Annotated in this window: 56 protein-coding genes, 1 tRNA gene and 1 pseudogene; 25 read left to right on the top strand and 33 right to left on the bottom strand. The window is 62.4% G+C overall.

Annotated elements, in window-relative coordinates:
- Positions 1–211: 211 nt before the first annotated feature.
- The 3 genes and pseudogenes from LB525_RS23800 to LB525_RS23790 all read left to right on the top strand — a co-directional run bounded on the left by LB525_RS23800 (position 212) and on the right by LB525_RS23790 (position 1,971).
- Positions 212–1,129: an NADP-dependent oxidoreductase gene (locus LB525_RS23800; protein WP_224547809.1), complete on the top strand. Its 918-nt coding sequence runs from the start codon at positions 212–214 to the stop codon at positions 1,127–1,129.
- Positions 1,062–1,421 (top strand): annotated as a pseudogene (locus tag LB525_RS23795) (Ku protein); the annotation flags it as partial. The gene LB525_RS23800 and the pseudogene LB525_RS23795, both read left to right, overlap by 68 nt.
- 25 nt (positions 1,422–1,446) lie before the next feature.
- On the top strand, positions 1,447–1,971 hold the full coding sequence (locus tag LB525_RS23790; RefSeq protein WP_224547807.1) for a cation:proton antiporter: 525 nt from the start codon (positions 1,447–1,449) through the stop codon (positions 1,969–1,971).
- 229 nt (positions 1,972–2,200) lie between these two features.
- Here the strand turns inward: LB525_RS23790 and LB525_RS23785 are convergent, their stop codons facing one another.
- Positions 2,201–2,392: a hypothetical protein gene (locus LB525_RS23785; RefSeq protein WP_224547805.1), complete on the bottom strand. Its 192-nt coding sequence runs from the start codon at positions 2,390–2,392 to the stop codon at positions 2,201–2,203.
- A 1,100-nt stretch (positions 2,393–3,492) separates the two neighbouring features.
- Positions 3,493–4,161: a DUF1236 domain-containing protein gene (locus tag LB525_RS23780; RefSeq protein ID WP_224547803.1), complete on the bottom strand. Its 669-nt coding sequence runs from the start codon at positions 4,159–4,161 to the stop codon at positions 3,493–3,495.
- Positions 4,162–4,483: 322 nt separating this feature from the next.
- On the opposite strand from LB525_RS23780, the gene LB525_RS23775 reads away from it, so the two are divergent.
- From LB525_RS23775 to LB525_RS23760, 4 genes are all read left to right on the top strand, one after another.
- Positions 4,484–4,834, top strand: coding sequence for an antitoxin Xre/MbcA/ParS toxin-binding domain-containing protein (locus LB525_RS23775; protein WP_224547801.1), 351 nt, complete (start codon positions 4,484–4,486; stop codon positions 4,832–4,834).
- Between the two features lie 11 nt (positions 4,835–4,845).
- Positions 4,846–5,340 carry an RES family NAD+ phosphorylase gene (locus LB525_RS23770; RefSeq protein WP_224547970.1) on the top strand — a complete coding sequence of 165 codons (495 nt, stop codon included), beginning with the start codon at positions 4,846–4,848 and terminating at the stop codon, positions 5,338–5,340.
- A gap of 1,073 nt (positions 5,341–6,413) precedes the next feature.
- Complete coding sequence (locus LB525_RS23765) at positions 6,414–7,238, top strand: Ku protein (RefSeq protein WP_224547799.1); 825 nt, start codon at positions 6,414–6,416, stop codon at positions 7,236–7,238.
- A 45-nt stretch (positions 7,239–7,283) separates the two neighbouring features.
- Entirely contained in the window at positions 7,284–7,877 is a 594-nt protein-coding gene (locus LB525_RS23760) for an SOS response-associated peptidase (protein ID WP_224547797.1), read from the top strand.
- A gap of 2 nt (positions 7,878–7,879) precedes the next feature.
- Here the strand turns inward: LB525_RS23760 and LB525_RS23755 are convergent, their stop codons facing one another.
- On the bottom strand, positions 7,880–8,260 hold the full coding sequence (locus LB525_RS23755; protein ID WP_224547795.1) for a hypothetical protein: 381 nt from the start codon (positions 8,258–8,260) through the stop codon (positions 7,880–7,882).
- Positions 8,260–8,547 carry a hypothetical protein gene (locus tag LB525_RS23750; protein ID WP_224547792.1) on the bottom strand — a complete coding sequence of 96 codons (288 nt, stop codon included), beginning with the start codon at positions 8,545–8,547 and terminating at the stop codon, positions 8,260–8,262. The genes LB525_RS23755 and LB525_RS23750 overlap by 1 nt, the downstream gene beginning before the upstream one ends.
- Positions 8,548–8,688: 141 nt before the next feature.
- Here LB525_RS23750 and LB525_RS23745 point away from each other — a divergent pair, with 141 nt between their 5' ends.
- Positions 8,689–8,958 (top strand): hypothetical protein, encoded by a 270-nt coding sequence (locus LB525_RS23745; RefSeq protein ID WP_224547790.1) that lies wholly within the window; start codon positions 8,689–8,691, stop codon positions 8,956–8,958.
- 3 nt (positions 8,959–8,961) lie between these two features.
- Here the strand turns inward: LB525_RS23745 and LB525_RS23740 are convergent, their stop codons facing one another.
- Entirely contained in the window at positions 8,962–9,777 is an 816-nt protein-coding gene (locus tag LB525_RS23740) for a plasmid partitioning protein RepB C-terminal domain-containing protein (RefSeq protein WP_224547788.1), read from the bottom strand.
- The gene (locus LB525_RS23735) at positions 9,774–11,336 is read right to left on the bottom strand and encodes a recombinase family protein (protein WP_224547786.1); all 1,563 of its coding nucleotides are present in this window, start codon (positions 11,334–11,336) and stop codon (positions 9,774–9,776) included. The genes LB525_RS23740 and LB525_RS23735 overlap by 4 nt, the downstream gene beginning before the upstream one ends.
- A 66-nt stretch (positions 11,337–11,402) precedes the next feature.
- On the opposite strand from LB525_RS23735, the gene LB525_RS23730 reads away from it, so the two are divergent.
- Both LB525_RS23730 and LB525_RS23725 read left to right on the top strand, forming a co-directional pair.
- Positions 11,403–11,663, top strand: a complete 261-nt coding sequence (locus tag LB525_RS23730; RefSeq protein ID WP_224547784.1) for a type II toxin-antitoxin system HicB family antitoxin — start codon at positions 11,403–11,405, stop codon at positions 11,661–11,663.
- 183 nt (positions 11,664–11,846) lie between these two features.
- Positions 11,847–12,164, top strand: a complete 318-nt coding sequence (locus tag LB525_RS23725) for a YMGG-like glycine zipper-containing protein (protein ID WP_095769050.1) — start codon at positions 11,847–11,849, stop codon at positions 12,162–12,164.
- Between the two features lie 117 nt (positions 12,165–12,281).
- Here the strand turns inward: LB525_RS23725 and LB525_RS23720 are convergent, their stop codons facing one another.
- The 3 genes from LB525_RS23720 to LB525_RS23710 all read right to left on the bottom strand — a co-directional run bounded on the left by LB525_RS23720 (position 12,282) and on the right by LB525_RS23710 (position 15,877).
- A complete protein-coding gene (locus tag LB525_RS23720) occupies positions 12,282–13,442 on the bottom strand; it encodes an acyltransferase family protein (RefSeq protein ID WP_224547777.1) in 1,161 nt (386 codons plus the stop codon).
- 703 nt (positions 13,443–14,145) lie between these two features.
- Entirely contained in the window at positions 14,146–14,427 is a 282-nt protein-coding gene (locus tag LB525_RS23715) for a hypothetical protein (RefSeq protein WP_224547775.1), read from the bottom strand.
- 388 nt (positions 14,428–14,815) lie between these two features.
- Positions 14,816–15,877, bottom strand: coding sequence for a site-specific integrase (locus tag LB525_RS23710; protein WP_224547774.1), 1,062 nt, complete (start codon positions 15,875–15,877; stop codon positions 14,816–14,818).
- A 115-nt stretch (positions 15,878–15,992) separates the two neighbouring features.
- Between LB525_RS23710 and dusA the strand changes: the two genes are divergently transcribed.
- Positions 15,993–16,991: a tRNA dihydrouridine(20/20a) synthase DusA gene (gene dusA, locus LB525_RS23705; protein WP_224547771.1), complete on the top strand. Its 999-nt coding sequence runs from the start codon at positions 15,993–15,995 to the stop codon at positions 16,989–16,991.
- A gap of 46 nt (positions 16,992–17,037) precedes the next feature.
- Here dusA and LB525_RS23700 read toward each other — a convergent pair whose 3' ends face one another.
- Positions 17,038–17,742, bottom strand: coding sequence for a TIGR02281 family clan AA aspartic protease (locus tag LB525_RS23700; RefSeq protein WP_095765387.1), 705 nt, complete (start codon positions 17,740–17,742; stop codon positions 17,038–17,040).
- Positions 17,743–17,752: 10 nt separating this feature from the next.
- Positions 17,753–17,983 carry a DUF1289 domain-containing protein gene (locus LB525_RS23695; RefSeq protein ID WP_224547769.1) on the bottom strand — a complete coding sequence of 77 codons (231 nt, stop codon included), beginning with the start codon at positions 17,981–17,983 and terminating at the stop codon, positions 17,753–17,755.
- Between the two features lie 164 nt (positions 17,984–18,147).
- Here LB525_RS23695 and LB525_RS23690 point away from each other — a divergent pair, with 164 nt between their 5' ends.
- Positions 18,148–19,143, top strand: coding sequence for a nicotinate-nucleotide--dimethylbenzimidazole phosphoribosyltransferase (locus LB525_RS23690; RefSeq protein ID WP_263492869.1), 996 nt, complete (start codon positions 18,148–18,150; stop codon positions 19,141–19,143).
- An 11-nt stretch (positions 19,144–19,154) separates the two neighbouring features.
- Here the strand turns inward: LB525_RS23690 and LB525_RS23685 are convergent, their stop codons facing one another.
- Positions 19,155–20,678: a sensor histidine kinase gene (locus LB525_RS23685; protein ID WP_224547767.1), complete on the bottom strand. Its 1,524-nt coding sequence runs from the start codon at positions 20,676–20,678 to the stop codon at positions 19,155–19,157.
- A gap of 76 nt (positions 20,679–20,754) precedes the next feature.
- Here LB525_RS23685 and LB525_RS23680 point away from each other — a divergent pair, with 76 nt between their 5' ends.
- The 4 genes from LB525_RS23680 (at position 20,755) to LB525_RS23665 (ending at position 23,282) form a co-directional block, all read left to right on the top strand.
- On the top strand, positions 20,755–21,378 hold the full coding sequence (locus LB525_RS23680) for a thermonuclease family protein (RefSeq protein WP_224547765.1): 624 nt from the start codon (positions 20,755–20,757) through the stop codon (positions 21,376–21,378).
- A 47-nt stretch (positions 21,379–21,425) separates the two neighbouring features.
- Complete coding sequence (locus LB525_RS23675; RefSeq protein ID WP_140843278.1) at positions 21,426–22,037, top strand: glutathione S-transferase; 612 nt, start codon at positions 21,426–21,428, stop codon at positions 22,035–22,037.
- Positions 22,038–22,047: 10 nt separating this feature from the next.
- Positions 22,048–22,683 (top strand): uracil-DNA glycosylase family protein, encoded by a 636-nt coding sequence (locus LB525_RS23670; RefSeq protein ID WP_224547763.1) that lies wholly within the window; start codon positions 22,048–22,050, stop codon positions 22,681–22,683.
- A gap of 107 nt (positions 22,684–22,790) precedes the next feature.
- Positions 22,791–23,282, top strand: a complete 492-nt coding sequence (locus tag LB525_RS23665) for an Lrp/AsnC family transcriptional regulator (RefSeq protein WP_006205209.1) — start codon at positions 22,791–22,793, stop codon at positions 23,280–23,282.
- A 21-nt stretch (positions 23,283–23,303) separates the two neighbouring features.
- On the opposite strand, the gene LB525_RS23660 is transcribed toward LB525_RS23665, so the two are convergent.
- The 13 genes from LB525_RS23660 to moaA all read right to left on the bottom strand — a co-directional run bounded on the left by LB525_RS23660 (position 23,304) and on the right by moaA (position 32,935).
- Entirely contained in the window at positions 23,304–23,876 is a 573-nt protein-coding gene (locus tag LB525_RS23660) for a DUF3299 domain-containing protein (protein WP_224547762.1), read from the bottom strand.
- Between the two features lie 64 nt (positions 23,877–23,940).
- The gene (locus LB525_RS23655) at positions 23,941–24,252 is read right to left on the bottom strand and encodes a GNAT family N-acetyltransferase (RefSeq protein WP_224547751.1); all 312 of its coding nucleotides are present in this window, start codon (positions 24,250–24,252) and stop codon (positions 23,941–23,943) included.
- A gap of 225 nt (positions 24,253–24,477) precedes the next feature.
- Positions 24,478–25,182: a DNA alkylation repair protein gene (locus LB525_RS23650; RefSeq protein WP_224547958.1), complete on the bottom strand. Its 705-nt coding sequence runs from the start codon at positions 25,180–25,182 to the stop codon at positions 24,478–24,480.
- A gap of 6 nt (positions 25,183–25,188) precedes the next feature.
- Positions 25,189–26,058: an NAD(P)-dependent oxidoreductase gene (locus tag LB525_RS23645; protein WP_224547749.1), complete on the bottom strand. Its 870-nt coding sequence runs from the start codon at positions 26,056–26,058 to the stop codon at positions 25,189–25,191.
- 113 nt (positions 26,059–26,171) lie between these two features.
- Positions 26,172–26,996, bottom strand: a complete 825-nt coding sequence (locus LB525_RS23640; protein ID WP_140843290.1) for an ABC transporter permease — start codon at positions 26,994–26,996, stop codon at positions 26,172–26,174.
- Positions 26,993–27,709, bottom strand: a complete 717-nt coding sequence (locus LB525_RS23635) for an ABC transporter permease (protein WP_224547740.1) — start codon at positions 27,707–27,709, stop codon at positions 26,993–26,995. Before LB525_RS23635 ends, LB525_RS23640 begins: the two co-directional genes overlap by 4 nt.
- Positions 27,710–27,787: 78 nt before the next feature.
- The gene (locus LB525_RS23630; protein ID WP_224547738.1) at positions 27,788–28,573 is read right to left on the bottom strand and encodes an ABC transporter substrate-binding protein; all 786 of its coding nucleotides are present in this window, start codon (positions 28,571–28,573) and stop codon (positions 27,788–27,790) included.
- Between the two features lie 152 nt (positions 28,574–28,725).
- Positions 28,726–29,241, bottom strand: a complete 516-nt coding sequence (gene mobB, locus LB525_RS23625) for a molybdopterin-guanine dinucleotide biosynthesis protein B (RefSeq protein ID WP_224547736.1) — start codon at positions 29,239–29,241, stop codon at positions 28,726–28,728.
- Positions 29,238–29,870: a molybdenum cofactor guanylyltransferase MobA gene (gene mobA / locus LB525_RS23620; RefSeq protein ID WP_224547734.1), complete on the bottom strand. Its 633-nt coding sequence runs from the start codon at positions 29,868–29,870 to the stop codon at positions 29,238–29,240. Before mobA ends, mobB begins: the two co-directional genes overlap by 4 nt.
- A 5-nt stretch (positions 29,871–29,875) precedes the next feature.
- Positions 29,876–30,796: a DMT family transporter gene (locus LB525_RS23615; protein WP_224547732.1), complete on the bottom strand. Its 921-nt coding sequence runs from the start codon at positions 30,794–30,796 to the stop codon at positions 29,876–29,878.
- A gap of 122 nt (positions 30,797–30,918) precedes the next feature.
- Positions 30,919–31,275 (bottom strand): hypothetical protein, encoded by a 357-nt coding sequence (locus tag LB525_RS23610; protein ID WP_140628062.1) that lies wholly within the window; start codon positions 31,273–31,275, stop codon positions 30,919–30,921.
- 93 nt (positions 31,276–31,368) lie between these two features.
- A complete protein-coding gene (locus LB525_RS23605) occupies positions 31,369–31,884 on the bottom strand; it encodes a hypothetical protein (RefSeq protein ID WP_224547722.1) in 516 nt (171 codons plus the stop codon).
- A gap of 55 nt (positions 31,885–31,939) precedes the next feature.
- Positions 31,940–32,935, bottom strand: a complete 996-nt coding sequence (gene moaA / locus LB525_RS23600) for a GTP 3',8-cyclase MoaA (protein WP_095765403.1) — start codon at positions 32,933–32,935, stop codon at positions 31,940–31,942.
- Positions 32,936–33,312: 377 nt separating this feature from the next.
- Here moaA and LB525_RS23595 point away from each other — a divergent pair, with 377 nt between their 5' ends.
- Positions 33,313–33,666 carry a gamma-butyrobetaine hydroxylase-like domain-containing protein gene (locus LB525_RS23595; RefSeq protein WP_224547720.1) on the top strand — a complete coding sequence of 118 codons (354 nt, stop codon included), beginning with the start codon at positions 33,313–33,315 and terminating at the stop codon, positions 33,664–33,666.
- A 91-nt stretch (positions 33,667–33,757) separates the two neighbouring features.
- Positions 33,758–34,369 carry a pyridoxamine 5'-phosphate oxidase family protein gene (locus LB525_RS23590; RefSeq protein ID WP_224547718.1) on the top strand — a complete coding sequence of 204 codons (612 nt, stop codon included), beginning with the start codon at positions 33,758–33,760 and terminating at the stop codon, positions 34,367–34,369.
- Between the two features lie 13 nt (positions 34,370–34,382).
- Here LB525_RS23590 and LB525_RS23585 read toward each other — a convergent pair whose 3' ends face one another.
- Positions 34,383–34,835: a MarR family winged helix-turn-helix transcriptional regulator gene (locus tag LB525_RS23585; protein ID WP_224547716.1), complete on the bottom strand. Its 453-nt coding sequence runs from the start codon at positions 34,833–34,835 to the stop codon at positions 34,383–34,385.
- 47 nt (positions 34,836–34,882) lie between these two features.
- On the opposite strand from LB525_RS23585, the gene LB525_RS23580 reads away from it, so the two are divergent.
- The gene (locus LB525_RS23580) at positions 34,883–35,791 is read left to right on the top strand and encodes an alpha/beta hydrolase (protein WP_224547715.1); all 909 of its coding nucleotides are present in this window, start codon (positions 34,883–34,885) and stop codon (positions 35,789–35,791) included.
- A gap of 7 nt (positions 35,792–35,798) precedes the next feature.
- Here LB525_RS23580 and LB525_RS23575 read toward each other — a convergent pair whose 3' ends face one another.
- The gene (locus LB525_RS23575; protein WP_224547713.1) at positions 35,799–36,200 is read right to left on the bottom strand and encodes a rhodanese-like domain-containing protein; all 402 of its coding nucleotides are present in this window, start codon (positions 36,198–36,200) and stop codon (positions 35,799–35,801) included.
- 401 nt (positions 36,201–36,601) lie between these two features.
- Between LB525_RS23575 and LB525_RS23570 the strand changes: the two genes are divergently transcribed.
- Positions 36,602–38,482, top strand: a complete 1,881-nt coding sequence (locus tag LB525_RS23570; RefSeq protein ID WP_224547711.1) for a murein L,D-transpeptidase — start codon at positions 36,602–36,604, stop codon at positions 38,480–38,482.
- Positions 38,483–38,546: 64 nt separating this feature from the next.
- On the opposite strand, the gene LB525_RS23565 is transcribed toward LB525_RS23570, so the two are convergent.
- Positions 38,547–39,026, bottom strand: a complete 480-nt coding sequence (locus LB525_RS23565; protein ID WP_411971044.1) for a hypothetical protein — start codon at positions 39,024–39,026, stop codon at positions 38,547–38,549.
- A gap of 286 nt (positions 39,027–39,312) precedes the next feature.
- Positions 39,313–39,570 carry a PepSY domain-containing protein gene (locus LB525_RS23560; protein ID WP_224547698.1) on the bottom strand — a complete coding sequence of 86 codons (258 nt, stop codon included), beginning with the start codon at positions 39,568–39,570 and terminating at the stop codon, positions 39,313–39,315.
- Between the two features lie 402 nt (positions 39,571–39,972).
- On the opposite strand from LB525_RS23560, the gene LB525_RS23555 reads away from it, so the two are divergent.
- Both LB525_RS23555 and LB525_RS23550 read left to right on the top strand, forming a co-directional pair.
- Complete coding sequence (locus LB525_RS23555) at positions 39,973–41,754, top strand: adenylate/guanylate cyclase domain-containing protein (protein WP_224547696.1); 1,782 nt, start codon at positions 39,973–39,975, stop codon at positions 41,752–41,754.
- A gap of 117 nt (positions 41,755–41,871) precedes the next feature.
- Positions 41,872–46,098: a cytochrome P450 gene (locus LB525_RS23550; protein WP_224547694.1), complete on the top strand. Its 4,227-nt coding sequence runs from the start codon at positions 41,872–41,874 to the stop codon at positions 46,096–46,098.
- 100 nt (positions 46,099–46,198) lie between these two features.
- On the opposite strand, the gene LB525_RS23545 is transcribed toward LB525_RS23550, so the two are convergent.
- Positions 46,199–46,882, bottom strand: a complete 684-nt coding sequence (locus tag LB525_RS23545; protein WP_140843458.1) for a Crp/Fnr family transcriptional regulator — start codon at positions 46,880–46,882, stop codon at positions 46,199–46,201.
- 575 nt (positions 46,883–47,457) lie between these two features.
- On the opposite strand from LB525_RS23545, the gene LB525_RS23540 reads away from it, so the two are divergent.
- The 3 genes from LB525_RS23540 (at position 47,458) to LB525_RS23530 (ending at position 52,954) form a co-directional block, all read left to right on the top strand.
- Positions 47,458–51,132, top strand: coding sequence for a S8 family serine peptidase (locus LB525_RS23540; protein ID WP_224547683.1), 3,675 nt, complete (start codon positions 47,458–47,460; stop codon positions 51,130–51,132).
- Positions 51,125–52,648 carry an MBL fold metallo-hydrolase gene (locus LB525_RS23535; protein WP_224547681.1) on the top strand — a complete coding sequence of 508 codons (1,524 nt, stop codon included), beginning with the start codon at positions 51,125–51,127 and terminating at the stop codon, positions 52,646–52,648. Before LB525_RS23540 ends, LB525_RS23535 begins: the two co-directional genes overlap by 8 nt.
- Positions 52,649–52,783: 135 nt before the next feature.
- The gene (locus LB525_RS23530) at positions 52,784–52,954 is read left to right on the top strand and encodes a hypothetical protein (RefSeq protein WP_224510045.1); all 171 of its coding nucleotides are present in this window, start codon (positions 52,784–52,786) and stop codon (positions 52,952–52,954) included.
- 70 nt (positions 52,955–53,024) lie between these two features.
- On the opposite strand, the gene LB525_RS23525 is transcribed toward LB525_RS23530, so the two are convergent.
- The 3 genes from LB525_RS23525 to LB525_RS23515 all read right to left on the bottom strand — a co-directional run bounded on the left by LB525_RS23525 (position 53,025) and on the right by LB525_RS23515 (position 55,213).
- Positions 53,025–54,266: an acyltransferase family protein gene (locus LB525_RS23525; protein ID WP_224547669.1), complete on the bottom strand. Its 1,242-nt coding sequence runs from the start codon at positions 54,264–54,266 to the stop codon at positions 53,025–53,027.
- Positions 54,267–54,331: 65 nt separating this feature from the next.
- Positions 54,332–54,406: transfer RNA gene (locus tag LB525_RS23520), tRNA-Val, on the bottom strand.
- Positions 54,407–54,532: 126 nt separating this feature from the next.
- Positions 54,533–55,213 carry a phosphoglycolate phosphatase gene (locus tag LB525_RS23515; RefSeq protein WP_224547956.1) on the bottom strand — a complete coding sequence of 227 codons (681 nt, stop codon included), beginning with the start codon at positions 55,211–55,213 and terminating at the stop codon, positions 54,533–54,535.
- Between the last annotated feature and the right edge of the window lie 3 nt (positions 55,214–55,216).

Genomic DNA, 55,216 nt, shown 5'->3' with positions numbered 1-55,216 from the left:
CATCAGCCGGATGGCTGACGGTTGCCGTCTCATCGACAGATGAGCTGCATGACGTGACGGCGCCTGACTGTTGAAGCGCCCGCCGCCGTCGCACGGCAGTCGATATCAAGCCCGGAAGGCGCCGAGCCGAGACGTCGACTGCCTGAGAACCGAAAACGCGTTACGCCTGCAATTCAGCCAAACCACAAATATATCTGAGGAGACAATTCCCATGAAAGCAATCGTTGTAACGGACCAGACTGCGGTAATGGCCGGAATGAAGCTTGTGGAGCGGCCCGAACCACGGGCAGCGATAAACGACGTCCTCGTTCAGGTTTATGCGGCGGGCTTCGTCAACACCGAACTGGAGTGGCCTTCGACCTGGGCGGATCGAGCCTTTCGTGATCGGGCACCGTCGATCCTCGGCCATGAACTGGCGGGTGTGGTCACCGCGCTCGGCTACGGCACCACGGGGCTGTCAATCGGTCAGCGGGTTTTCGGCCTGTCGGACTGGCATCGCGATGGCACGCTCGCCGAGTACGTCGCCATGGAAGCGCGCAACCTTGCCCCGCTGCCTGGCGACGTAGACTTCACGGTGGGAGCGAGCCTGCCGATCTCGGGCTTGACCGCCTGGCAGGGCCTGTTCCAGCACGGCCGTCTTCAGGTGGGCCAGAGCGTGCTTGCGCATGGCGCGGCCGGTGCCGTCGGTTCGATGGTGGCGCAGCTCGCACGAGAAGCCGGAGCCTATGTCATCGGCACCGGACGAGCCGCCGACCGCCAGAAAGCTCTCGACTTCGGCGCAAATGAATTCGTCGACCTTGGGAACGACACTCTGGAGGACATCGGCGGCGTCGATCTGGTTTTCGACGTCATCGGCGGCGACATCCAGAAGCGGTCGGCAGCCTTGATCCGGGCCGGAGGAACGCTTGTGACAGTCGTCGGACCCACGGATGTTAGACCCGCTGACGGCCTGGCGATCGACTTCGTCGTTGAGGCCGATCGCGCCCAGCTGTCCGAAATAGTCCAGCGGATACGAGATGGAAGATTGCGGACCAATATCGGCAAGGTAGCATCTCTCGTCGATGCCGTCGCAGCTTTCAATTCGACCGAGCGACGCGCGGGAAAGACGGTCATCCGCGTTCGTCCGTAATAGCTGGAAAGGGCCGCCGAAACTGAGGCCGTCCTGCTCAACCCAGGATGGCAAGGAGAAATCCCTGAAGGCAGGCTCAAGGGTTGCGGCGCCGTCGCACCATAGGCTGGAGGTCGACTGCTTCGTTGCGATCAACGATATCGACACACGATATCTTGAAAAGCCCTATTACGTCATTCCGGCCGACGGCGCGGCTGCCGAGGCATTCAATGTGCTGCGCGAGGCCATGGCTAAGAAGCGGGTAGCCGCTCGATCCTGCGTTGTGCTTTACCAGCGGGGCCGAGAGGTCGTGATCCAACCCTTCCGCAAGGGACGGGATGCATTGGCTGCTCGGATGGAGCTGGGCTGGCGCAAGCCTCTTCGGTGTGCTGATCGCGGCGACGGATCCGGTTTCGGTGCTGGCGGCCTTCAAGGAGATGAAGGTGCAGCCGCGGCTCGGGCTTCTGGTCGAATCCGAAAGCCTGCTCAACGATGGCGCGGCCGCCGTCGGTTTCGCTATCCTGGTCGCGGTGGCATCAGGCGCAAGCGCCACGCCCGTGGCCATCGCCTCTTCCTTCGTGTGGATTGTCGCTGGCGGCATCGCGATCGGCGCGGCGCCCGCAATCGCACCAACGCCCGCGCCGCTCAAGACGCTTCCGGGCAACGCCTACAAGTTCAAGGAGATCGTCCAGGAGGTCCAGTTCGCCCTGCTCGCATTCGGCTACTACAGCGGCGAGATAGACGGCGAGATGAATCCTGAATTGAGGGCCGGGCTATCGCGCATGCGGGCGGATTACTCGCTCAAGGTCACCGGGACAATCACGCCGGAGACGCTGACTGCGCTGAGGATTGAAGCGCGTTAGCTACCCGCAAGTTGCAGGGCCAGGCTGCATGAGCGGACCAGCTAGTCGGTGCCGCGGCCTTGAAAAACATTCGACAGGGCTTGACGGAGGGCACGCGCGAAACCAGCCGCGACGTGCCGTCAAACAGCAGCGCCGCGCCGGTGTGCCTTCAATCGCTTTCCCTTGCAAGGAGAGCTGCTCCCAGGCTGGCGGACTGGTGGTGAGGATAGGAATTCCGTTCCCTAAGCCGTCAATCCTCGGCTAGTGGCCCGATCTGGGAGACTTTAGCCCTTGCCCCAGCCGCAAGGAGCTTCGCCTCCCGCATCAGCGAATTCCAATTCAGGCCGATCAGGAGAGCAAGTTCGTGCGCTTGAGCCTCGGTAATGCCAGTTTGTTCAACGAGCCTCTGGACGAGCGATGTCGTCTGGTTCTCATCTGACATTGGCTGGCTCCCTCCAGCGCCCCGATCTGCCGCAACATCTGAACCTTGGATCTGGTTCCGTAAATCGATGAAAAGAAAAAGCCCGACAGGGGGCTGCCGGGCTTGAGCTTGGGCTTGCAGCGGCGGGGACTAGACGCGGGGGCGTTGGGGTGCCGCTGCAATGAGGCTGATTGTGATCATATCGGAGGGTGGTTGGCAATCATCATCAAATCGGATGAGGGCCGAATCGTCTACCCTGCGACTCGGCCCTTACAGCCCGCAGCACTGTTCCAAGGAGTTTAGGGACACCTAAGCGCGCGCCGGCTGGTGGTCAGGATAGGAATTCCGTCGCTAGGACGTCAACAGAGAGGCCTAGCCGACCAAAAAGTGTCCCACTCTGGAACGAATTCACGGCGTGGCGATTTAGAAGATGCAGTCGATCCGCCGAGGTGTAGCTGCTCTCTCCGTCGCAGAAAAGCCCGTCGCTCACGCTCATTAGCTGCGGCGGGTTTTGCTCTTGCTGGGCCGAGCCGGATTCAGTTCCTACGAGTTTGCGTCTTTCTCTCTTCCTGCTCATCCAGGGCTCCTAGCAACTGAGTGACGGATTTCGGCAGCGTCGGTTTGACCACCAAGTCCAGCCGCTTGGACAGCCTCTCTCTTATGAAGTGGCTAACTGCCGAAAGGTTTGGCCTGACTCGTCAAGGCTGGACCTTGTGCAGCCGCATCCAGCAGGGCACGGTCTCATGGGCGGAACTCGCCCGGAAGGCACATTCCCAGATGGAATTTCCCTGGGAGAACGTACCCCAGCCCAACTCCACTCTAAACCCAAGCACCTGCCGTTGGGTCAAGGGTCGCGGGAACCTCCCGAATGCGAGGGGATGGGCTTCGAGGCGATCCTCGGACCAGCAAGCGCACGATGCCGTTCGGGCTCGGCTGACAGCGGCCTCCGGATCCCGCAACTCGGCGCCCGAAGCACTTGATTTCAGGGAGCGGAGAACGCTGCCACCCCGTTGGGCCACAAGCAGGCCTGGGACGGCGGCGCCTCCATCGTCTGGCACGGGCGGCTCGGGGTCGAGACCGCTCCTGTGCTGTCACACTATTTTCCTTGCCGATTGGCACGTTCAGCCTTCCACATACACGATGCGGCGCGTCGACGGCTCAACCAGCACCGGTCGGTTGTTCACATAGACATACCGGTACCGGTAGTTCGGGATCTTCTGCAGGGCTACCGTCGCAGGCAGGGTCGCGCCTGTCACAACCTTGCCTTGAAGGTAAACAGGCTTGACCCGGTGCTCGCTGATGTAGGTGCGGACCTGTTCGGGGGGAGTGATCACGGTACCAGCCGCACCGCCGCCCACGATCCCCGCCGCGCCGCCCACGGCAGCGCCAACTGGACCACCGATGATAGCGCCGGCGATCGCTCCGGTAGCGCCGCCGGCGACGGCTCCGGCATTAGCCTGATCGCGAGGAGCTTTCACCACCGCGATGCCTGAATTGGCCGGCCGCTCGGTCAAGACGACCCGATTGCCGCCGAATTCTGCGGTGACGTAATCGGAATAGACCCAGCCTTGACCACCGGCCTCGGCGACGGTGCACCATTTCGAGTTTTGCAAGCAGCCGTTCAGTGTGGCCGTCTGGCCCGCCCGCAGCACCCCGATCACCGGATACTGCGAGCCCGGACCTGCGCGAACGTTAAGGTTTGTAATGGCGGATACGGGAGTATCGGCAAAAGCTGCGCCAGACAAGGCGACAAGCGCGCCTGCCACTGCGGGTAACAAAGGCCTTCTCATGGTTCTGTCTCCGTTTCATGGTTCCCTTCAGAGCCAAAAACGAGGAAGAGCCACGTGCGTTCCGCTGGCGGATTGCTGAACGGATGTCATTGGGATCGCTCTGCCGCTCCTGCTTGGTCGAGATATGCTCATCATCGAAGCGGTCGATCTCCCCGATGCCATCGACATGGCTGCACGCACAGCCGCGCGGGAGCATAGGCTCATTGAGGTCCGACCGCTGGAACAGCTATGGTCGCGGGGAGAAGCGGGGCAGATCTTGAAATGCCGGTATCACTGACGCTATAATGCGTCATAGTTTTTGGCGGTGCACGGAGGTGCTGCGATGAGCCTGGCACGATACGCGGATAACGGTTTGTTCGCACCGAAGAAGATTGCGGACGCTTTCCGCACCACGAGCGAGGAGATCGCGCGTACCGCTGGTCTGGGGAAAGATGCGGTCCAGCGCCGGGAGCGGGTGCGCTCAGACAAGACGCAGCGCCGCCTGCGCGAGATGGTGGAAATCGTGAACAAGGTCGAGCCGCGATTTGGCTCCGCGCTCGTGGCCTATGCCTGGTATCGGTCCGAGCCGCTGCCGGGATTTTCGGGGCGGACGGCCATGCAGCTCGTGCGGGAAGGTCGAGCCGATGAGGTTCTCGACTTCATCGACGCGGTCGATGCGGGGATTTACGCCTGACCATCGCCGCCATCGCCTATTCGGGCCGCCTCTACCGTGCTCTTAATCCGGTGTATGCCCGCGAGCCTATGTCGGGACGTGGCGCCGAGCTTTATGGAGGACGTTTCAACCCCAAAGGCATGCCGGCGCTCTATGCGTCGACCTCGGTCCTGACGGCTTTGCGCGAAGCCAACCAGGTAGGTGATCTGCAGCCCACGACGCTGGTCGCTTATCGTGCCGAGATCGAGGCCGTCTTCGATGCGGGCGACCCCACTGCTCTTGCAGCAATGGGTCTCGATGCGGCGGTCCTCGCCGATCCAACATGGCGCGATCAGATGAGAGACCATGGCGAGGCGCATACACAGCGATTTGCCCGTGAGCTGGTCGCGCAAGGCTATAATGGCCTGCTCGCGCCGAGCTTCGCCAAGGGCGCCGCACTCGGCGACTTGAATCTGGTTCTGTGGCGATGGGGTGACGCTGCCCCATCCAGGCTCGAGCTAATCGACGACGAGCACCGGCTCGGTTGATCTAGCCCGGCCGCTGCCCGCGTTGCCAACTATGCTGCCTTCGACAGGAGCCGGGAACTCAAGTCTGACGGAAAGAGTGCTTGCACTTTCAGCCCAGTAGGGTACCGCTGCGCTTAAGCCATCCGGGTCATTTCGTCGCCACCTAGCGCGACCTTGTCGATCATCTGCATCGGTGGGGAAGTGCCATCAATTGGAGACGTGCCGGAGAGCGTAACAATTACGAAGCCGTTCGCCATGGTGCAAATCATCACTGCTTTATCGATTCTGCTCCTCACGGCCTTGCAGAAATCCCGGATAATGTTGGCCGCGGACTCTGCGTGCGGGTGCACGTTGCTAGCCCTGATCCTTTCGCCCCCTCCGATCAGGTCTCCGAGTGGTCGAACGGCGCGGCAAGGTTGAGGGTGCCGGCGAGCGTTTATTCATATCTTGATGCGGGCCATTTTTTACTGACAGCGAACTTGCCGACTATGACGCCAAGGCCTTGAGACGCTTGGAAGCGGGCCATCGCGTTCTTGGAGGTGCTCGTCGTCTCCTGAGTCTCCAAGGTCTCGCGGCCGGCCTTGGCGTAAAATGACCACGATTTCGAGCTGCCAGGCAACGGCTTCGAGTTCGAGCTTGTTGGCGTAAGCCCAGGGCAGGAGATCGTCGATTTGGCTATTTGGCTGGCCGTTGGCGAGCCGTGTTCATCACTCAACCGTGAGATGCGCGAACGCCTTGGTAGCGCGTGCAGGAACACGCTGGCTCGGCGCCGAAGGGCCTGAGCGACCCGCCACGGAATGGGTTCGGCCGGGCTTAACAGGGCGACTGAAACACATGCGCGGCGAAGACGACCTGCGACACGCGTCATTGCAGGACTTACCCGAGGACGGAACGTAAGGCGCCTGGCAGCCTTAGTTGTCGGGTGACGCACCCTCGCCAGATGGCGCGTTGTTCTCGGACTGCCCACAGTCCAAGAGCTTGCCATTCATCTTTCGCGGGTGGCGGACTCAAAAGCAAATCGACTTCTGGGAAGCCGAACGAAGTCGGAACCCCCGGCGGGCGCCGGTGTTTCTTCATCTAACGGAGGATGAAACATGGCAGCGCCGCGCGCGGTTTGGAAGGGTTTCCTGAAATTTGGATCGGTCGCATGCGGCGTAAAGCTGGTGGGAGCAACCACTGAGGCGGGGAAGGTCCATTTCAAGATTCTGAACCGCGAAAACGGCCTGCCGGTCAAGAGCGCCTATATCGATGAAGGAACCGGCGACATCGTTCCTTCAGAAGATCAGATCAAGGGCTACGAGGTTGAGAAGGGCGACTTCCTCGAAATCGAGCCGGACGAGATCAAAAAGCTGAAGCTCACGTCGCAGCACACGCTCGACATTGAGGGCTTCGTCGCGATCGATGAGATCGACACGAGGTATCTGGAAAAACCCTATTACGTCATCCCGGCCGACGGCGCCGCTGTTGAGACGTTTTCGGTGTTGCGAGAAGCAATGGCCAAGAAGCGGGTCGCGGCGCGATCTTGTGTTGTGCTGTACCAGCGGGGCAGGGAAGTCATTATCCAGCCCTTCGGCAAAGGAATGTTGTTGACCGAGTTGCGAACCCACAACGAGATGATTTCAGAATCGAGCATCTTCGACGACATGAAAAGCCCCAAATACGACAAGGATCTGCTCGAAATTGCCGGGCTGCTGATCGACAAGAAGGCAACAAAGTTCGACCCCTCGAAATTCGAAGATACCTATGAGGATGCGCTGATCGCCATGATCGAGGCCAAGCGCAAGGGCAAGAAGCCGCCCAAGCCGGCGCCGAAACCCAAGGAGAACGTGGTGGACCTAGCTGCAGTGCTGAAGAAGAGCCTCGCCGCGGAGGGCATCAAGGGGCGGCCAAACGCAAAGCCCGCGCGAAAATCCGCCTAGCATGGCAACGGACGGCCCCGTTCGGATTCCTTTTGTGGGGACAGCATGTGCAACGACTATGAGCAACATGTCGCCTGGGCCGAATATTGCCGGATGATGGCTTCGCTGGCGCTGAAGATCCCGGCTCATCAAACTGAACTTGATCTTCCCCAAGCTGATGATATCCGCATCAATGATCCGGCGCCGATCATGCTCGCTGCCGGAGACGGAGTTGAACTTGCGTCGATGACGTTTGGGTTTCCGCCGGCCGGCCCGAAGGGAGGGCCAGTGTTCAACTTCAGATCGGAAGGACGTCGTTTCGCTGACAGCAAACGCTGTCTGGTCCCGGCCTCGGCGTTCTTCGAATTCACTGGCGCCAAATACCCGAAGGCGAAACACCGCTTCACTCTGAACGGCGCTCCTTTCCTGGCTATCGCCGGGCTCTGGCGGGAAGCGGCCGGCAACAAGCCGCCCACCTTCACCATGTTGACGACCGATCCCGGGCCGGATGTCTCGCCATATCACAATCGCCAGGTGGTCGTTCTTCAGCCCGAAAACTGGTCAGCGTGGCTTGATTTGTCGAGACCGGAGAGAGAGTTGTTGCGACCCTTGCCGGCGGGATCGTTGTCCGTTGAGACGGTACGGCCAGAGCGCGCCTGAGTTCAGTTGCGGAGAGGCTCCGGCACACTGAGCGGTCCAATCTCGAAAATTCGCTGATAGACGCCCTTGCGGCGCCAGGCGCCACGTGCGCGTCCATTCTCCCTGTCGCGCTTGGGATCGAACATGATCCCGCCGAAGTGGTCAAGGAATGCGGCGGCGGCATTGCGATCAGCGAAACAATGCAGTCGCCATTGCTCCTGCTTGCCATCTTCCCAGACCGCAATCACCGCCCTGATCCGGCATGAAAGGCCCTCCTGATCGAGGAATCGCTGGATCAGCGTAAAGTTGCGCCCCGTGCAGATGTCGTCGGGCAGGGCGACCTGGTGTGGCATCTCGCGGTCGATCACCGAAGGCGGCGGAATGCTGTGACTGCGCCTGACCATCAGTGGCGCTGTTGTCGGTCTCTGTGCTTCCAGGCTTCCTTCAGGATGATGTCGGTCCGGTCGCGCATTGCATCGGAAAGCGAAATCGCCAGGTCAAGGCTGTCGGGATAGATCGCCATGATCCAAGCGGCCGTCAGCTCTGTAATCGCCTGCTTCTGGCTGACATCTGACAGTCCACGCAGGTGCTTTGCCATCTTTTGAGCTGCTCGGTGGATGGCAGGCAGTTCGCGCCTGACGGTCGCGTAGATTTCGGGCTGCTCGGCTTCGGTTGCACGTATCGGTTTCATGGTTCTGTCTCCTTTCGCAAACAGTGAACGAAAAGAGAACAAAGAGTCAAGACGCACCTTGACTGCATGGGAATATTTTCCTCATTTCAGCGGATGTCGGAACAACCCGAAAAGTGGCCACGAGGCCAGGCTTGGACGCTGATGCATGCCCATGAGGCAGGGCAGATCGCGCGCATCTCCTGCGGCCATTGCCACATCACACGCCATTACAAACCGATCGAGCTGCGCGAGGTGATCGGCAATGTCACCATAAACCAGGTGCGAGAAAAGGTGCGTTGTCAGGCCTGCGGCAAGCGGGAGTGGATGTCGGCGGAACTCTTCCATCCCTACGGACAGGAGCTGGTGAGCATCCGTTTCCGGCGCATGAAGGAAATACGATGGCAAAGGCATGTGATTTGGCGCGACGAGTAAAGTCTATTTGAGGACCGTCAAGTTATGAAACTCTTCAAAACGGCCAGGGAAATTGCGTGCGAGATACCGCACAAGCTTGGAATTATCCATCAGCCGGTCAAAATAGCGGCGAGCGAAGACGAGTTCCAGGCTCACTGGTCCGCGCCGGTCGAGCGCATTCAAAAATGCTCGGCTAAGATTGGCCAAATCGCACTCCATTTCTGCCCTCCGGTCTTCGGGAAGGCTGGCTAGCTCAGGTTGCGGACGGAATTCTTCAACCAGGAGCGACCGTTGCGTGAGGGCGACGAGCATCTTCACATAGTTGAGACTGATCGGCCCCCTGGCAATCATCAATCGCGCAATCTCTATTTGCCGGACCGGAAGCACCGTCCGAAGCAATGCGAAAAGCCCTCCTGGCCCGGTGCAGTCCCTCAGCAGATCGAGGACCTCCGGGCAGATCTCGCCGGCGGAAATCGAATTCACTTCCCCGGAGGTGGGTTCCGATGAACTCTGTGCGGGCGGCGAGTCGCTGATTCTCCGCGCCAAGGAACTTGGCATCGTAGCAAGACTTTCGGATGCCAACCGCTCGCGGAACTGCCCGTCGCCTGCTATCAGGCGTACCGCCATAGCGATCCTGTCCAAACGCTGCTCCAGTTCTTTCACCCCTTCGATGAAGACGCGCTTGCGCCTGCACTCGGCGTCGTAAATCCTAAGGAACTCGGGAGTAGAACGGCGCATCTTCGGGCGTAGCTGATCGGAGGCCAACGCGCCGGCATGTCGGCGGTCGTTGTTGAGGAGAACCTGGCAGGCAGCTTCCCGGCTCAGCCGCTTGGGCCTCATGTTGCGCTCTCGACAGCGACCCGCTCCGCCAAAGCAAGCAGCGGCATCAGTGTGGGGAAAACATAGGAATCCAGAACCGCTCCGTTGTTGGCGTGCAGATCACGTTTCCCGGCGATCTCACGGGCCGGTGCAATCAGGTAGTCTCGAATGGTGAGGTCGCCGGGATTCATTCGGATCAGGACATAGATGTCCGGCAACGGTTGCCGATCAGCCTTCACAAACCATCGTGGATAACCGAAGTAGGAGGCTCTGCAGCGCGCTATTGCGATCGCCACGGTGATCTCCTCGTTGATCTGGACGACGCCTGTCCCTGCGTCATAGGCCGCAACCGCGCCCCGCGCTTCAACTGCGGCCAACAAATCATGAATCGCCTGCAGCCTCATAGTATCCAGTCGTCGGTTGACGTGGATGTAGCGGTAATTCTTGGGCGCCTGGTATCCGATCAGCTCATAGGCTTTGACGAGGGTCCCAAAGCGCCACGAGTATCGTTGGGCCGGCGGGCAATCGGGTGCGGCGTCGATGATGAAGGTGGATAGGGCACCGCGGCGTGCCAGCAGCGCCTCGAGGGCGTCCAACATCTCCTGATCGGACATGTGGCGGTGGATAGTCTTGAGCAAAATCTGCGCGCGTCTGAATAGCTTGCGATCGACGATCGGCTCAAGGACGTTCTCCACGCGAAGCCACTGTTCGGGAGGATTGTGGACCCGATGGCTCTTCAGCCTGGTCGAGCCCCTGTTCCAGACGCTGTTGCCAATGTAGTTCTCGTTGGTCAGCAGCGAGTGGACAGATTCTCGCGTCCAGGGGCGCTCCAGGTCGGTCAGCAGGCCGCGCTTGTTGAGCGTTCGGGCAATCTCCAGCTGTGACTTTTGTGTTCTGACAAAGTGGTTGAAGATCCATCGTACAGTCGCGACCTCGTCAGGCGGTCCGTGGATCAGAACGATGCGATCCGTCTGCAGGTTCTTGTACTCGTAGGACGAAAGGATGCCTTTGGGACGCCCATGTTGATCGACAAGCAGTCGCCGCAGGCCAAACCCTGCCTTGCCGCCTTGTCGAAAACCCATCCGGATTAGCCTCGCCTGGCCAATGAAGACTTTCTGCGACAGCATTCTACTGTGCTCAGCAGCCATGCTGCGCTTAATCGCCTTGAGCACATCGGATCCAATGCTGCCGTCATTTGCGAACTGTTCAGCGCAGAACTCGATCCGCACACCTGCCATCTGACATCGATACTCGTATGCGGCGCTCTCATCGATATTCTGGAATCGTCCCCATCGGCTTACGTCGTACACCACGACGGTCTCGAAATCGGCTCTCCCGATTTCGACATCGGCCAGCAACTGCTGAAGGCCGGGGCGGCCTTCGAGGTTGAGCCCACTGCGGCCCGCGTCCTCGTAGGTGGCGACGATGTCGTAGCCCATGAGGTCCGCATAGTCGCGGATGGCATCCCGCTGATTTTCGATCGAGTAGGCCTGATACTCAGTCGACATGCGCAGGTATTGCGCGGCGCGAACCCTTCGCCTCCCGGCAGGCGGATTGCCACCCTCTGCAAACTTGTCCATCGCCTTGCACCTTGGTGCCGGCAATTTAAACTAGCGGTCGATCGCCCTCCAGCAAGGGAAACTGAGATGCAGCAATATGTCGGGCTGATCCATCAGGAAGGCGCCAGCGACTACGGCGTGTCATTTCCCGACTTTCCCGGGCTGATCACGGCCGGCGCCACTGTTGACGAGGCGCGCGATCTCGCCGAGGAAGCGCTGGCCTTTCACGTCGCAGGAATGATCGAGGACGGCATAGCGGTTCCGCAACCTACGTCGCTCGAGCACATCGAGGCAGATCCGGACCATCACACCCAAGCTTCCATATTGGTGCGCTTGAAGATCGCCTGAACGCGCGGCTGGTTGCCATCGCCCGCCTAACTTTCCCATTTGGCAACCATGGCGTTCAACCGGCAGGAAACCGTGATTCACTTCGTGAGCGGGGTCTGCCGCCGTTCCGCCGCAATGCGACCGCACTCGGGCTCTGTTCGCCCCAGCCTGTCAGTCACCCGGGGCTTCAGAGGAGTTCTAGTGATGATCATCAAGAAGGCTATTCTGGCGGTGCTGATGACCGCGGCTCTTGCCGGCTGCGAGACACAGACCGAAGGCCAGCAGCGGGCCACCACCGGCGCGTTGATCGGCGGCGCCGGCGGCGCGCTGGTCGGTCAGGCGATCGGCGGCAACACCAAGAGCACGGTGATTGGTGCCGCGAGCGGCGCGCTTCTCGGCGCCGTGGTCGGCTCAGCCACCACACCGCAGCGCCGCGGCGAGCAGCTCTGCCGCTATCAGGACCGCTACGGGCGCATCTACACCGCGCCCTGCGACGACCGCTACTACAACGGCAATTATTGATCCTGCTGGGTCTTCCTTCTCCCCTTAACGGACCTCGTTACGGGGAGAAGGTACCCTCCCGTTTCCGGGCCAGGGAGCCGGGGTGGACGCATACCAGTAGTTGCGCCGCAAAAGTTGCTACTCGGCGGGACTTGGCTTAAGCGCCAGTTTCTTCCGCGCGAACCGGCTCAATACCACGCGGCCGACTTGCTGGCCGGGCATCTCGATGAGCCTGTAGGTCACGAAGGACAGGGCACAGACCGTGGGCAGCACGATCGCCAGCACGACAGCGAAGCGCAGGGGCGCGTCCATCTCCTGGCCGTAGCGGGCAATCACGAATGCCGCGACTGGCTGCAGCACCAGCAGGTGGATGAGATAGATGCTGTAGGACAGCTCGCCCAGAACATGAAAGAGACCGCCGCCCAGCGCCACGGCGATCTTTCTCGACACGGCGCCCGCCAAGCCGGGCAGCATGCGGTAGAGGACAAGCGCAAAGAAGCCCAGCACCAGCGCTTCGCGTATCAGGAATTTCGAAAGCCCGTAGCCGTCGCCAAAGGGAATCGCAGCAAGCGCCATGGCCAGGGCCAGATGCAGCAGTGGCCTCGGTCGGCTTTGTGCCAGGACGCCCGCCAGAAGCATGCCGCAAAGAAACACCTGGATCTTCAGCGGCAGGAAGGACGGCATCGGGAAATGGATCGATAGCGACTTGAGGATCATCACAGCCAGGCCGCCGATCGCCGCCACGAGTATGGCGCTCCATATCCAGTCGAAGCGGCGCACCAAAAGCATCAGCGCCGGGAAGACTGCGTAGAACTGCATTTCCAGGCCAAGACTCCAGTCGGGCAGCGGCGTCCGGTAGGCGAAGTTCGGGGAAAGGCCGAACAGGAATGTCAGGTGGGCGAAAATGTTTTTCAGGCTGCTGTCGAGGAAGCGCTCGGGCGCCTGCGGCACACGGCCCACGAATGCGTCGATGACTGTCCGCGACTCATAAACATACGGGCCGAGCGCCAGCGCGAAGAACAGCATGACGTAGAACAGCGGCGCGATGCGGAAATAGCGCCGCGTCCAGAATTTGAGCCAGGTTTCAGGCTTTTGCCAGGGCTCCTTGTCCTGGCGCAGCTGATAGTGGAACACCATCAGGAAGCCGGAAAGCATGATGAAGAGATCGACGCCCAGCGCAGGATCGCCAAGCACCGGAATATGCCAGCCGGTCAGCAGCAGGCAGTGACCAACCAGCACCCACAATGCGGCGGCGGCGCGAAGGCCATCCAGGCATTCGATGCGCGATGACTCGGTCATGCTCTCTCCATGCTGCAATGCAGCATGGCGAGCGAGCCACGAATGTCAACCCGCGATGTGACCAGGACAAGCCGGCGGCAACGGCTGGGTTGGCGCTCTACAACAATCTCGTTGCGAGACGGGAATTGGCCGGACGCCCGCTCGGACGTTCGATGCTAAGGCCGAAGCGCTGCGGCTACACGCCGAGATAAGCCACTCGCTGCTGGATATCGTCCTGGATGCCGGACATATGGTGCATCAAAGCAAGCCGCAGGCGGTTCTAGCCATGATTGATAACATTGCGGCGCTCGCGAGCGTTGCCGACCCTGTCTCTGGAACCACTCGATGATGCGACAGCTCCAAGCGCGCACCGTCGGGTTTCGATCGGTGGCGGCTGCGAGCCCACAGGGGCGGCCGCCAAATAGGTAGTGAAGATATTTGCGTATTTTGTAATGACGTGCTCGCGACACCCAGAGTTGTGGCAGCGTGGGTTTTCGCTGCCACGAGATCAGTGTGGATTGCCGGCTTTTGGACGGTAGCAGCAGCACTGCTTTGCAAGGGGGTACTTCGGGCTGCTTATGGGCTGAGATCCCAAGGACCGCGCGTTGGCCAGCCGGGCGCACAGGCCGAGATAACGCTTCTAAGGACCTCCCTGGCGCTCGTCCCCATTGATCGTAAGATCAGCTCTGCGAGAGCTATTGCCAGTCCTCCAGGCCGCCTCGCGCTATGGCTGGAGAAGTGCGCCACCATATTGCGCCCAAAGGTGTTCGCACTCCCATATCCTCAAGCTTGGCGCTCCTGGTTCCCCATATAAGACCATTGCACCGCGAACGTCGTATCCAAGCACCGAGGCATTGGCGACGAACTGGATGGCGCGCCCTAAGCTGATGGCGCCGATCCGGGCTTCAATCTTGCTGGTGAGGTCGATCACTCCGAAGATTTCCGCATCCGTGCCTCTGCCGGCCAAAACAGCCATCGAGATCGCGTCGTCCAGGGCAAGGAGCATCGCGTGAGTCCCCGTAAGTAGCGCTTGCTAACTTCGATAAGCGAAATTGGTTCCGCGTCCTGGATGAACCTGAGATCAACCTTCAGTTTCCGTCGCCTGGTGGATACCCGTAGGGGGAGCGAGTGATCTGGCGCTATGAGTAAATGAACAGCGGGAGCGGCTGCGACACTCTGCTCGGTGGGCCAGGACGAGTCGGGGCCTAACAGTCAGGACGCGGCTCAGCGTTATCGCGGAGAACGCTTTTTACCCGTGTCCTTCGCCGGCTTAACTCCCCGGCTTGCTGCTAGCCGGGTATGATTTGACGCCGGCGTCGGAAACGGTCCTGGACGCCGACAGGCTTGCTTACAACAACGTCCGATCACCATAAAAGGTGACCAGGTCTCGCGGGCTACGCCATCCTCGCTGTGGGAATAGTGTGAAGCATTTCAGGCTTCAAATGGGTGTATCGTTTCAACATCTTCCAGTCCTTGTGTCCCGTAACCAGCGCCACCTGTTCGATAGTGAACCCGGCTTCGAATAGGCGGCTCGTGCCTTCGTGCCGCAAGTCGTGAAAATGAAGATCGTTGATGTCCAGCTCAGCGCATCCTCGACGGAAGGCGGTCCCGACTGATTTGTGATTGAATGGGAAAATTCGATCATCGTCATTGCTTCGCTTTGCGCGCTGTTCCTCAACGATGGCCCATGCGTCGTACCCAGTTGCCGCGAATAGCGGTATGCGCTGATTATTGCCATTCTTGTTGCGCGGGTCTTTCCGGTCGCGGATGAGAAGCATCCGCGTGCAAGAATCGACGTCAGACCAACGCGCTTTGCAGATCTCCTCCTGCCGCATGGCCGTAGCGACGGCAAAACGTATGATGCGACCGACGGGCGCTATCTGCAAAGGGTTTGAATTGAAGTGAGCGATTAGCCTGTCGAGTTCATCCTGGGTAGGCCGCCTGTCGCGCTCACATCCCTTGCCGACAAGGCCGAGGCGCTTAAGTGCGATGCGCGCGAGATCCACAGGCTCGACCTTGACCGGTAGCCCGTGGACCGCCGCAGCATGAGACAGGACAAGTTTTATAAAGCCGATATCAATGCTGAGAGTCATCGGTCCGGCACCTTGCGCGGCCCGGTCACGACCAAAACGAATGAGCCGTTCGCGATCGAGCGCAGCGACGTGGCACTTCCCCAAATCTCTTTTCAGCATCGCAAGGGCCGCAGCCTTGGAGCGGCGAGGGGCCTTGCCTACATCGCACATGTCGTCGATATGAAGGTCTATGAGTTCGCCGAAAGTTTTCAGGCGCGCTATACGGGACTTGGTCGGCGTCTCACCGCGATCAACTTGGCGCTCGGTTTCGGTCGCCCAGCGGCGTGCGTCGTCTCTCCGCAGGAACGTCTCGCTGGCGTAGCGACCTTTGCGACGGACTTGCACACGCCAGGAACCGGACGAGAGCTTTGTGTAGGTCGCCATTTTTTCGTGTGCGCTCCGTGTGCAATGAGAGGTCGAAACGTGGCGAAAAGGGTCGTATTCTGGCGTAAATTCGTGTGCACTCGGCACCATCTAACGATTTGATACTAAAGAAAAAATGATGAAAAATCAAGAGCATAGAATAGCCGTTGCGCCCATGATGGACTGGACGGACCGGCATTGCCGGTTCTTCCACCGTCAGCTGACGCGCCGCGCGCTGCTTTACACCGAGATGGTGGTGGCGGATGCGGTCATACATGGCGCGCGCGAAAGACTGCTCGGCTTCGACGCTGTCGAGCATCCGGTTGCGCTGCAACTTGGCGGATCGGATCCCGCAAAGCTCGCCGAGGCAGCGCGGATCGGCGAAGCCTTCGGCTATGACGAGATCAACCTCAATGTCGGCTGTCCGTCCGATCGCGTCCAGTCGGGGACGTTCGGCGCCTGCCTGATGAAGACGCCGGTTTTGGTCGCCGAGTGCGTCGCGGCGATGAAGGCCGCGGTGAAAATCCCCGTCACGGTCAAATGCCGCATCGGCGTCGACGATCAAGACCCAGAGCCTGCGCTCGACATGCTCGCCGACGGCGTGCTCGCCGCCGGCGCCGACGCGCTCTGGGTGCACGCCCGCAAGGCTTGGCTGGAAGGGCTGAGCCCTAAGGAAAACCGCGAGATCCCGCCGCTCGATTACCCGCGCGTCTATCGGCTGAAGGCCAGAAAGCCGGACGAATTCATCGGCATCAACGGCGGCATCCAGTCGCTCGCCGAGGCCTCGGCGCATCTTTCCCACGTCGACGGCGTGATGCTCGGCCGCGCGGCCTATCATACGCCGGGGATCCTGACCGGCATCGATGCCGCCTTCTATGGCGAGGCGCCCGCCGCCTTCGATTATTCGGCGCTGATCGATGCCATGGCCGGCTATGCCGCGCGCCATGTCGAGCGGGGCGGGCGACTGGGCCACATTACCCGCCATATGGTCGGACTGTTCCACGGCTTGCCCGGCGCGCGCCGCTTCCGGCAGATCCTCTCCACCGACGCGAACAAACCCGGCGCCGGGCCGGAGGTGCTGAAGACCGCGTTTTTGGCAATCGATTTCGCGGCGGCAGAAGCCGAGGCAGCCTGACTGTCGGCTGATGCATGTCGCGCCGCATACTGCTGCGCGACACGCATCAGTCCCGCAGGATCATGCGGTCGCCGCGCACGTCGAAGCCCGACAATGAGCCGATGAAGTTCATGCCGAGCAGGCTTTGGTCAAGCATGCCGGGCGCGGCGACCATCACCGACATGTCCTTGCGCACGATGCCGCCGATCGCTACCTCGTCGGTCCTGACCGTCGCAGCGCGCGCCCTGCCATTGGCCGTGGCGACATCCACGCTGTAGCTGAGCGCCGCCGGGTTGAACCCAGCGGCTTGAGCATCTTCGGACGTCAGCACCGTGCTGGTTGCGCCGGTGTCGACCACCGCGCGCACCGGCGTGCCGTTGACCAGGATGCGGGCTTCGAAATGGCCGTTGTCGGCTTTGTCGAGCGTGACGGTCGGGCGGCCATTCTCCACGCCTAAAGCCAACGGACTGCCCGGGACAAAGCCGGCGGTGACGCGGCTCGCCACATCCTGCAACTCGTAGCGATACTGGTAGCCGGCGATCAGCACGAGCACGAATGCCGCCCAGACGCCCAGATTGCGCGCCATGTCGCCCAGCGGGCGGCCGGAGCGGAGCAGGCTCGCACCGATCACCATCACCAGGACGCCGACCCAGATAAGCCGGCCGAAATCATTGTTGTTCATGCCGAAAGTGCGGCCGGCCGAATTGTTGAGCATGAGCAGCACGACCCCGACGCCGATCACCGCCATGACGATCCAGAACAACCGGTTCATCGGTTTCTTCTCACAGAACGCCGCGCTCGCGCGCCATGCGGGTACGCCGGGTTTCGCGGCGCGGCCGCCGCTCGACCGTTTCGAGCCGCGCGGGCAGTTCGGCCATCACCGCCCGGCGCTTTTCAGGGGTCATCGCGAGCCAGGCGGAAATCTCGTCGCGTGTGCGGCCGCAACCAAAGCAGAAGCCGGTTTTCATATCGATCGAACAGACCAGGATGCAGGGAGATTCGATGGCGGTCATGCTGTTCTCTTGCCTTTATTCCACATGGTGCAACCGCCGGAGCAATGCAAGCCCTCCGCATTGCGCCGCAAGGCGACGCGTTCGCGGCATCGCCAGGCAGTTGTGCCGGATGGAGAAGGCGGCTATGCCGCCTGCGACTTCCGCAACGAACTGCGACCGACATAATGCCTGCTAAGCCTTTCGACGATTTCCGAAACCTTCTGGCGGCCCTGCCGCCGGCCGACGATGCGGCGAGCGCCCGCGTCCGGGCGCTTTTCGCCAAAGCCGAAAAGCCGAAGGAATCGCTCGGCCGCGTCGAGGACGTCGCGGCCTGGCTTGCTGCCTGGAGCGGGCGCGCGCCGCCGGCGATCAATCGGCCTCTGGTGGCGATCTTCGCCGGCAATCACGGCGCCGTCAGGCACGGCATCTCGCCGCGGCCGGTGGCGGCGACCGCAAATGAAGTCGAACTCTGCGCCGCTGGCGGGGCCGCGATCAACCAGGTCTGCATCGCCAACGATCTCGGCCTGAAAGTCTTCGACCTCGCCTTGGATATCCCCACGGGCGACATCACCGAGGAGGCCGCGCTCGATGAACGCGGCTGCGCCGCAACCATGGCCTTCGGCATGGAAGCGGTCGCCGGTGGCGCCGACCTTCTGTGCCTTGGCGATCTTGGAGTCGGCAACTCGACGATCGCCGCCGTGCTTTGCGCCGCGCTGTTCGGCGGCAACGGCATCGACTGGGTTGGTCCAGGGGCGGGCGCCGATGCAGCGATGATTGCGCGCAAGGCCGAGGTCGTCGATCGGGCGCTGGCATTCCACGGCCCGGATCTGAGCGACCCGCTCGAAGCCTTGCGCAGGCTCGGCGGACGCGAATTCGCGGCCATCTGCGGCGCCATTCTCGCGGCGCGCATGGAGAAGATTCCCGTCCTGCTCGACGGATTCGCGGCAACAGCGGCGGCCGCCGTCCTTTATGCCGCCAATCCAGGCTCGCTCGATCATTGCCTGCTTGCCGGCCTGACGCCGGAGCCAGGCCACGCCAAGGCGGCCGAAAGGCTCGGATTGCGGCCGCTGCTTGATTTCGGGATCAGCCATGGCCAAGGGGTAGGGGCTGCTCTCGCCGCCGGTATCGTCAAGGCCGCGGCACTGACCAGCTCGGGCATGGCGCTGGCTGTGCGGCTTTAGCGCCCGGCGAGTCAGCGGCGTCCGCGCGCGGCGACCGTCTTGGTCGGCAAGGCCGGCAATTCCTCCATCACCCGGCTCAACGGGAAGATGGCGATCGCCTCGGTGCCTTCGCGCAGCTTGGAATGAAGCTCGAACTCGCCGCCATGCATGGCAAGCAGCCCCTGCACGATCGGCAGGCCGAGGCCGGTTCCCTGCTCGGCGCTCTTGATGGCGATCGAGCCCTGGCCGAAGGCGGAAAGCACCACCGGGATCTCTTCTTCCGGTATGCCCGGGCCGTTGTCCTTGACCGAAATGTACTGGCCGCCGCCGGCGGTCCAGCCGACACGCACGCGCACTTCGCCGCCTGACGGGGTGAACTTGATCGAATTGGACAGAAGGTTGAGCGTGATCTGCCTGACGGCGCGCTCGTCGGCGAAGAGGCGCGGCAGGGTCTCCTCGAACTCCTGGATGATACGGATGTCCTTGTTGCGGGCGCGCAGCTCCATCATGTGGCAGCAGTCCTCGACGATGGTCACCAGCACGACCGGCTCCTCGTTGAGCTGGTAGCGGCCGGCCTCGATGCGCGACAGGTCGAGGATCTCGTTGATCAGGTCGAGCAGGTGCTGTCCGGACTCATGCACGTCATGGGCATAGTCGCGGTAGGTCGGATTGTTCATCGGCCCCAGCACTTCATTGGCCATCACTTCGGAGAAGCCAAGGATGGCGTTGAGCGGCGTCCTGAGCTCGTGGCTCATCGAGGCGAGGAAACGCGATTTCGCCAGATTGGCGTCCTCGGCGCGCCGTCTTGCTTCGTCCGACATCGATTTCGCCGTCTCCAGCTCGGCGATCAGCGCATCCTTCTCCGAGCGGAAGGACAGCACCATCAACGAAGCCTGGTTGAGATGACGCGCGACGTAACCGAAGAAGGGAAGCGCCGCGATGAGCAAGGCCGCCATCGTGGCCTCGATCGGCGTCCACAGGCGTATGACGGTGTAGACATAAACGGCAACGGGAATGGCAAAGGTCGCGAACAGCGCGCCGCCAAGCGACGAGGCCATCACGGCCGTCGTTGCCATGGCGATCAGCAGCACCATGGCCTTGGCAACATGGAATTGGTCGATCTGGCATGTGGCGCAGCCGACCCAGGCGAACCACGCCCAGCCGAGGCCGCAGAGGAAATGGCCGATCAGGAAGTCGCGACGCGTCTGCGCCGGGTCGAGTTCGGCCGCCTCGGTCCGCTCCACGCGACGCGCCATGAACGCGACGATCGTGTAGCAAAGCAACGTCGACAGCGCCCAGATGGTGATCTGGCTGTCCAGACCCGCCAGCCGGCCGATGGCCGCCACGGCGAGCACGAGCAAGGGGATCGCGACCGCGCTGACCACCATGGCGCGCGCATGCAGCTTCAGCAGTTCACGGTCGAAATCGAGGCTGCCCGCCTGCTGCGAAAGGCGGTCGCGCGTCTTGCGCACCGCGCGCGCCACATCGCTGTTGCGGTGCGGTTTACGGCGGTCCACAATAAACTTATCCGCTGTGTTCGAGCGTTGCAAAGGCATACAGACTTCAATTTCTGCGCGCAGCGACTTCCGGTTCGTTAAGCTACGTTCGAATGATTAAGAGACTGTTTGCCATATGAGCCGTTTCGGACCGCGAGGACCGCGCCGACGCTATGTGGCGAGCCGGCCGCGCAGCCACTGGCGCAAGCTGCTGGACTACGGACTTGCTATCCTTCTGCTTGGTTTGCTCATCCTGGTGGCGGCACGCCTCGACCGCTTCGAGAGGCGCCAGGAGCAAGGCACGGCGATCGTCAATGACGGCGATTCGATCACGCTCGGGGCCGAGCGCATCCGCATGCGCGGCATCGACGCTCCGGAGTATCAGCAGACCTGCCAAAAGGCCGGCGCCGACTATCCCTGCGGCAAGCTGGCGCGGCAGTCGCTGGTGCGCCTGATCGCCGGCAGGCCTGTTGTCTGCAGCGGCTGGCGGCGCGATCGCTACGGCCGCCTGCTCGGCGATTGCAAGGCAGGCGATACCGACCTAAACCAGGCCCAGGTGCAGGCCGGATGGGCGGTTGCCTTCGGCGATTTCGAGACCGAGGAAGCAGCGGCGAGAGCGGCCAAGGCCGGCATGTGGGCAGGCACCTTCGCGGAGCCGCAGGACTGGCGCGACAGCCATCATGGTGCGCCGGTCGAGCGAAAGCACGGCGTGCTGGCCTCGTTCGGCGATGCGTTGCGCGAATTTGTTCGCTTCTGGTGATGGGCTGACCAGCGCCTTATAATCCGGTGGAGAAGCTGGAGGATGGAATGAAGCTGTTCGATGGCGGCCGCGCCCCCAATCCCCGGCGCGTGCGCGTCTTCCTCGCCGAGAAGGGGCTGACGGTGCCGCTGGTGCCTGTCGACATGGGCGCGCTGGAGCATCGCGGCGGGCAGGTGGCTGAGCGCAATCCGCTTCGGCGCCTGCCGGTGCTCGAGCTCGACGACGGCACCATCATAACCGAATCGATCGCCATCTGCCGCTATTTCGAGGAGTTGCATCCCGAACCCGCGCTGTTCGGCAAGGGCGCGCTCGGCAAGGCCGTGGTCGAGATGTGGCAAAGACGTATGGAACTGAACCTGATGAGCAGCGTCGCCGCCGCTTTCCGGCACATCCATCCGGCGATGAAGGAATGGGAAGTGCCGCAAATTCCGGAATGGGGCGAGGCCAACAAACCGAAGGCGATCGAATTCCTGCACCTGCTCGACGACGAACTGGCGGATCGCGAATTCGCCGCCGGCGATGTCTATTCGGTCGCCGACATCACCGGCATGATCGCCATCGACTTCATGAAACCAGCGCGTATCAAGGTGCCGGAAGAGTGCACGAACGTACTGCGCTGGTATGCGGCACTTGCAAGCCGGCCAAGCGCGGCAGCCTGAGCGACAGAAATTGGATAATCTGCCCGATACGAGACAAGCGCTGCAGCGCCTCACCGAAAGGGTGCGGGCCTGCCGCATCTGCGTCGACCAGCCGCTTGGCCGGCCTTTGCCGCATGCGCCGCGGCCGGTGCTGCAGCCGTCCTCCACAGCGCGGGTCCTGCTTGCCGGCCAGGCGCCGGGGACAAAAGTGCATGCGTCGGGCATGCCCTTCACCGATGCCTCGGGAGACCGGCTGCGAAACTGGCTCGGTGTCAGCAGCGATGAGTTCTACGACGCTGAAAAATTCGCTATCGTGCCGATGGGCTTTTGTTTTCCTGGACAGGACGCCAAGGGCAGCGACCTGCCGCCGCGTCGCGAATGCGCGCCGGCCTGGCGCTCGGACCTGATGGCGCTGATGCCGCAGATCGACCTGGTGCTGACCATCGGCGGCTATGCGCAGGCATGGCATATGGGCACGGCACGGCTGCCGTCGCTGACCGAGACGGTCAGGAACTGGCGCGCCATATGGGATGGACCGGCCATGCCGAAAGTGCTGCCGCTGCCGCATCCGTCCTGGCGAAACACCGGCTGGCTGAAGAAGAATCCCTGGTTTGAAATGGATTTGCTGCCCTTTCTCAGGTCGGAAATCCGCTATCGTATTGATTAGCCATTCTGCAAGAAATCACTCGCATTTGCCGCCATCGGCAGAATTTCTTTCTTGTGAAAGGCTCCGGTAAAAGGGATTATAGCCAAACTATTCCCCTGGAGCCTCCCATGGATCGCCTCGATAGAAAAATTCTCCGCCTCTTGCAGGAGGACGCGACGCTCGCGGTCGCCGATGTCGCCAAGAAAGTCGGCTTGTCGACGACGCCATGCTGGCGGCGCATCCAGAAGCTCGAGGAGGAAGGCGTCATCAAGCGTCGCGTCGCCATCCTCGATCATGAGAAGGTCAATGTGCGCGTTACCGTCTTCGTGTCGATCCGCACCAATTCGCACAGCCATGAATGGCTGCGGCGCTTCTCCGAGGTCATCCAGGAATTCCCGGAAGTGGTCGAGTTCTACCGCATGAGCGGCGACGTCGATTACTTGCTGCGCGTGGTGGTGCCCGACATCGCCGCTTACGATGCCTTCTACAAGCGGCTGATTGCCAAGATCGAGATCCGTGACGTCTCGTCGTCCTTCGCCATGGAGCAGATCAAGTACACGACGGAAATTCCGCTCGATTACATGGTGCTGGACAAGGAATCGGGCGCGAACGCGGCGTGACGCTGGTTGCGCCGCTCGGCCCTAATTCTTCTTTTTGTTCAGAAAATTCCACGGCGAGTTGACCGGCAGGGTGACCGTGTCCGGCACGCTGTCGACGCTCGCCACCTCGGCCTTTCGCACCGTGTAGCCCGACTGGACCACCGAGACGCCATCGAGGATGAAAAGCTGGCTTTTCTCCATGCCGGGCTTCAGCACGCCGGTGACTGCGACCGGCTCGTAGGCCTCTTTCATCTTGTAGGGATGCGCCGGCGTCACCAGCACGATCTGATTGGGCGGCGGCGTCGGCATGTGGCTGCAGGCGCCCGTCCACGGCACCAGCAGGAACTGGTAGACGAGGTCGCCGTCACGATCGACCGGCAATGCATATCCGGCTAATTGTATCGTCTTGTCCTGCAAGTTGAGCGACAAGGTCTCGCCGTGGTCAGGCAGTTTTGCCGCGATCATCGGCAGGTTCGCGTCTTCGGCTATCGCTTGCATCGCGGGGCGCAGATCCTTCCAGACAATATGCGCGACATCGCCCGCAGCACCGGCTCCAGTGGCTGCGAGGAGGAGCGCAGCCGCCAGCGCCGCGCATGACTTGAAACGCTTGCTCATGATCGCTCCATCCTCCGCCAGTCCATTTGCTGAATCGAGTAAAAGCGTCGTGACCGATCCGGGCTCACCGACCCAGCCGCATCACATGCCGTCGCGTACCGGCGGTGCCGGTCTCATGGAAGCCCCTCGTAGTAAACATGTCGCGAAAACCCATGAAGCGATAGCTCGGGGCGGCCTCGTCGACGGGATAGGCCTCGATTGTATGTGCGCCTTTGCTGAAGGCATGGTCGATCGCAGCGTCAAGCAAAGCGGAGGCCAGCCCGCCGCCGCGCAGGGCCCTGGGCACATAGAAGCAGACGATCGACCAGATGCCGGTTTCGGTGTCGTCCTGCTGCTTTGAAAGTTCCGGTAGGTCTCGCGTGGCGCGACCGAGCACCAGCCGACCGGCCTGCCGTCCGTCTCAGCGATGATGCCGACCGGGGTGCCTTTGTCGATGAGCGCCATCATCATGCGCTTCTTCTCATCGTTCTGAATGTGTTCGCGGGTGGAATGGCGCCAGGCCATGCACCAGCAATATTTCGGTGCGCCGGGCTGCTCGAACAGGTTTTCGAAGTCGGCAAGTGTCTCTGGCGTCACCCCGACGAACCGAATCCCGGCAAGGTCATGCTTTTGCGGCTGCGAGCCTTTCGAGCTGTCTGGCATCCGTCAGTTCCTTCACCGCATCCTTGCCGATCCAGCGCGCCGTCTTGTCCGGCGATGCCGCTAATCTTTCCGCCAGCGCAAGGGCAGGGGCGTGCAGGCTCATCGACCGTTTGCCGATTTGCCGCAGCGCCCAATTGACCGCCTTGCGGACGAAATTGCGCGGATCGCTGGCATGCTTCTCGATCAGCGGCAGATAGGCCAGGAAGGTCGCGTCCGGCTCTTTCTTGAGATGCACCGCGCTCCAGGCCAACATGGCAAAGGCGGTGCGGCGAACGAATTCGCGTTCGTCTCCAGCGAACTCGTCGATCAATTCGCGCCAGAACGGTGTTTCGGCAAAGAGGTCCGCAACGGTGTCGACGATCTCCCAGCTGTCGAAATCCGCGGCCCAGCGCCGGCATTGATCGATATCGACCTTCTTCGGCTCGCCGGTGAAGGCGGCCATCAGCCGCGCTTCGCGGATGCCGCTGTTCCAGAGCTGCAGCGACCGCTCGTGGTTCCTCTTCAGCTTGCGCGCCAGCAGCCGCAATTGTGAATTGCCGACGCCGAGCGCGCTGGCGGTGTTGATGCCGAAGCGCGCCATGCCCGCCCGATTGTCCTCGGTGCCGACCGAACGCAAATGAGCGACGATGTCGTCGGCGCTCCAGCTCGGATCGGGCAGGGGCATCGTCACCTATCTTTCCAGGCGCGCCAGCAGCGAGGACGTGTCCCAGCGCTTGCCGCCCATGTCCTGCACATCCTTGTAGAACTGGTCGACCAATGCCGTCACCGGCAGCTTGGCGCCGTTGCGATTGGCCTCCGCCAGGCAGATGCCCAGATCCTTGCGCATCCAGTCGACAGCGAAGCCGAAATCATATTTGCCGGCATTCATGGTCTTGTGGCGGTTCTCCATCTGCCAGGAGCCCGCAGCACCCTTGGAGATCACCTCGACGACCTTTTCGATGTCGAGGCCGGCCTTCTTGCCGAAATGGATGCCCTCGGCCAGACCCTGGACGAGGCCCGCGATGGCGATCTGGTTGATCATCTTTGTCAACTGGCCTGCGCCAGCCGATCCCATCAGGCCGACCATGCGGGCGTAGGCGTCGATGACGGGCCTGGCCTTGTCGAAGGCGGCCTCATCGCCGCCGACCATGACGGTCAGCACGCCGTTCTCGGCGCCGGCCTGGCCGCCTGACACCGGCGCGTCGAGGAAGGAGAAGCCCGCCTTGCGCGCGGCGTCGTCAAGCTCGCGCGCGACCTCGGCAGACGCGGTGGTGTTGTCGATGAAGACCGCGCCCTTCTTCATCGCGGCGAAGGCGCCGTTCGCACCGGTCGTGACGGAGCGCAGATCATCGTCGTTGCCGACGCAGGAGAAGACGAATTCCTTGCCTTCGGCTGCCTCGGCCGGCGTCAACGCCAGTTTGCCGCCATGCTCGGCCACCCACCGCTCGGCCTTTGCCTTGGTGCGGTTGTAGACGGTGACGTCATGGCCGCCTTTGTTCCTGAGGTGCCCGGCCATCGGATAGCCCATGACGCCAAGACCGAGAAATGCAACCGATGCCATAGACCTGCCTTCCAACAAAACACAGTTTCCAGTGGCGGAAGGTCTAGGCCATGCGAAAAATTCGTCAAGGCACGCAGCGCTGCATCGACTGGTGCAGGCGGCCGGGCCGCAATCTATCGATGCAGATGGACGGTGATGCGGCGCTCGATCCATTCGACGCCGTGGCGCAGGATCTCGACCATCACCAGATAGACGATCGCCACCCAGATATAGGCCTGGATGTCGAAGGATTTCGCATAAGCGAGCTTGGCGTTGCCCATCAGGTCGTAGACGGTGATGATGGCGACGATCGCGGAGGCCTTGATCATCAGGATGAGCTCGTTGCCATAGGGCCTGAGCGCGACAATGATCGCCTGGGGCATGATCACCTTGCGCAGCGTCTGCAATCTGTGCAGTCCGAGCGAGGCCGCACCTTCCCATTGGCCGCGCGCCACGCTTTCGATGGCGCCGCGCAGGATCTCGGCCTGATAGGCGGCGGTGTTGAGCGAGAAGGCAAAGACGCCGCAATAGAAGGCCTCGCGAAAGAACCACCACAGCCCGACCGTCTCAAGCTCAGGCCGGAACGAGCCGATGCCGTAATAGACCAGGTAGGTCTGCACGAGCAGCGGCGTGCCGCGGAAGAAATAGACGTAGCAATAGGCAAGCGCGGACAAGATCGGGTTCTTCGACATGCGGCCATAGGCGACCGGCAGCGACAGGAGCGCGCCAACGACCATCGAAATGCTCACCAGCGATAGGGTGGTCCCCAGGCCCTGAAGATAGGCGGGAGCATATCTGGCGAAGAATTCGGCGTTCCAGGCATAGACCAGATAGGCGACGATGCCGGCGCCGAACAGCACCCAGATGCCGACCAGCGCGTAGCCGAGGATGCGGACCCGCGGCCAGCCGCGCGCTGGCGGCGGCGGCTTGTCGATGGCGATAGCCTGGCTGACGCTCATCGCGCTTCCCTCCGTCCGAGATAGCGCAGGATATAGCTCGTGGCGATCGACGACAGGACTGCCAGCGCCAGGAAGATCAGCGCCGCGACGCTGTAAAAGAGGAAGGAATGCTTGGTGACGCGCGCGGCGACGCCGGACTGGCGCAGGGTCTCCGCGAGATTGACGACCGAAACCAGCGAGGTGTCCTTGAGCAGGCTCAGCCAACAATTTTCGAGACCCGGAAAAGCGATGCGTATCAGCTGCGGCAGGATCACCAGCCGCATTGTCTGCCATTTCGACAGGCCAATGGCGTAGCCACCCTCATATTGGCCTTTCGGAATGGCGCGGAACGCGGAGAGGAAGACCTCGCTGGCGTAAGAGGAGAAGATCAGCGCCAGCACGATCATGCCGGCGACGAAGCTGTTGACGTCGATAGTTGCGTCCGGATTGAACAGCCGGACGAGATATTGTAGCAGAAGCGGCATGCCGAAGAAGAACAGGAACAGCGTCACCAGTTCCGGCAGGCCGCGAAAGACCGTGGTGTAGATGTTGCCGGCAAGGCGCAGCGACGGCTCTTCATGCTGCTTGGCAAAGGCGACGAAAAAGCCGATTACTAGGCCGATCGGCAGTGTGGCGAGCGCCAGCGCGATGGTGACCAGAACGCCAGAGGCAATGTCGTCACTCCAGCCCTCCGGTCCCCAGCTGAGAAGTGTCCAAATGCTTTGGGCCGGCATTGACGGGTCGTGTCTCCGTGGCGATCCCGGAAGAATCTAAGGGCGGCGAGGCATGCCTCACCGCCCTTGGCTTATCGATCAGGACTCGGCGCCGTAGACGTCGAACTTGAAGTATTTGTCGTTGATTTCCTTGTACTTTCCGTTCTTTCGGATGGTGTCGATCGCTTCATTCAGCTTGTTGACCAGATCGGTCTCGCCCTTGCGCACGGCGATGCCGGCGCCCGGTCCGAAGATTTCGACCGGCTGCGGCGAGGGCTGGCCGAGGATCTTGCAGCAGGCGCCGTCCGGCGAATCCAGCCACTGCTGCAACACAACGATGTCGTCCTCGATCGCATCGAGACGGCCATTGGCGAGGTCAGCCTGTTCCTCGGGGCTGCTCGGATAGCCCTTGATGGTGCTGTCCGTGAAGGTCTTCGACGCATAGTTGTAGTGCGTGGTCGTGGTGGCGACGCCGATGGTCTTGCCGGCGAGATCTTCCTTGGTCACGCCCTTGAGCGGCGAATCCTTCGGCACGGCGATGGCCGACGGGGTGTTGTAGTATTTGTGGGTGAAGTCGACCTTTTCCTGACGCTCGGGCGTGATCGACATCGAGGCGACGATGGCGTCGAACTTGCCGGCCTGGAGCGCCGGGATGATGCCGTCCCAATCCTGCGCGACGAAGGTGCATTTCACCTTCATCTCGTCACAGAGCGCCTTGGCGATATCGATGTCGAAGCCGACCAGCTGGCCGTCCGAAGTCAGGTTGTTGAAGGGCGGGTACGCGCCTTCGGTGCCGATCCTCAGGGTCTTTTCCTGAGCCTGGGCGACGCCGAGTGTCAGCAGCGCGGCCGAAGCGGCGAGCGCGATACGCAGTGCAATACGCATGATAATCCTCTCATATTGTCATGGCCGCTGTCCCGTGCGGCTCTTGTGGGCGGTGCTTTCTTGACCGCCCGCTGAGGCGGATACTCCCACTCTTTGCGAGAAAAAAGCAACTGCAAATCAACGGCAAACGACAATCAGGATGTGCCGCTGCGTTACTTGGTCTGAGCCACGAGACCTGTGCTGCGCTCGATGAAGTCGGCTATCGATTTCGTGTCGTCGAGGTCGAAAACCGGCAGGTCTTCGCCTTCGACCGTGAAGTCGGCGGCGACCGCGACGATGTTGAGATCGTTGGCCGAAAGCGGCGTCCGATCCTTGGCTTCAAGCCGCCTTGCCTCGATCTTCTTATGCGCTTCGCGCTTGTAGCCTTCGACCAGCACGATGTCCGAGGGCGACAACCGCGCCAGAATGTCGTCCAGCGTCGGCTCGTTCTCCTCGCGCAATTCGTGCATCAGCGCCCAGCGCCGGCCGGAGACGATGGCGACCTCTGTCGCGCCCGCCTGGCGGTGGCGGAAGGAGTCGGCGCCCGGCTTGTCGATGTCGAAGTCATGGTGCGCGTGCTTCACCGTCGACACCGTCCAGCCGCGCGCCACCAGCTCTGCAACCAGCTTTTCCGTCAGGGTCGTCTTGCCGGAGTTCTTCCAGCCGGTGATGCCGAATACGCGTCTCATGGCCCGAAGCTTTGCATCAGACGCTCGGCCGCCGCAAGGTCGTCCGGTGTGTTGATGTTGAAGAACGGATCGATCTTTTGGCCGCGAGCCTCGATCATGGGGAACTCGACCTCGACATGGCCGTGCCGCTCCATGAAGGCGGAAACCCGTCGGTTGTCCTCGTCGACCAGGAAATGACGCAAGGCGTCGCGCAGGCCGAGCGGCCAGAGCGCGAAGGTCGGGTGCCATCTGCCGTCGGAGCTGGCGACGGCGATCGTGCCGGGCCGATCGAGCGCTGCCACCACCAGGCGCTCGACGAGGTTGTCGGGAAAGAACGGCGTGTCACCGGCGGCGCTCACCAGCCACCGGCAGCTTGTTTGCTTTGCCGCCCATTCGAGGCCGGTGAGAATGCCTGCGAGCGGGCCGGCATGGCCCGGCACCGTATCTTGGATGACCGGCAGACCCATGCCGGCAAATCGCGCCGGATCGCCGTTCGCGTTGAGCCCCAGTGTGGCGACCTGCGGCCTCAGTCGCGTGGCGACATGGTCGATCAGCCTGGCTTTGCCCAATGAAAGGAGCGGCTTGTCGCCGCCGCCCATCCGGCGCGACTGGCCTCCGGCCAGAATGATCCCCGCAACACTTCGGTCCATTGCGCCTATATGCCGTCCGGTGCCATGTCGGGTCCAGCGCTTTCGGCGGCAGGTTGCTGCCGGCCGACGACGCGCTCGCGGTAGAGCGCATAGAGGCCCGAGCCGATGATGATGGCGGCGCCGACGGTCATCGGCGCATCGGGGATATCGCCGAAAATGACGAGGCCGAGCAGGATCGACCACAATAGCGCGGTGTAGCGGAACGGGGCGATGAAGGAGATGTCGCCCGAGCGCATCGCCATGATGATGAACTGATAGCCGATGAGCACCAGTACCGCCGCCAGCGCCAGAAGCGTGGTCGCCCGGCCGCTCATCGGCGTCCAGCCGCCCATCGGCGACAAAAGCAGCGCGCCCAGCACCGTCATGGCAAGCGCGGTCGCCGTCGACACCAGCATGGTCGGGATCGCGTCGGGGATCCGCTTGGTGGCGAGATCGCGCACCGCGCAGCAGGCGACGCTGGTCAATGCCAGCAACGAGTAGACGCTGAAGCCCTCGAAGCCCGGCCGCACGATGATCAGCACGCCGGTGAAGCCGATGGCAATGGCAAGCCAGCGCCGCCAGCCGACGCCTTCGCCGAAGAACAGCGCCGCGCCCATGGTCACCGCCAGCGGCAGCGCCTGCAGCACGGCCGATACGTTGGCGATCGGCAAATGCGCAAGCGCGATCAGAAACGATACCGTGGCGCCGGCTTCGCCCGCGACGCGCGTCGCCACCATCGGCTGCAGCATGGCCGCCGGATTGGCAAGCGCGCCGCGCCGCCAGGCGAGCAGGCCGACGAACAAGGACGCGAAGGCGCCCCGCACCAGCATGACCTGCGCCATGTTCATCGATTCCGACGAGAATTTGGCGATCGCGTCGTTCAAGGTGAAGCCGACCATGGCCACGATCATGAACAGCGCGCCGCGCAGATTTGGCGAGAGAGGCAAGGGCGTTTCCGGACTATTTTAATTCAGCCGTCTAGCAGGCAGCCGGAAAACAGCAACGGCAAAGAAATGGGCCACGAATTTCTGCGTGGCCCATGAGATCGATTTGCCGAGCTTTGGAAGGCTTACTTCGGCGTCAGCACCTCGGTGCCGTTACCGTTCTGGCCGGCGATGGTCCACAGCCCGTGCAGGGAGCCGTCCTTCTCGATCTTGTAGACGACGAGACCGATCTCCTTGCCCATCGCGTAGCCGGCGGAAAATGCATTGTCGTTACGCATGCAGATGCCGTCCGAGGTCGAGCCGCCGGTTTCCCAGTGGATGGTGCAGGTCGTGTCGCTGGTCAGCGTGATGGTTGCCTCGCCGTCATATTTCGAGCCGTCGAAATTGGTGCCGGCGACGGTGTAGGTGCCGCCGATCGACTGAGCCGCGGCCGATACGGAAGCAACCCCAAGCATTGCCAGTGAAAGCATGAATGTGCGCATGTGCACTCCCCCTAGAGCGATAATCGCGCGCGAAGGCTAGGCTGGAAAAGGTCGGCGGTAAATCGGCCGGAAGGCGACGCCAGCGCTTTATTTTCAGTGTGGGCTCAGGCTGACCTCAAGGGCCGCGCAGGGTCTTGGCGATGGAGCCGGCCAAAGGGTCGTATTTTGCCTTGAGCGCGGCAGGGTATTCGATCCAGACGGTGCGAATGACGTCGTCCTTTCCGAACAGGCGCCGTCGTAAAAAATGTTGCCGTCCTTGGTGCCGGAGAGCACCGCCCAATTCTTGCCGGTCTTGCTGTAGGTGATCTTGTAACCCGGTTCGGTGTTGGCTTTCTCCTGGACGACGAAAGCTTGCGGCGTGTCGCTGTCGATGTTGTAGATGCCGGAACAGGTCAGGCTGGCGCCGTCGGCGCTAACCCATTGCTGTCCGTCGCCATTTTCCGGCTCGGGCATCGGCTTGTTGAAGATGTCGTCGGGAAAAGTGCAGGACTGGCCGAACCGCGCATTCACATAGGTGAAGGGCTTGGCCATCGCGGTCGCCGGCACGATTGTCGACAGGGACAAGATCGCCGCTACCGACGACCAACCGATGCGCTGCGGACGTTTCATGATCCCCCCTTTGGTCGATGACCGAAGGTGATCCTGCACCAAATCGCAGAAAAAATCAGCCGCCGGTGACGCTCATATGCCGAGATACCGATGGGCGGCTGGTGCGGCGGTCGATGACGAAATCATGGCCCTTGGGCTTGCGGCCGATGGCTTCGTCGATCGCCTCGCCGAGCAGCTCGTTGCCTTCGGTGGCGCGCAACGGCGCCCTAAGGTCGGCGGCGTCCTCCTGGCCAAGGCACATGTAGAGCGTGCCGGTGCAGGTCAGCCGCACGCGGTTGCAGCTTTCGCAGAAATTATGCGTCATCGGCGTGATGAAGCCGAGACGGCCGCCGGTCTCCGTGACATGGACATAGCGGGCCGGGCCGCCGGTCTTGTAAGGAATATCGGAGAGCGTGAACTGGCGCTCCAGCGAGGCGCGCAGCAGCGACAGCGGCAGATACTGGTCGGTGCGGTCGGCCTCGATCTCGCCCATCGGCATCGTCTCGATGAGAGTGAGATCCATGCCGCGGCCATGCGCCCAGCGCATCAGCTCGGGGATTTCGGCGTCGTTGAAGTCGCGCAGCGCAACCGCATTGAGCTTGATCTTCAACCCGGCCTTCTGTGCGGCATCGATGCCCTCCATCACCTTGCCGAGATTGCCCCAGCGGGTGATCTGGTGGAATTTCTCGGCATCGAGCGTGTCGAGCGAGACGTTGATGCGCTTGACGCCGCAATCGGCGAGCTCAGCGGCGAAGCGCGACAGCTGCGAGCCGTTGGTGGTCAGCGTCAGCTCTTCCAGGGCGCCGCTCTCCAGATGCCGCGACAGCTGGCGCACCAGATGCATGATGTTCTTGCGAACCAGCGGCTCGCCGCCGGTCAGCCTGAGCTTCCTAACGCCCTTTTCGATGAAAACGGTGCAGAGCCGGTCAAGCTCCTCGAGCGACAACAGATCCTTCTTGGGCAAGAAGGTCATGTCCTCGGCCATGCAATAGGTACAGCGAAAATCGCAGCGGTCGGTGACCGACACGCGCAGATAGCTGATGGTGCGACCGAAGGGGTCGATCATGTCCATTTGCAAACGTTTCCCATGGCCTGAGCGGCACCGTTATATACAGCTATGTGATACGATCCAATGCCGCATTCAAGATAGACGGTCTTGATCTTTGGTAACATTCCCCGGCCGACATCGCGTGTCGGCTGGCTGAAAGCCTTTGTCGGATGCATGTCGTTTGTCCCAGAACCGCTGCCCACTTCTGGGCGACATGCATTGGGCACCGGTCTTTCCGGATCGCGCGAAGCGGCGTAGGGAAGGGCGCAACCCAGAGCATGATGCCGAAAAGTGTGAAGCGGTTTTTCGGACGACATCATGCTCTATCTCTTTGACTTAGAGACGGATTCAGATTTCAGGTCGAACAGACCTGAAATAATCCGGCTCTAGACAGGACAGTCATGACCGCGCCAAAGGAACTCAGGGTCTCGAAGGACCGCAAGCTGCTGACGGTGACCTTCCCGGGCCATCAACCGTTCGAATTGCCGGCGGAGTTTTTGCGCGTGGCTTCGCCATCGGCGGAAGTACAGGGCCATTCGCCGGAGCAGCGGGTGACAGTTCCGGGCAAGCGCAATGTCACGATCCTCAAGATCGAGCCGGTCGGCAATTATGCGGTGCGCATCACCTTCGACGATTTCCACGACACCGGCATCTTCACCTGGAATTATCTGCATACGCTCGGCCACGAAAAGGACGAGCGCTGGAACGCCTATCTCGCCGAGCTGGCCGAGAAGGGGCTGAGCCGGGATCGCTAGCCGGCGCGTGGCAATCCAATGTCGGCAGCCGCCGTCGTCAAGGCGTCATGGACATGGAGTAGCGCCGGCAAAAGGTCAGGAGGCGAAAAAGATGTCGCGCATCACATCCGTCGAGCAGCTCGAGGCCCTCTACGGGCTGCCGGGCGAGGCTTCTGTCGTCAAGGAACTCGACCATGTGATTCCCGAATATGCCGCCTTCATCGAGGCCTCGCCCTTCGTGGCGCTGGCGACGAGCGGGCCCGAGGGCCTCGACTGCTCCCCGCGCGGCGATCTCGCCGGCTTCGTGCGCATTGTCGACGACAAGACTCTGATGATGCCCGACAGGCGCGGCAACAATCGCGCCGATTCGCTGAAGAACATCATTCGCGATCCGCGCGTCGGGCTGCTCTTTCTGGTGCCGGGCTCGGGCACCACGCTGCGCGTCAACGGCCGCGCTCACATCACGACCGATGCCGGGCTTTGCGCGTCCTTCACGGTCGACGGCAAGCCGGCCCGCTCGGTCACTGTCATCGATGTCGATACGGTCTATTTCCAATGCGCCCGCGCTATCGTCCGCTCGGAACTATGGAACCCGGCCAGGCATATCGACCCGAAGTCGCTGCCGACACCCGGCCAGATTCTCGAGATCACCAGCCGTAAGAACATCGACGGCCAGAAGTACGACGAGGAATGGCCGGAAAGAGCGAAGAAGACGATGTGGTGATTGGAAGCCGCGCTCAGGCTTCCTTCAGCACGTCGGCGATCTTGCGCATCTGCTCGCCGATCATGTCGCACTGCTCCGGCGTCGACTGGCTCATCGCCTTCTCGATCAGCGCCATATGAACCTTCAGGGCCTTCATCAGCAGAGCCTCGCCCGCCTCGGTGAGGTTCAGCCGCAGCACCCGCTTGTCCTTCTCGTCGCCTTCGCGACGCAGCAACCCGCGGGCCTCGAGCTGCGGCAACAGCATGGTGATGTTGGAGCGGCCGACGAGCAGCTTGCGGGCAAGGTCGTGCTGCGACATGCCGGGGTGGCGGTAGAGGTTCATCAGCACGTCGAGCTGCGCCGGCTTAAGGTCGAGCGGGCCGAGCTTAACCGCCAGCGTGCGCTCCAGCGCATGGCAGGCGCGCGCCACCGCAACCCAGTTGCGAAAGCGAGGGTTGTCCCAGGGTAGCTCTTGCTTAATGTTCATCTTTGAACTATTATGTTCATGCTTGAACGAATGGATGGACTGCCAATATGGCATCATTTGGAATGAAGGTCATCCGGGGCGTTTTCAGCGCGGCCGAGCATGTTGCGCCGCGTCTCGGCGGCCGTGCCGCCTTTGAATTGTTTTGCCGCACACCAAAGGTCAAGACCTTGAGCGACGGCGAACGCCGAGCCGTCGAGCGTGCCTCAGCCTTCATGGCCGAGGCGCGCCATCACAGGCTGAAAACCAGGACCGATTGCGTCGCAGTGCATGAATTCCGGCCGGAGCCGGGCAGGGAGTCGCGCGGCACCGTGCTCGTCATTCATGGTTGGCGCTCGCGTACCGAATATATGCGCGCCCTTATCGAAGGGTTTCGCGGCGCCGGCTACAAGGTTGTTTCGCTCGACCTGCCTGGGCATGGCCATTCGCTCGGCCGCCATCTCAACATGGTGACTGCCGTGGACGCGGCGCGGGTCGCCGGCGAATGGTTCGGCCCCTTTGCCGCCGTCGTCGGCCATTCCTTCGGCGGCGCGATTGCCGTCAATGCCGTTGCCGCATCGGTCAAGGGCATGCCGCCGCTTGTGGCGCAAAAGCTGGTGCTGATTGCGGCGCCGAGCTCGCTGCCTGCAATCTTCGACGACTTCAGCGATATGATGAATGTCGGGCCGCGCTCGCGCGTCGCCATGGCGGACAGGGTGAGATACCTTTCGGGGCGTCCGCTCAGCGAATTCACCGGCGACCGCCAGCTTGCGGAGGCGTCGGTGCCGACGCTGATCATCCACGCGCCGGACGATCGCGAAGTCCATGCCGATCATGCGAAGCGTTATGCGGGCGCCGGCGAGCATGTCCGCCTGCATTGGGCCGAGGGGCTTGGCCACCGGCGTATCCTCACCGACAGGGAGGTCGTCGCGCGGGCGGTCGGCTTTGTGACTGGGCAGCGGGAAACGGCCCTGCACTAATCGCCTATCAGTCCGCCTTCTTTTTCTGCCCCGCCTCTACGGGCAGGCCCGCTGCTTTCCAGGCGGTATAGCCGCCGAGGATATGCTTGACCGGCGTCAGGCCCATGTCCTGCGCCGTCTTCGTGGCAAGCGCCGAGCGCCAGCCTCCGGCGCAGAAGAAGACGAAGGTCTTGCCGCTGGCGAAGAACGGCTTGTGATACGGGCTTTCGGGATCGATCCAGAATTCCAGCATGCCGCGCGTTACATGCTTGGCGCCGGGGATCTTGCCGTCACGTTCGACCTCGCGCGGGTCGCGCAGATCGACGAAGATCGTGTCCTCATCCTCCAGCAGCCCCGCTGCCTCCTCAGGCGACACGACCTCGATCTCGGCATTCGCCTCGTCGAGAAGCTGGCGATATCCCTTCTTCACTGCACATCCTCCAGGCCGTGGCTCGAGGCCGCCGGAATTTCGATCACAAAGACCGTGGTTTGTCACGCCTTGGCCGTGCCGCACAGAGCGGCCGTCGAATCCGCCGGTGATTCCTGCTTGACGACAGTCCACTCGAAACGCTGCCCGCGTACCTATGTGACTTTTTCGCCTATCGGCAACGCCACGCCTGATTGTCCCGGGTGTCGGAACACTTGGAACGGCCAGCTCGTTTTAGGTCTCACAAGGATGTGAAACCGTTCTGCAACACGGCCGCGAAAATTAATGGAAGCTTAACGAAATCAGTATGAATCGGTATAGTCACGTCATACATCCGCCTTGCGGAGGGCGGGACCGTCCAGCGGCGTGGAACGGGAACCGGTTTCAACCGGTGCGGGTGAAGCATGAAAATCCTCGGAAACAAAAAAGCCGCCCTGCCGATCGCGGTCGCGGCGACTCTTGCCCTCGGGCAGCAGTCGGCAAGCGCGCAAGGGCTGTTCGACATGCTGTTCGGCGGCGGCATCCGGCACAGCCCGCAAGGCGAGTTTCCGCCGCCGCCAAAACCGCGCAAGATGCGGCCGGCCGGAGAGGATGGTGGCGGCGTCAGGATCAGCAGCCCGACCTATAACACCTACAGGGCCGACAAGCTTGTCCGGGTCGATTTCAAATCGCTGCTGCCGGCACCGCAGGCCGCGACCCCTCAGGACGCCGCCTTTGTCCCGTCGGTGACGAGCAATAGCTTCCGTGATGCCGTCGCAGGCTTGAGCGACTACGAGTTGTTTGCCGAGCCGAATATCGCCAAGGCGCTGATCGCCTATTATTCGGCCAATCCGGATTTCATCTGGGTGAGCGACAATACCCCCAACAGCCGGGCGCAGGATGCAGTGCGCGTCCTGGGGGAGGCGGCGAGTTATGGCCTGACGCCGGCCGACTATTCCGTCGATGTCCCGGCAGCCGCCAATTCCGCCGCCACACCGGAAGAGCGGACCAAGGAACTGGTCCGCTTCGAGATGGCGCTGTCGGCCCGCGTGCTGCGCTATGCCCATGATGCCCAGAGCGGCCGCGTCGATCCCAACCGGATGACCGGCTATTACGATTTCCCGGCCAAGCCGCTCGATCTCGAAGGCGTGCTGAAGACGCTGGCGCATACCCAGGAGGTCCGCACCTATCTCGAATCGCGCCACCCGCAGAATGCCGAATACCAGGCGCTGCGCGTCGAGCTGGAAGCGCTCGAGGCGAGCGAGGAAAACGAGATCGTCGTCGATCCCAAGCTCCTGCTCAAACCCGGCGAAAGCAGCCCGGAATTGCCAAAGTTGCTGGCGCTTATTTCCCGTAATCTCGATGACGAGATGGGTGGCAGCTATGGCGAAGTGCTCGCGAGGCTCGGCAAGAGCGAGCTCTACGATCCCGAGCTGGTGCCGGTGATCAAGGCGGTGCAGCAGCGCGCCGGCATGAAGGGCGACGGTGTCATCGGCCCGCGCACGGTGGCTTCATTGGCCGGCGCCTCAAAGGCGGACAAGGTCGAGAAGGTCAAGGTCGCGCTCGAGGAACTGCGCTGGATGCCGTCTGATCTCGGCAGCCCGCGCGTCTTCATCAACCAGCCCGCCTTCACCGCCAGCTATATCGACAATGGTGAGGAGAAGCTGAAGACCCGCGCGGTCATCGGCCGGGTCACCAACCAGACCGCCTTCTTCTACAACCAGATCAAGCAGGTCGACTTCCATCCTTATTGGGGCGTGCCGCAGTCGATCATCGTCAACGAGATGCTGCCAAGACTGCGCGGCGATCCGGGCTATCTCGACCGCGCCGGCTATGAGGTGACGGATTCGCGCGGCAAGCGCATCCCGTCGGCGGCGGTCGATTGGGGTGCCTATGGCGCCAACATTCCGTTCAGCGTGCGTCAGCAGCCGAGCGAGGCCAATGCGCTGGGCGAGTTGAAGATCCTCTTCCCCAACAAGCATGCCATCTACATGCACGACACGCCGCAGAAGTCGTTCTTCGAGCGCGACATGCGCGCGCTCAGCCATGGCTGCGTGCGGCTACAGGATCCGCGCGGCATGGCCGCCGCCGTGTTGGGCACCACGGTCGACGATATCGCCGAGAAGCTGAAGCACGGCCATTCGACCGAGAATGTCACGCGCGTCATTCCGGTCTATGTCGCCTATTTCACCGCATGGCCGGACATGTCCGGCAAGGTCGAGTATTTCGACGACGTCTATGGCCGCGATTCCAAGCTGATGCAGGCGCTCGACGCGACCGAAGCGGTGCGCACGCCATCAAGCTGAGCGCTTTTTACTCCAAGCAATTCCGGATGGAAGGTTACCGCGAAGCCGCCGAGCCCTGACCGCTTCACACTTTTCCTGGAATTGCTTTGATCAACGGCCGGCGCAATCCGGCGTTGCGCCCGGCGATCAGCGAATAGATCAGGCCGGCCACGAGGCCGCCGCCGGCGATGATGCCCATGTCCGCCCAGCGTTCCGGATCATTGGCGGCGTCCGGCCAGATCAGCATGAAACCGGCTGCCGCGGCAGCGGCGCCGAACAGCATATGCAGCCAGAAGCTCCGCAGCGAAAAGAACTCGGCGATCATTGCAAAGACCAGCGTCTGCATACCCGTCAGGATGATCGTCAGAAAGTAGATGAACATGCCGAGCGGCGGCACCACCAGCGCGGCGACCGGCGTGAACGCCATAAGCTCGAAATAACCCGGAGCATTGGGCAGCGAACTCAATATCGCGTAGATCACCACCACGGCTATCAACCCGACAAGCACCGCGATCAGATAGCCGACAAGCACCATCAGGATGCGCTTCAGGACGTAGCCAATCATTGCCATGCGCCCCCGTGCCCGCAATCATGGCGGGCAGTCAGCCACCAAAGCTGTGACGATGCAAGGGCGGTCCGTCGCGTTGGAACGCGGCACAGGAGCGTTCAGGCGCTAGGTCAGGATGACGTTTCGTTGAATCGCCATCCGATCGAACTCTTGTTGGAGACGATCTTCTCTGAAAACCGGTTCCCACTTGTCGGGATAATGCTCTAACGCACAATGCCGGGGATCGGGCAGGGGTCCATTTGCCCCTAGTAGGCTTGGCGGAATGGCCGCAGGCGGACGCGGCCTATTTGGGTTCGCCGGTCACGGGATCGTAGGTGATTTGGACCTTGGCCTTGTCCGTCGTGTAGTAGGTGATGGTGTAGCCGTCGCTATCCCATTCGACTTCCTTCACATAGCGGAAGTCTGTGCGGTGCTCGACCTTGGCGACGATCTCCGAGAGCTTCTTGGCATTTTGCGACGGCAGTGGCTGGTCGTCCGCCGCAAAGGCTTGTCCACTGATAAGCAGGAAAGCGATACCGGTTGCTGAAACAACATTGCGCATGAGAGCCCTCAAATCTCGTCGGCGTCAGTGCCGTCAGAAACTCGCGCGCAGGCAGGTTGGTTCCGCAGCGCCGCAATAACTGACTTTTGCGGCGCATGCCTCGATGCGGCCGCAGGAGCCGGTCAATATTGCCTGGCGGAGAAAATGTAAGAACTTCAATTGGTAAGGTTCCACTTTGGATGTGTCTCCTGAGTAATGAACCACTAACCATGCGCCGGAGGGTGAATTCGCCATATTAGCTGTTCGTGGTAGAGCTTTCGGCAAGACCCTGATAGAATTCTGGTCATAAGAGGGTGGCAACAGTGCGCCGGGCCTGCCGAGGATTTCCGTCGGCAGCCGGCGACGCGTTTCTTTGAGCGCAGGTCGCCCGTTCTGGACTGCAGCGGGACTGGGGGCTCAATCATGGCTGAACGGAATTATACCCGTCAGCTTGCGACAATCATTTCAATCGACGCCGTAGGATTCTCGAGGCTTATGGGCATCGACGACGAGTTGGCTGTTGCCGCCTTCGAGGAAAGGCGCGACATCATCGCCGACAGTTGCGGAGCATTTGGCGGGCGCACGTTCGGCGATGCCGGCGACAGCATCATGGCCGAATTCGGCAATCCAATCGAAGCCTTGCGGGCAGCCTTCGATTTCCAGGCCCGGATCGTGGCGCTGAATGCCGCTGTCGCCGAGGACATGCGCATGCCTTTTCGCGCCGGGATAAACACCGGCGACGTCATCGTCCGGGAGGGCCGTCTCTACGGCGACGACGTAAATATCGCGGCCAGGCTTCAGGAATTCGCGCCGCATGACGGCGTCGCCATCTCGGCGACGACGTGGCATCACGTGAAGGACAAGACGGCGGCCGTCTTCACCGATCTCGGCGAGTTCAGCCTGAAGAACATCGCCCTGCCGGTGCGGGTCCTGATCGCCGGTCGCGGCGGCAACGGCCCTGCCGCGACGGCTTCCTTCGCTTCCATTCCCGCCACGCCCGGTCATTCCAGGCCGATCGCCAAGGGCCCGCCGGCAATCGCCGTGCTGCCGTTCCAGGGCAACGGAAGCGAACCCGATGTCGGCTACATGGCCGACGGTATCGCCGAGGACATCATCTACGGTCTTTCCAACACGCGCTGGCTTTCGGTCATCGCCAAGGGCTCGAGTTTCCAGTTTCGGGACGACAGCCTCGGCACAAGGCTCATCGGCAACGCGCTGGGTGCCCGCTACATCGTCAGCGGCACGTTGGCGCGCTCCAACAGGCAGATCCGCCTCAATACGTCGCTCACCGATACCTCGAACGGGCGCCTGGTCTGGTCGCAACGTTTCGACCGCGATCTCGTCGATATCTTCAGCCTGCGCGACCAGATCGGCAGCGAGATCGTTTCCATCCTCGACAAGGAGGTCGACCGCGCCGAGCAGGCGCGCACGTTCCAGGTGCCGTGGGAAAGCCTCGAGACCTGGCAACTGGTCAGGCGCGGCCGCTGGCACATGAACAGGCGGACACGTCGCGATACCGAAATCGCGCTCGACTTCTTCGACAAGGCCTACCAGGAAGATCCGAATTCGAGCGCCGTGCTCAACGAGCTCGCATGGTGGTATTTCTGGAGGGCATGGCTGCGCTTCGGCGACAGCGACGATCTGGAGAAAGTCGAGACGCTTGCGCGCAAGGCGCTGCTGATGGACAGCCTCGATGCGCGTCCGCATGCCTATCTCGGCGCAGCCGACATCATGCGCGGCCAGCCGGCATTGGCGGCCGAGCATCTTGCCGAAGCGATCCACATCAATCCGAGCTTCGCCTTCGCCCGCTCGGCCATGGGCAGCGCACACCTTTTGCTTGGCGATGCGACCAGCGCGATCCCCTTCTTCCTCGACACTGACCGATTGAGCCCGTTCGACCTCTATCGCTTCCATAATCTGGGGGAACTGGCCGCGGCCTATTGCTTCGTCGAGGACTGGCAGGCCGCGATCGCCACCGCCGAGCGCTCGCTCAACCTGTCGCCAGGTTACTTCTACGCAAGATTCCTGAAGATAGGCGCCCTGATGAGAAGCGGTCGGCGCGACGAGGCGGCGCATGAACTCGCGATTTTCATGACCAGGCACCCCGATTTTTCCGAGCAGAGGATACGCTGGATACCATTCGTGGACCCAGCCAAGAACAATTTCCTGATCGGCAATTTCGATCAGGCCAAGTCTGCCGCATGATCGCCGGGGCCGACAACAAATGACTGTGAACGAATTCACATACGCCGGACCGATGCAAACCTAGGCCAGACAATGCCGGCATCGTATTGACGTGGATAGCCGGGGGGCTTGAACGCGATGATCACTTTGAAGTACTTCGCCGCCGTCCGCGCCGCTCAGAAGAGCCAGCGTCCGCTCGCCGAAATGCCACCGTTCGACATCAACCGGCTGCGTTCCAAGAGCGGCTTTGCTTCCCGCATCGCCGGCTTTCTTCTCAGCGATCCGCGCTGGCTGCTGGCGCTGCTGCGCCGTTTCTGGCCGAATCTCGGCTTCGGCAATTTCTTGCTCGTCACCAAGGGCGCGGATGTTCGCGACATATTGGAGCGGGGCGACGAGTTCGAAACGCCTTACGGGCCGGAAATGGCCGAACTCGCCCGGGGCTCGAATTTCATTCTCGGCATGCAGGACGGCGCCGCGTACCGGCAGATGAAATCGGCGGTGCTGAGCGCGTTCCCGCCGGCGGAGGTCGAAGCCGCCGTCAGGCCGATCGCCGAGCGCCATTCGCAGGATATCATGACCCGCGCCAGCCCCGGCTTCGATGCCATCGCCGGATTGATGAAGATCGTGCCGGTTCGCATCTGCCGCGACTATTTCGGCCTCGAGATCGACGACGAAACCGAGTTCGCCGACTGGTCGATCGCGCTCAGCGCGCTGTTCTTTTCCGATCCGACGGCAAGTCCCACCACGCGCCAGCTTGCCGTGGTCGGAGGCGATCGGCTGATCAAGGTCATAAACCGATCGATCGCCGCGGTCAGGGAGAGAGCGGGCAAAGACGACCGGCCGCTTGCCCGTCTCGTCGCGCTGATGGACCAAGGGCGCCTGTCGTTGCCCGACATTCATTCCATCATGCTCGGCATGGTCGCAGGCTTTGTGCCGACGAACGTGCTTGCCGGCAGCAATTGCCTGGATGTGATCCTGTCGCGATCCGATGCGCGGCAGGCTGTGGATGAGGCCATCGCGGCCGGCGACACCGACAAGCTCGACCGGGCGATCATGGAAGCCATGCGCTTCAAGCCGATCTGGATCGGGCCGTGGCGCTATACCAGGCGTGACGCGGTCATCGGCAAGGGCACGCGCCGCGAGCGCCTGGTCAAGGCCGGAACGGTGGTCATGCCGGCGACGCTTTCAGCAATGTTCGATCCGGAGATCGTGCAGCGGCCGAACGAGTTCGATACGTCGCGCCCGCATCGCGACTACATGGTTTTCGGTTACGGCATCCATCTGTGCATCGGCGCCGAGATCGCCCGCATCCAGATCGGCGAATGCATCCGCGCGCTGTTCAGCAAACCGAAGCTCGCCCGCGCGCGGGGCAGGGCCGGCAAGATGGTCAATGTCGGCGCCTATCCGGCAAGCCTCAAGGTCGATTTCGAGCGCCCGCCGCTTTGCCGCACCGCCGACCAGTCGATGGTGACGGTTGTCTGCCCGATCACCCGCCCCACGCCGCTCGATGCGGTGCGCGACAAGGTCGCCGACCTAGGCAATCCCGCGATTGGCGAGATCAGCGCCGCACTCGACAAGGTCGCCACCATACATTTCACCAGCCTGGCCGTCGCTCCCACAGGCAGGGACAAGAAGACGGGGGTCGAGACCGGCGCGCTGGTGTTCGAAATCTCCGGCGACGGCAGCACCGACGACGTCATTGCCGCCATTGCGCAATCGATCGGGTATCGGCTGCGGCCGATCTTCAGGGATGTCTGCGGCCTGCCAGATGGCGGCTCGCTGGAGGACTTCCTGAAGAAGAACCACATCGAGATATCGCCCTCCTTCGGCAGCGCCGCGGGGCTGGTTTTTTCCGGCACGCCCGGCCATTCCGTACGCCGCATCCTTGCCGAGGCCAAGCTCGCCGACAGCGTGCGCGAGATCGCCGAAAAGCCGCGCGTGGGCGCCGGCAACGCGATGGACGTGCTGGCCGAGGCGCGCCGGCATGTCCGCTGCCTCGGGCAATTCGGCTGGGCGTTCGAGCCAGCCGAAAGCCTGCTGGAAAGGCCGCCCGGCCACTGGTCGCGCGCGCTGACAACGACGCTTTTGACGCCGGCGATGTTCGCCACCGTCGCGATCGTCGTTCTCGCCTTTTGGCGCATGACTTATGTGCTCGTGTTCGGGAACCCGCATGGCGTCACCTTCGCCAATATCGCTATCGCCGGCGCCGCGCTTCTGCTGACGGTGCTCGGTCTGCTGGCTATTCTGGCTCTGTTCGTGGGCCTTTGCTTCCTGGCGTTGCGGCGGCTCGAAGACAAGGACCGGCCGGCGAACACGCCGGTCGATATCGGCGCGCTCGAAAAGATCCTCGCCAATGAGGACCACTGCGCGCAGAACAATTTGACGGCGATCTCGACGATGAAGCCGGGCATCTTGCGGCGGCTGGCGCTAAGGCTCGCCTTCTACCTGATCTCGATATCGGCGCAGAAAGTCTTCAGGCCTGGTTTCCTCGCCACCATTAACACCATTCATTTCGCCCGCTGGGTGCTGCTGCCCGGCACCGACAGGCTGGTGTTCTTCTCCAATTACGGTGGCAGCTGGGAGAGTTATCTGGAGGATTTCATCGCCAAGGCTTCGGCCGGCCTGACCGGCGTGTGGAGCAACACCGAAGGCTATCCGCGCACGCGCTGGCTGTTCCTCGACGGCGCGCGCGACGGCGATCGTTTCAAACGCTGGGCGCGGCGCCAGCAGGTGCCGACGCTGTTTTGGTACAGCGCCTATCCGCATCTCAACACCACGCGCATCCGCATCAACTCCAGGATCAGGCGCGGTATCGCGTCGGCCACCGGCAACGAGGCGCGCGACTGGCTGAGCCTGTTCGGTTCGCTTCCGCGGCCGCAAGCGCGGCCGGCAGACGCGACCAGCCTGGCTGGACCGGCGTCCGCGCCGCTCGAAGAACTGGAATCCGGGGAAATCCAGTCGATCTTCTTCGGGCCGTTCGGTGCGCTCGGCTATGCGCATATGCTTGCGATCGAGGTGCCTGACGGTTTGTCGGCGGCGAAGCGCAAGGCGTGGCTCAACTTCGTGACCGAAAAAACCAGCTTCGGCGACGGCGTGCCGGCCGGCCGCGCCATGACGGTGGCGTTCGGCCCCAACGGCCTGCGCCGGCTGGGGCTCGAGGGCGGAGTCGACGACGAGCCGCTGGACACGTTTCCTGTCGCTTTTCGCCAAGGCATGGGAACGCCCGAGCGCAGCCGCATCCTCAACGACACCGGTCCCGACGCCCCGGACAAATGGCAGTGGGGATCGCCCGCCAATCCCGCCGACGTCGTCATCGTCTGCTATGCCGGGACGCCGGCCGCATTGAAGGCGGAGATCGCGGTCATGAAGCGACAGACGACAGGCGCGGGGATGTCCGTGGCCGCCGAACTGCCGCTGATGGTTCGGCGCGACGGCAAGCGGGCCGTCGAGCATTTCGGCTTCGTCGACGGCATCTCGCAACCGATCGTTCGGGGCACGTCGCGCGCCGCCAAAGGAGCCGCGCCGATGCATTTGCTGGCACCGGGCGAGTTCCTGTTCGGCTACCGCGACGAGCACGGCTTCTACCCGGCTTCGCCGTCGGTGGACGCGGCGCTGGACCGAACCGGCATCCTGTCGCAGGTGCGGCGCAACCGTCAGATACCGGGGCAGCCGCCTCCGCCGCGCGATTTCGGCCGCAACGGCACCTTCCTCGTCCTGCGCCAGTTCGAGCAACATGTCGAACTGTTCGACGATTATTGCAGGAAGGCCGCGACGCAGGCAGCATACGAGACTGGCGACGCCGCCATCACACCGCATTGGGTGGCGGCAAAGATGCTCGGTCGCTGGCAGGACGGCAGTTCGCTGGTGCGCAATCCGAACGGACGCCCGGGCCGTGGCATCGACAATGATTTCGCGCTGGGCGCCGAGGATCCGCAGGGGCATGCCTGTCCGCTCGGCTCCCACATACGCCGGTCCAACCCACGCGATTCGCTCGGCGAGGACCGCGAGACGCAGATCAGGATCGGCAAGCGCCACCGCATCCTGCGCGTCGGCCGCACCTATGAGAAGAAGGGCAAGGGCGGGAAGACCGAGAAGGGCCTCCTGTTCATGTGCCTCAATGCCGATATCGAGCGTCAGTACGAATTCATCCAGCAAACCTGGGTCTCGTCGAACTCGTTCCAGGGTCTTGTCGGCGAGACCGATCCGACGATCGGCGCGCGGGGCGGCGGCGGCCGGTTCTCGATCCCATCCTGGGAAAAGGTCACGGTGCTCAAGGATGTGCCGCAGTTCGTCACCACGAAAGGCGGCGGCTATTTCTTCATGCCGAGCCGGTCGGCGCTGCGCTATCTGATCTCGCGGCTCTGACCGGGTGCGCTGAAAGCAGTTCGTCGTTTCTCGAAAGCGACGAACCAGCGGAGCAATGGCGAAGGCGCCGCGCGGGCTACGGCAAAGGCGTCGAGCCTGCTCAGTCGTCGTCCTGCGATTCGGCGATCTGGTTCAGCGCGGCGGCGTTGGTGATGCGCAGGCCGCCGCGCTTGATGGCGATCATGTGCCGGCTGCGCCAGTCGTTCAGCGTCTTGTTGACGGATTCGCGCGTAGCGCCGAGGAATTCGCCGAGCTCCGACTGCGAAATCGGAATCCAACCGGCAGCGTCTGCCATTACGCCGCTCAGGAACACCAGCCGCTTTGCCAGCCTGGCCTCGATACCGAAAAAGGCCTGGTCGCCCAGCTCGCCGCTGACCCAGCGCAGCCGCGTGCACAGCAATTCGATCATCGCGCGGGCCAGAGACGGGTTTTTCTCAATGCGGTCGAAGAGTTGTGTCCGGCTCAGAGAAACCAGCTCGCATGCCGTAAGGCAGATGGCGGTCGCCGTGCGCGGGCGCCCATCCAGGGCTCCGATCTCGCCCACGAGGCTGCGCGACAGCTCGATATTGGCCACCAGTTTTTGCCCACCGGGCGAATAGATCGAAATCTCGACGGTTCCGCTCATCACGCCGTAGATGCGGTCGGAAGCGTCCTCCTGGACGAATAAATGCTGGCCGGCGGCATAGCGCTCAAGCTTGCAGCCGCCGAACAACAGATCGAAGTGGCGCGGGTCGATGCGCGCCAGGCGCGGCAGGTTCCTGTCGTCCGCGCCATTTGTAGCCATGATACGATTCCGCCTCTCGTTAGACGGAAATTGTAGGATAAGTGCGTGCTCGATCAAAGCGTCGTCTCCTTCTGTGATGGCTGACCGAAATCGGCGGGTGGCGGACAGACGTTCCAGGTCACGCGTCACACGCCGAAATCGGATAAGCCGGCAAACTGTAAGGAGACCGGGCGCACTGGCGGTTGCGGGCCGATCTTGGAACGCCATCCGCGCGCTTGGGTGGGAGGTGCCCATGCGCGCAGACGGCAAACCTGAAAATGGCTAGGTGATCGAAATTTCTCCTCGAGAACCGCATCCATATCGCAGTCCGGCAGCAGCTTCGGACGCCATAGTCAGCTCAGGCCGTCGATGCCGCCGTTGCAACATCTGAGCGCAAGCCCTGTTCGGCGTATGTGAAGGCGCTCACAGATATACGCATCTGGCGGACCGATGGTTATTTTAGAAGTGTATGGTCTTTGCTTTGCAACCTGCATGATTGCCTAGTCGGCAAATAGATCAACCGAAGTATGGCTGGAACCTTGTCTTGACTACAGGTGACGGTCGGCCTCATGGTTCATTTTGGGGAGGGGCAGGCCATGGCAGCCGCGAAGGGACTCCTTGTAAAGGTTCGCGGCGACGGCGCGGGGCTCTCGGTCCGAGGCGGGCCGCCCCGGATTGGCGGCATCGAAGCCGAGCCGATCCTCTCTCTGCCTGCCGACGCAAGTGCCGGCATGGCCGCGGCCGGGGGTCGCGGCGCCACCTGGTTGCGGTTGGCCACGGACGCCGCCGATACAGACAACCCCTGGGACCATGCCCACGATCTTGTCGCCCGGAACCCGGCGCTGGCGGCCGCGGGAGCCGAGGTGCTCGCAATCGAGCCCGATATCGTGCAGCAGTGGGATTATAAGGACAGCGGCGGCGATCGCGGCATGGCGGCAAGCGCAGCTCCGGTCTGTGCATTCGACGATCAGGACCCGCAGGGCGGACAGGCGGTGGTCGCGGGGCGCATCGCCTGGAATGCCGCGCCGGACTTCAGCCAGTTCGCGGCGGCGCGCGAGAAGGTAGGCGCCAAGCAGGCCAACATCACCATCGCCCATCTCGATACCGGTTTCGATCCGGGCCATCAGACCATTCCCGCCGCGCTTCTTACAGCGCAGCAGCGCAATTTCGTCGACGACGGGACGGGTCCGAACAACGCGACCGACCACGCTCCGGCCGGCACGCTGACCAGCAATCGCGGCCATGGAACCGGCACGCTCAGCCTGCTTGCCGGCAACAAGCTCGACGGCTCCTCGCCGCACTGGCCGGGCTTCAACGATTTCGTCGGCGGTGCGCCACTGGCGAAAATCCTGCCGGTGCGCATCGCCGACTGGGTGGTGCGGCTGACCACCGGCACCATGGTGCAAGGCATCGACTATGCGCGCAAGCAGGGAGCGCAGGTGTTGTCGATGAGCATGGGCGGCCTCGCCTCGCAGGCGCTGGTCGACGCCGTCAACCTTGCTTACGACCACGGTGTGGTCATGGTCACGGCGGCCGGCAACAATTTCACCATCACGCCGCGCAGCATCGTCTATCCCGCGCGCTACAATCGGGTGCTTGCGGCCTGCGGCGTGATGGGCGACGGGCGCGCCTATGCCGGACTCTCCTTCGGCACCATGCAGGGCAATTACGGGCCGCCTTCGAAGATGGATACGGCGCTTGGCGCCTACACGCCGAACGTGCCCTGGGCCGAGATCGATTGTCGCAAGGTGGTCGATATGGACGGCAGCGGCACCTCCGCCGCGACCCCGCAGGTCGCGGCCGCGGCCGCTCTCTGGCTCGCCGAGCACTGGGACGTGGTGAAGAATTACCCTCAGCCCTGGATGCGTGTCGAAGCCGTACGCAAGGCCTTGTTCGCGAAAGCCCTGAAATCGACGGCCAAGATGAATGCGGCGGAGACGAAGGAGAAGATCGGGCAGGGCGTCTTGCGGGCCTTCGATGCGCTGGGCTTCCCTCCGCCGGCGGCAAACAGCCTGACCAAGCTCGCTCGAGCCACCTATACGTGGAGCTGGCTGGACCTTTTGACCGGAGGGAATTCGTTGGCGGCGCCACCACCGGCGACGCTTCGGCAGCGAACGATGTTCGCGCTGGAACTGATGCAGATGGCGCAAACCACGGCGGCAGTCGACCAGGCGATCGCCGACCCGGATGGCGATCCGGACAAGGTTTCGGCCGCGGCGCGCAACCGCTACCTGGAGGCGGCGCTCGACCAGGGCAATCCGTCGAAGCCGTTGAAGGCCTTTCTGGAAGGATGGCTGGGCCGGCCAGGCGCCAGCGTAGCGGTTCCGGCGCCAGTCATGGGCCCGGCACCGGCCATTAGGCGCAAGCCGCGGCCGCTGCCGCCGCCGCAACGGCGCCTGCGCATCTACGCGCTCGACCCGTCGGTGGCGAAACGGCTGGATTCGGTTTCGGTCTACCAGGCGACGCTTTCGGTGCCGTGGGACGACGAGCCTGCGACCGACAGGCCGTTGCTGCCCGGTCCGATCGGCGAATATCTCGAGGTGGTCGATGTCGACCCCGCGTCCGACCGCGTCTACGATCCGGTCGACCTCAACGACAAGGTGCTGCTGGCGCAGGACGGCCTGCCGCCTTCGGAGGGCAATCCGAAATTCCACCAGCAGATGGTCTACGCGGTGGCCATGACCACGATCGGCCATTTCGAGCGCGCTCTCGGCCGTCGGGCGTTGTGGGCGCCGCATTACGCAGCGGCTCCCGGCCGCACCGGCGATATGACGGTGAAGGCGCATTACGTGCCGCGCCTGCGCATTTATCCGCATGCGTTGCGCGCCGAGAATGCCTATTACAGCCCGGAAAAGAAGGCGCTGCTGTTCGGCTATTTCCCGGCGACCAGCAATCAGGGCGATGTCACCACGCCCGGAACGACGGTGTTCTCGTGCTTGTCCAGCGACATCGTCGCGCATGAGATGTCGCATGCGCTGCTCGACGGGCTGCATCGTCGCTTCCAGGAAGCGTCCAACCCGGATGTGCCGGCCTTCCACGAGGCCTTCGCAGACATCGTCGCGCTGTTCCAGCATTTTACGTTGAAGGAGCTCGTCGGCTTCGAGATCGGCAAGGCGAGGGGCGAATTGTCGGCCGCTTCGCTGCTCTCGGGCATCGCCAAGCAGTTCGGCGAAGGCAGCGGCAGGGCCGGGCCATTGCGTGAATATGGCGGCGCCGGCATGGCCGAGCTCGACTACGACAAAACCTTCGAGGCGCATGACCGAGGCTCGATCCTGGTTTTCGCTGTCTACCAGGCTTTTCTGGCCATCGCCGACCGGCGGACGGACGACCTGATCCAGCTTGCCACTGGCGGCTCCGGCATCCTGCCGGCGGGCACCTTGCATCCGAGCCTGGTCGAGCGCCTCACCGACGAGGTTGCCAAGACCGCCACGCAGATGCTGACGATGTGCATCCGCGCGCTCGACTATTGCCCTTCCGTCGACATCACTTTCGGCGAATATCTGCGCGCGCTGATCACCGCCGACCGCGACGCCTACCCGGACGATCCGCTGCACTATCGCCTCGCCTTCCTGGAATCGTTCCGCAAGTGGAAGCTGTTGCCGCGCGACGTTCGCACCATCTCGGAGGAGACGCTCGCCTGGAGCGCGCCGGAGGATCCGTCGCCGGTCTGGCTGAAAGGCCTGCTCGGCAAGATCGACCTCGGCTGGAACCAGAAATTGAAGCGGGCCGAGATCTTCGCGCTCAACGACAAGAACCGTTATGCGCTGTGGAAGGCGATGCACAAGGCCTTCGCCTCCGATCCGGACCTCTACAAGCAGTTCGGCCTGCTGCCCGATCTGCCGCGCTACAATGACGACGGCACGGTCATGCACCCGCCGAAGAAAGGCGAGACGACCTTCGACATCTACAGCGTGCGCCCGACGCGACGCGTCGAGCCGGACGGCTCGTTCCGCGTCGAGGTGGTGGCCGTGATCCAGCAGCGCATTCCGGTTGCGCTGGACGGCACGGCGATGCCGCAAGGCATGGCCAAGGGCGAAGGCTTCTTCTGGTTCCGCGGCGGCGCCACGATCATCATTGATCCGCGCGAGCGCTTCGAGGAAATCCGCTACTCGATCATCAAGAACACCGGCAGCGCGGACCGGCAGAAGCGTCAGGCCGGGACGATGGCGGCCAACTATCTCTCGCCGCTGCGAGCGCTCTATTTCGGCGGCGAAGTATCGGAGCCTTTTGCGTTGTTGCATGCCAGCGACGGAGACGACGACCATGTCTAGAAAACCGGCGGCAAGAACAAGGCCGGCAAAATCGGCTCCCGCGGCGACGCCGGCATCGGGCATCACCGTCAGGCATTACTGCCAGGGCATCGGCGACTGCCACTTGCTGACGTTCAAGAAGCCGGACGGTAAACCGTTCCGCATTCTCATCGATTGCGGCATTCATGTCTCGATCAAGAGTGGCTCGGCGCTGGTCTCCGACATCGTCGCCGACCTCAAGAAGGAGACCGGCGGCAAGATCGACATCCTCGTCGTCACGCACGAACACTGGGATCATGTTTCCGGCTTCCTGACCGCCAAGGACCTTTTCAAGGATTTTGTCGTCGGCGACGTCTGGATGGCCTGGACCGAAAATCCTGCCGACGCGGAGGCCGCGGAGCTCGACAAGTTCAAGGGCCAGGCGCTGGCGGCCTTGCAAGGCGTGGGCCAGAAGCTCGACGGGATGCAGGGGCTCAGTTCTTACATGGCCGGCATCCGCGACGGCCTGCAATCGGTGCTCGGCTTCCAGTTCGGCGCCGCAGGCGAGCGGGTGCGCTCGGCCCGCGACGCGGCGGCAAAACTGTCGCAAAAACCGTCGCCGACCTATTTCGAGCCTGGCGGGCCGCCTGTGACGATCGACGCATTGCCAAACCTGCGCGTCTATGTGCTCGGTCCGCCGCGCGACAAGGCGGCGCTTCGCCTCGAGGAAAAGGCGAGCGAGATGTTTCCGCTGGCCAGCGGCGGTCCGTACGCGCGGGCGCTGACGAGCGGCCTCAAGATCAACGAGGCGGCCGATGCCGGTTACGTCGACGAGCTCAGTCCGTTCGAGCGCAATGTCGGCACGCCGCTCTCCGCGGCGCTCGCCGGCGACAAGGGCAGCGATCCGGCCATCGACATCGCCGCCTATGTGCGCAAGCATTATTCTGGGCCGGTCTCGGCCGCGGCATCCATGGAAGACCGCGACCAGTCCTGGCGGCGCATCGACGCCGACTGGATGGGGATCGCCGCCGACCTGGCCTTGCAGCTCGACCGCGGCGTCAACAACACCAGCCTGGTGCTTGCCTTCGAGTTCATCGACAGCGGCCGGGTGCTGCTGTTCCCGGGCGACGCCCAGATCGGCAACTGGCTGAGCTGGAAGGACCTGAAATGGCCGGTCGGGCAGGGCACCGTCACATCGGCCGATCTTCTGGCGCGCACCGTCTATCTCAAGGTCGCGCATCACGGCAGCCAGAACGCCACGCCGCAGAAACAGGGTTTCGATCTGCTGATGAGCAGCGACCTGTCGGCCTTTATCCCCACCAACAAGGTCGACGCGGTGAAAGTGCACTGGGGCGAGATGCCCTATGACGGCGTCCTGACCGCGCTCGAGACAAAGACCAAGGGCCGCGTCATCCGCGCCGATGATCCATGGCTGGCGGACAAGAACGGAAAGCCGGCTTTTGCCGCGCCGTCCGGCTCGGTCCAGGCGGTGCGCAGCGCGCCACGCGATGCGGCACGCGGGCCGGGCGGACTGTGGGTGGAAGTGGATCTGGTTTAGGACCACCGGAACGCCGCCGCGCGGCAGGCGCCGATCAGTCCGGCCTCAAAGCCGATTGCGAAAAATCGAAAACCGATTTATGGAGCGAGCGGCTGAATGAGGGCGGCCACTCAACACATTGCACAAGGTCGCCCCATGCCCGATCAATTCTCGCGCGTCATCGCCTTCCTTGCCGTGGTCACGGCCCTGCTGTTTGCCGGGCTGCATTTCCATCAAGGCCACATCATCGCCACGCTCTATTTTATGACCGGCGCCGTTCTGGTGACCGCCGTGACGCGCATGAATGTGAGGCGAGGGCTGATCTAGAATCCGGTTGTCGGGCCATCCAAGCAGGTCGAATAGACGGTGCGTGGATTGAATCTGAGACCTTCTGTGTTCACCCACGCTGGACGGCGGCGGGCTGAAGCTTCGAGCGGAGGCGCCATGCCATTGCGTGGCCCAATCGAACGCCTGGACGTTCGACTGCCGTATGCTGCATGTGAGCCAGCGGAGTGATGACGAGGACCGAAAAGGCAAACGAGGCGAGTGCCAGTGTGATGGGAGAAACTCCTGCATTGACGGCCTTTGCGAGTAGCTCAGGCATGTTCCAAAGAGCGATCAGCACCAATGGGTGCAACAAGTAGAAGCTGAAAGAGATGCGGCCGAAATACCTGGCCACAGCCATCAGACGACCTTTCCGCAACGGAACGCCATAGGCGATCAACGCCGAGATAAAACCCGCGAAAGCCGTCTCGAAAATCACGGACCAGTTGGACCACCATCCAAGCAAGGGGCGCGAGAGTGCGAACCCGGCGACCGCGAGGGCGAGCGACAGGGCCGGACGAGCAAGGCGAGCGACTATCTTCCTTCCATAGGCACAAGCGATCATTCCGGACACGAACGAGTAGAGGTTCCCTAACGAAACGCCCTTTCCGGGCGTTCCAGACCACTGCCCGCTGAATGACAGGCCGAGCAAGATGAGGGCGGGCAGAACCAGAGCGACAGCGCCCCATCGCCGCCAGGACCAATAGAGCAAAAAAATCAGTGGGGCCGCGATCATTTCGGTTTGGAGCGACCACATCACGCCGTTGATGTCGGTACGTAGCAACAGCGCATTGGCCATCACATTCCTGGTCGTATAGACCTCGGCCGGCCCAAGCGACATGCCGGTCAGCAGAAACAGTCCGACGAAGATCGCGATGGTTGAAAAGATGGCAGGGTAGATGCGCAGAACACGTCCTATGAAAAATGGGCCGGCGCTGGCCTTGAGGTCATCCGTCTGCCGACTGAGCATCATCATGAGAACGAAGCCGCTCAGGACAAAGAAAAATACGACGGCGCCGTGGCCGTTCCCGGCGATGCGGAAAGCCGCATCAAGGTAGCTTTGGCTTCGATACGAGCCCTGCACCAAAGAGACCGCTTGCCGCGTCGCATCATAATATGTCGCCTGACCGCAATGAAAGAGCGCGACCATCAGCGCGGCGACGCCGCGAGCTGCTTCGAGGCCAGATACGAATTCACGGCGCGAGATAGCGATATCCCCCATGTCGCTGACGTTTCCCCGCAATCTCCTCTTGATGCGCTCGGACGGCACCGGGCGGCATCCCCCGAAACCGACTGTGCCCAATTCGAGCCGCATAAGCTCCATTCCCTAGGCGCATTTGCGCGGAGGTCGTCATAAGAACTGTGGAAAACCAAGGGAAATGGTGGGCGATGCAGGGATTGAACCTGCGACCCCACCCGTGTGAAGGGTGTGCTCTCCCGCTGAGCTAATCGCCCGCCTGTGGCCCGAAGGCCGAAGCGAGCCGCGATATAAGGTAGGCGAGCGCGCGAAGTCAAGGCGATGTGCCAAGCTTATCGCGCGGATCGGTTTCCGGTTTCTCAACCGTCCCAATCCGAGCGCGCTCAGCGTGCCGCCGCGATCAACCGCTCGGCCAGTTGCGGCGTCAGCGTGTCGAAATGCGAGATCACCAGAGTTGGCTCGAATTCGCGCACGTGGCGGTCGGTGTAGCCAAAATCGACCGCGACCACCGGAATGCCAGCTGCCTTGGCGGTGTCGATGTCGGTCTGCGAATCGCCGATCATCAAGGCGTTCTCCGCATCGCCGCCGGCCAGCCTGATTGTCTCGGTGAGATGGCGCGGATCGGGTTTGCGGAAGGCGAAAGTGTCCTGGCCGCAAATCGCGGCAAAGTAGTTCGACAAGCCCAGCGCGCCGATCAGCGTCGCGGAATTGGCTTCGTATTTGTTGGTGCAGACCGCCATCAGATAGCCGGCGGCCTGGAAACGGTCGAGTGCGGCGACGACGCCGGGGTAGGGGCGCGACTTGCCGGGAATGTTCAGCGTGTAATGGTCGAGGAACAGCTTCAGCAGCCGGTCGTGCTCCTCCGCCACCAGCGCCTTGTTCTGCGCGGCATGCGCGCGTTCGATCATCACGCGGCCGCCATGGCCGACGAAGCGTCTGAAGCCGGCTTCGTCGACAGCGGCGAGGTCGCTCGCCGCCAGGCTGTGGTTGAGGCTGTCGAGCAGGTCGGGCGCGGTGTCGATCAGCGTTCCATCCAGGTCGAAGACGATGATCGGGCGGGTCATGGG

It is taken from the genome of Mesorhizobium sp. CA16, assembly GCF_020165175.1.
Taxonomy (GTDB): Bacteria; Pseudomonadota; Alphaproteobacteria; order Rhizobiales; family Rhizobiaceae; genus Mesorhizobium.
Note: the sequence above shows the minus strand (reverse complement) of the source record. Positions and strands in the feature narration are given on the sequence as shown.

Excerpts from the sequence above, each read along its gene's own strand:
- LB525_RS23715 (WP_224547775.1), bottom strand. The coding sequence starts at position 14,427 with ATGCTCCTTGCCCTGGACGACGCGATCTCGATGGCTGTTTTGGCCGGC.
- LB525_RS23585 (WP_224547716.1), bottom strand. The coding sequence starts at position 34,835 with ATGAACATTAAGCAAGAGCTACCCTGGGACAACCCTCGCTTTCGCAAC.
- LB525_RS23755 (WP_224547795.1), bottom strand. The coding sequence starts at position 8,260 with ATGGTCAGGCGCAGTCACAGCATTCCGCCGCCTTCGGTGATCGACCGC.
- LB525_RS23590 (WP_224547718.1), top strand. The coding sequence starts at position 33,758 with ATGTCGCGCATCACATCCGTCGAGCAGCTCGAGGCCCTCTACGGGCTG.
- LB525_RS23530 (WP_224510045.1), top strand. The coding sequence starts at position 52,784 with ATGCCCGATCAATTCTCGCGCGTCATCGCCTTCCTTGCCGTGGTCACG.
- LB525_RS23545 (WP_140843458.1), bottom strand. The coding sequence starts at position 46,882 with ATGGCTACAAATGGCGCGGACGACAGGAACCTGCCGCGCCTGGCGCGC.
- LB525_RS23665 (WP_006205209.1), top strand. The coding sequence starts at position 22,791 with ATGGATCGCCTCGATAGAAAAATTCTCCGCCTCTTGCAGGAGGACGCG.
- LB525_RS23725 (WP_095769050.1), top strand. The coding sequence starts at position 11,847 with ATGATCATCAAGAAGGCTATTCTGGCGGTGCTGATGACCGCGGCTCTT.
- LB525_RS23515 (WP_224547956.1), bottom strand. The coding sequence starts at position 55,213 with ATGACCCGCCCGATCATCGTCTTCGACCTGGATGGAACGCTGATCGAC.
- LB525_RS23540 (WP_224547683.1), top strand. The coding sequence starts at position 47,458 with ATGGCAGCCGCGAAGGGACTCCTTGTAAAGGTTCGCGGCGACGGCGCG.
- LB525_RS23735 (WP_224547786.1), bottom strand. The coding sequence starts at position 11,336 with ATGGACAAGTTTGCAGAGGGTGGCAATCCGCCTGCCGGGAGGCGAAGG.
- LB525_RS23730 (WP_224547784.1), top strand. The coding sequence starts at position 11,403 with ATGCAGCAATATGTCGGGCTGATCCATCAGGAAGGCGCCAGCGACTAC.
- LB525_RS23675 (WP_140843278.1), top strand. The coding sequence starts at position 21,426 with ATGAAGCTGTTCGATGGCGGCCGCGCCCCCAATCCCCGGCGCGTGCGC.
- LB525_RS23535 (WP_224547681.1), top strand. The coding sequence starts at position 51,125 with ATGTCTAGAAAACCGGCGGCAAGAACAAGGCCGGCAAAATCGGCTCCC.
- LB525_RS23555 (WP_224547696.1), top strand. The coding sequence starts at position 39,973 with ATGGCTGAACGGAATTATACCCGTCAGCTTGCGACAATCATTTCAATC.
- LB525_RS23550 (WP_224547694.1), top strand. The coding sequence starts at position 41,872 with ATGATCACTTTGAAGTACTTCGCCGCCGTCCGCGCCGCTCAGAAGAGC.
- LB525_RS23605 (WP_224547722.1), bottom strand. The coding sequence starts at position 31,884 with ATGAAACGTCCGCAGCGCATCGGTTGGTCGTCGGTAGCGGCGATCTTG.
- LB525_RS23745 (WP_224547790.1), top strand. The coding sequence starts at position 8,689 with ATGCATGCCCATGAGGCAGGGCAGATCGCGCGCATCTCCTGCGGCCAT.
- LB525_RS23800 (WP_224547809.1), top strand. The coding sequence starts at position 212 with ATGAAAGCAATCGTTGTAACGGACCAGACTGCGGTAATGGCCGGAATG.
- LB525_RS23750 (WP_224547792.1), bottom strand. The coding sequence starts at position 8,547 with ATGAAACCGATACGTGCAACCGAAGCCGAGCAGCCCGAAATCTACGCG.
- LB525_RS23765 (WP_224547799.1), top strand. The coding sequence starts at position 6,414 with ATGGCAGCGCCGCGCGCGGTTTGGAAGGGTTTCCTGAAATTTGGATCG.
- LB525_RS23695 (WP_224547769.1), bottom strand. The coding sequence starts at position 17,983 with ATGACCGCCATCGAATCTCCCTGCATCCTGGTCTGTTCGATCGATATG.
- LB525_RS23570 (WP_224547711.1), top strand. The coding sequence starts at position 36,602 with ATGAAAATCCTCGGAAACAAAAAAGCCGCCCTGCCGATCGCGGTCGCG.
- moaA (WP_095765403.1), bottom strand. The coding sequence starts at position 32,935 with ATGGACATGATCGACCCCTTCGGTCGCACCATCAGCTATCTGCGCGTG.
- LB525_RS23650 (WP_224547958.1), bottom strand. The coding sequence starts at position 25,182 with ATGCCCCTGCCCGATCCGAGCTGGAGCGCCGACGACATCGTCGCTCAT.
- LB525_RS23565 (WP_411971044.1), bottom strand. The coding sequence starts at position 39,026 with ATGATTGGCTACGTCCTGAAGCGCATCCTGATGGTGCTTGTCGGCTAT.
- LB525_RS23595 (WP_224547720.1), top strand. The coding sequence starts at position 33,313 with ATGACCGCGCCAAAGGAACTCAGGGTCTCGAAGGACCGCAAGCTGCTG.
- LB525_RS23680 (WP_224547765.1), top strand. The coding sequence starts at position 20,755 with ATGAGCCGTTTCGGACCGCGAGGACCGCGCCGACGCTATGTGGCGAGC.
- LB525_RS23635 (WP_224547740.1), bottom strand. The coding sequence starts at position 27,709 with ATGCCGGCCCAAAGCATTTGGACACTTCTCAGCTGGGGACCGGAGGGC.
- LB525_RS23710 (WP_224547774.1), bottom strand. The coding sequence starts at position 15,877 with ATGGCGACCTACACAAAGCTCTCGTCCGGTTCCTGGCGTGTGCAAGTC.
- LB525_RS23690 (WP_263492869.1), top strand. The coding sequence starts at position 18,148 with ATGCCTGCTAAGCCTTTCGACGATTTCCGAAACCTTCTGGCGGCCCTG.
- mobA (WP_224547734.1), bottom strand. The coding sequence starts at position 29,870 with ATGGACCGAAGTGTTGCGGGGATCATTCTGGCCGGAGGCCAGTCGCGC.
- LB525_RS23610 (WP_140628062.1), bottom strand. The coding sequence starts at position 31,275 with ATGCGCACATTCATGCTTTCACTGGCAATGCTTGGGGTTGCTTCCGTA.
- LB525_RS23720 (WP_224547777.1), bottom strand. The coding sequence starts at position 13,442 with ATGACCGAGTCATCGCGCATCGAATGCCTGGATGGCCTTCGCGCCGCC.
- LB525_RS23775 (WP_224547801.1), top strand. The coding sequence starts at position 4,484 with ATGAGCCTGGCACGATACGCGGATAACGGTTTGTTCGCACCGAAGAAG.
- LB525_RS23525 (WP_224547669.1), bottom strand. The coding sequence starts at position 54,266 with ATGCGGCTCGAATTGGGCACAGTCGGTTTCGGGGGATGCCGCCCGGTG.
- LB525_RS23630 (WP_224547738.1), bottom strand. The coding sequence starts at position 28,573 with ATGCGTATTGCACTGCGTATCGCGCTCGCCGCTTCGGCCGCGCTGCTG.
- LB525_RS23645 (WP_224547749.1), bottom strand. The coding sequence starts at position 26,058 with ATGGCATCGGTTGCATTTCTCGGTCTTGGCGTCATGGGCTATCCGATG.
- dusA (WP_224547771.1), top strand. The coding sequence starts at position 15,993 with ATGATGAAAAATCAAGAGCATAGAATAGCCGTTGCGCCCATGATGGAC.
- LB525_RS23560 (WP_224547698.1), bottom strand. The coding sequence starts at position 39,570 with ATGCGCAATGTTGTTTCAGCAACCGGTATCGCTTTCCTGCTTATCAGT.
- LB525_RS23640 (WP_140843290.1), bottom strand. The coding sequence starts at position 26,996 with ATGAGCGTCAGCCAGGCTATCGCCATCGACAAGCCGCCGCCGCCAGCG.
- mobB (WP_224547736.1), bottom strand. The coding sequence starts at position 29,241 with ATGAGACGCGTATTCGGCATCACCGGCTGGAAGAACTCCGGCAAGACG.
- LB525_RS23760 (WP_224547797.1), top strand. The coding sequence starts at position 7,284 with ATGTGCAACGACTATGAGCAACATGTCGCCTGGGCCGAATATTGCCGG.
- LB525_RS23740 (WP_224547788.1), bottom strand. The coding sequence starts at position 9,777 with ATGAGGCCCAAGCGGCTGAGCCGGGAAGCTGCCTGCCAGGTTCTCCTC.
- LB525_RS23780 (WP_224547803.1), bottom strand. The coding sequence starts at position 4,161 with ATGAGAAGGCCTTTGTTACCCGCAGTGGCAGGCGCGCTTGTCGCCTTG.
- LB525_RS23790 (WP_224547807.1), top strand. The coding sequence starts at position 1,447 with ATGCATTGGCTGCTCGGATGGAGCTGGGCTGGCGCAAGCCTCTTCGGT.
- LB525_RS23660 (WP_224547762.1), bottom strand. The coding sequence starts at position 23,876 with ATGAGCAAGCGTTTCAAGTCATGCGCGGCGCTGGCGGCTGCGCTCCTC.
- LB525_RS23700 (WP_095765387.1), bottom strand. The coding sequence starts at position 17,742 with ATGAACCGGTTGTTCTGGATCGTCATGGCGGTGATCGGCGTCGGGGTC.
- LB525_RS23785 (WP_224547805.1), bottom strand. The coding sequence starts at position 2,392 with ATGTCAGATGAGAACCAGACGACATCGCTCGTCCAGAGGCTCGTTGAA.
- LB525_RS23685 (WP_224547767.1), bottom strand. The coding sequence starts at position 20,678 with ATGCCTTTGCAACGCTCGAACACAGCGGATAAGTTTATTGTGGACCGC.
- LB525_RS23580 (WP_224547715.1), top strand. The coding sequence starts at position 34,883 with ATGGCATCATTTGGAATGAAGGTCATCCGGGGCGTTTTCAGCGCGGCC.